The 42,265-nt window shown below is 57.9% G+C and carries 33 protein-coding genes and 3 pseudogenes; 21 read left to right on the top strand and 15 right to left on the bottom strand.

Going from position 1 to position 42,265, the window contains the following annotated elements:
• On the top strand, positions 1-1,596 hold a 1,596-nt coding region (locus tag EOA24_RS01405), incomplete at its 5' end, for an MFS transporter (RefSeq protein ID WP_281059871.1).
• A 234-nt stretch (positions 1,597-1,830) separates the two neighbouring features.
• On the opposite strand, the pseudogene hemN reads toward EOA24_RS01405, so the two are convergent.
• Together hemN and EOA24_RS01415 are read right to left on the bottom strand one after the other, a co-directional pair.
• A pseudogene (gene hemN, locus EOA24_RS01410) lies at positions 1,831-3,157 on the bottom strand (oxygen-independent coproporphyrinogen III oxidase).
• 470 nt (positions 3,158-3,627) lie between these two features.
• Positions 3,628-3,984, bottom strand: coding sequence for a hypothetical protein (locus EOA24_RS01415; RefSeq protein WP_024505577.1), 357 nt, complete (start codon positions 3,982-3,984; stop codon positions 3,628-3,630).
• 682 nt (positions 3,985-4,666) lie between these two features.
• Between EOA24_RS01415 and EOA24_RS01420 the strand changes: the two genes are divergently transcribed.
• Positions 4,667-5,806, top strand: a complete 1,140-nt coding sequence (locus EOA24_RS01420) for a porin (protein WP_126063922.1) — start codon at positions 4,667-4,669, stop codon at positions 5,804-5,806.
• Positions 5,807-6,288: 482 nt separating this feature from the next.
• On the opposite strand, the gene EOA24_RS01425 is transcribed toward EOA24_RS01420, so the two are convergent.
• The 9 genes and pseudogenes from EOA24_RS01425 to glyA form a co-directional block, all read right to left on the bottom strand.
• Positions 6,289-8,160 carry an acyltransferase family protein gene (locus EOA24_RS01425; RefSeq protein WP_126080682.1) on the bottom strand — a complete coding sequence of 624 codons (1,872 nt, stop codon included), beginning with the start codon at positions 8,158-8,160 and terminating at the stop codon, positions 6,289-6,291.
• Between the two features lie 83 nt (positions 8,161-8,243).
• The gene (locus EOA24_RS01430; protein ID WP_063169261.1) at positions 8,244-8,804 is read right to left on the bottom strand and encodes a CpaD family pilus assembly lipoprotein; all 561 of its coding nucleotides are present in this window, start codon (positions 8,802-8,804) and stop codon (positions 8,244-8,246) included.
• A gap of 12 nt (positions 8,805-8,816) precedes the next feature.
• The gene (locus EOA24_RS01435; protein WP_050580548.1) at positions 8,817-10,238 is read right to left on the bottom strand and encodes a type II and III secretion system protein family protein; all 1,422 of its coding nucleotides are present in this window, start codon (positions 10,236-10,238) and stop codon (positions 8,817-8,819) included.
• Between the two features lie 71 nt (positions 10,239-10,309).
• Positions 10,310-10,996, bottom strand: coding sequence for a response regulator transcription factor (locus tag EOA24_RS01440; RefSeq protein WP_024505585.1), 687 nt, complete (start codon positions 10,994-10,996; stop codon positions 10,310-10,312).
• Positions 10,997-11,808: 812 nt separating this feature from the next.
• Positions 11,809-11,977 (bottom strand): annotated as a pseudogene (locus EOA24_RS42745) (transposase); the annotation flags it as partial.
• Between the two features lie 714 nt (positions 11,978-12,691).
• Positions 12,692-13,726, bottom strand: coding sequence for an L-threonine 3-dehydrogenase (gene tdh, locus EOA24_RS01450; RefSeq protein ID WP_126063920.1), 1,035 nt, complete (start codon positions 13,724-13,726; stop codon positions 12,692-12,694).
• Between the two features lie 65 nt (positions 13,727-13,791).
• A complete protein-coding gene (locus EOA24_RS01455; protein WP_126063919.1) occupies positions 13,792-14,805 on the bottom strand; it encodes an adenosine kinase in 1,014 nt (337 codons plus the stop codon).
• Between the two features lie 100 nt (positions 14,806-14,905).
• Positions 14,906-16,081: a methionine adenosyltransferase gene (metK, locus tag EOA24_RS01460; RefSeq protein ID WP_063169265.1), complete on the bottom strand. Its 1,176-nt coding sequence runs from the start codon at positions 16,079-16,081 to the stop codon at positions 14,906-14,908.
• 57 nt (positions 16,082-16,138) lie between these two features.
• Positions 16,139-17,459: pseudogene (gene glyA, locus EOA24_RS01465) on the bottom strand (serine hydroxymethyltransferase).
• 100 nt (positions 17,460-17,559) lie between these two features.
• On the opposite strand from glyA, the gene EOA24_RS41355 reads away from it, so the two are divergent.
• Positions 17,560-17,760, top strand: coding sequence for a hypothetical protein (locus EOA24_RS41355; protein ID WP_024505365.1), 201 nt, complete (start codon positions 17,560-17,562; stop codon positions 17,758-17,760).
• Between the two features lie 1,137 nt (positions 17,761-18,897).
• Here the strand turns inward: EOA24_RS41355 and EOA24_RS01480 are convergent.
• Together EOA24_RS01480 and EOA24_RS01485 are read right to left on the bottom strand one after the other, a co-directional pair.
• Positions 18,898-20,832, bottom strand: a complete 1,935-nt coding sequence (locus EOA24_RS01480; RefSeq protein ID WP_024505366.1) for an HrpF/NolX family T3SS translocon protein — start codon at positions 20,830-20,832, stop codon at positions 18,898-18,900.
• A 301-nt stretch (positions 20,833-21,133) separates the two neighbouring features.
• The gene (locus tag EOA24_RS01485; protein WP_024505367.1) at positions 21,134-21,832 is read right to left on the bottom strand and encodes a secretin N-terminal domain-containing protein; all 699 of its coding nucleotides are present in this window, start codon (positions 21,830-21,832) and stop codon (positions 21,134-21,136) included.
• Between the two features lie 187 nt (positions 21,833-22,019).
• Between EOA24_RS01485 and EOA24_RS01490 the strand changes: the two genes are divergently transcribed.
• From EOA24_RS01490 to EOA24_RS01545, 12 genes are all read left to right on the top strand, one after another.
• Positions 22,020-22,529 (top strand): nodulation protein NolB, encoded by a 510-nt coding sequence (locus EOA24_RS01490; RefSeq protein ID WP_024505368.1) that lies wholly within the window; start codon positions 22,020-22,022, stop codon positions 22,527-22,529.
• 9 nt (positions 22,530-22,538) lie between these two features.
• Positions 22,539-23,402 (top strand): type III secretion inner membrane ring lipoprotein SctJ, encoded by an 864-nt coding sequence (gene sctJ, locus EOA24_RS01495; protein ID WP_024505369.1) that lies wholly within the window; start codon positions 22,539-22,541, stop codon positions 23,400-23,402.
• The gene (locus EOA24_RS01500) at positions 23,347-24,033 is read left to right on the top strand and encodes a nodulation protein NolU (RefSeq protein ID WP_269470858.1); all 687 of its coding nucleotides are present in this window, start codon (positions 23,347-23,349) and stop codon (positions 24,031-24,033) included. The genes sctJ and EOA24_RS01500 overlap by 56 nt, the downstream gene beginning before the upstream one ends.
• A complete protein-coding gene (gene sctL / locus EOA24_RS01505) occupies positions 24,030-24,653 on the top strand; it encodes a type III secretion system stator protein SctL (protein WP_024505371.1) in 624 nt (207 codons plus the stop codon). Before EOA24_RS01500 ends, sctL begins: the two co-directional genes overlap by 4 nt.
• Positions 24,650-26,008, top strand: coding sequence for a type III secretion system ATPase SctN (sctN, locus tag EOA24_RS01510; RefSeq protein ID WP_024505372.1), 1,359 nt, complete (start codon positions 24,650-24,652; stop codon positions 26,006-26,008). Before sctL ends, sctN begins: the two co-directional genes overlap by 4 nt.
• Positions 25,984-26,496: a hypothetical protein gene (locus EOA24_RS01515; protein ID WP_032899688.1), complete on the top strand. Its 513-nt coding sequence runs from the start codon at positions 25,984-25,986 to the stop codon at positions 26,494-26,496. The genes sctN and EOA24_RS01515 overlap by 25 nt, the downstream gene beginning before the upstream one ends.
• Before the next feature lie 89 nt (positions 26,497-26,585).
• On the top strand, positions 26,586-27,614 hold the full coding sequence (sctQ, locus tag EOA24_RS01520) for a type III secretion system cytoplasmic ring protein SctQ (RefSeq protein WP_095769044.1): 1,029 nt from the start codon (positions 26,586-26,588) through the stop codon (positions 27,612-27,614).
• Positions 27,607-28,272, top strand: coding sequence for a type III secretion system export apparatus subunit SctR (gene sctR / locus EOA24_RS01525; protein WP_029354851.1), 666 nt, complete (start codon positions 27,607-27,609; stop codon positions 28,270-28,272). The genes sctQ and sctR overlap by 8 nt, the downstream gene beginning before the upstream one ends.
• A gap of 2 nt (positions 28,273-28,274) precedes the next feature.
• Positions 28,275-28,550: an EscS/YscS/HrcS family type III secretion system export apparatus protein gene (locus EOA24_RS01530; RefSeq protein ID WP_024505375.1), complete on the top strand. Its 276-nt coding sequence runs from the start codon at positions 28,275-28,277 to the stop codon at positions 28,548-28,550.
• An 8-nt stretch (positions 28,551-28,558) separates the two neighbouring features.
• Positions 28,559-29,377: a type III secretion system export apparatus subunit SctT gene (gene sctT, locus EOA24_RS01535; RefSeq protein WP_024505376.1), complete on the top strand. Its 819-nt coding sequence runs from the start codon at positions 28,559-28,561 to the stop codon at positions 29,375-29,377.
• Entirely contained in the window at positions 29,374-30,411 is a 1,038-nt protein-coding gene (locus EOA24_RS01540) for an EscU/YscU/HrcU family type III secretion system export apparatus switch protein (RefSeq protein ID WP_024505377.1), read from the top strand. The genes sctT and EOA24_RS01540 overlap by 4 nt, the downstream gene beginning before the upstream one ends.
• A 356-nt stretch (positions 30,412-30,767) precedes the next feature.
• Complete coding sequence (locus EOA24_RS01545; RefSeq protein WP_024505378.1) at positions 30,768-31,571, top strand: hypothetical protein; 804 nt, start codon at positions 30,768-30,770, stop codon at positions 31,569-31,571.
• A gap of 525 nt (positions 31,572-32,096) precedes the next feature.
• Here the strand turns inward: EOA24_RS01545 and EOA24_RS01550 are convergent.
• Entirely contained in the window at positions 32,097-34,193 is a 2,097-nt protein-coding gene (locus tag EOA24_RS01550) for a hypothetical protein (protein WP_245473975.1), read from the bottom strand.
• 1,366 nt (positions 34,194-35,559) lie between these two features.
• Between EOA24_RS01550 and EOA24_RS01555 the strand changes: the two genes are divergently transcribed.
• The 6 genes from EOA24_RS01555 (at position 35,560) to EOA24_RS01580 (ending at position 41,468) form a co-directional block, all read left to right on the top strand.
• A complete protein-coding gene (locus tag EOA24_RS01555) occupies positions 35,560-35,889 on the top strand; it encodes a hypothetical protein (RefSeq protein ID WP_081714433.1) in 330 nt (109 codons plus the stop codon).
• 71 nt (positions 35,890-35,960) lie between these two features.
• Positions 35,961-36,203: a nodulation protein NopA gene (locus EOA24_RS42750; protein ID WP_224570034.1), complete on the top strand. Its 243-nt coding sequence runs from the start codon at positions 35,961-35,963 to the stop codon at positions 36,201-36,203.
• Positions 36,204-36,320: 117 nt separating this feature from the next.
• Complete coding sequence (locus EOA24_RS01565; protein WP_024505382.1) at positions 36,321-37,211, top strand: hypothetical protein; 891 nt, start codon at positions 36,321-36,323, stop codon at positions 37,209-37,211.
• Between the two features lie 232 nt (positions 37,212-37,443).
• Positions 37,444-39,507 (top strand): type III secretion system export apparatus subunit SctV, encoded by a 2,064-nt coding sequence (sctV, locus tag EOA24_RS01570; RefSeq protein ID WP_024505383.1) that lies wholly within the window; start codon positions 37,444-37,446, stop codon positions 39,505-39,507.
• Between the two features lie 53 nt (positions 39,508-39,560).
• Positions 39,561-40,103, top strand: coding sequence for a tetratricopeptide repeat protein (locus EOA24_RS01575; RefSeq protein ID WP_081714429.1), 543 nt, complete (start codon positions 39,561-39,563; stop codon positions 40,101-40,103).
• Positions 40,104-40,997: 894 nt separating this feature from the next.
• Positions 40,998-41,468, top strand: a complete 471-nt coding sequence (locus tag EOA24_RS01580) for a MucR family transcriptional regulator (RefSeq protein WP_024505385.1) — start codon at positions 40,998-41,000, stop codon at positions 41,466-41,468.
• Between the two features lie 228 nt (positions 41,469-41,696).
• On the opposite strand, the gene EOA24_RS01585 is transcribed toward EOA24_RS01580, so the two are convergent.
• Positions 41,697-41,909 carry a cold-shock protein gene (locus EOA24_RS01585; protein WP_008874821.1) on the bottom strand — a complete coding sequence of 71 codons (213 nt, stop codon included), beginning with the start codon at positions 41,907-41,909 and terminating at the stop codon, positions 41,697-41,699.
• Between the last annotated feature and the right edge of the window lie 356 nt (positions 41,910-42,265).

Consider the following 42,265-nt stretch of genomic DNA (forward strand, 5'->3'; position numbering starts at 1 on the left):
TTTCGAAACAAGGTGTTTCGCTCAATTTGGGCGGCCACCCAGATTTCCAGCCTCGGTTGGCTAGTGCAAACGGTCGCCATCAGTTGGCTTATGGCAACGATTTCAGCGTCCGACCTCATGGTGGCACTCGTCCAGGCCGCATCCACATTGCCGGTGTTCTTCCTCTCAGTTTTCGCCGGAGCCATTGCCGACAACTTCAGCCGCCGGTGGGTGATGTTTGCGGGACACTGCCTGATAGCATCGGCGTCGACGACGCTGATGATTTCTGTGGGTCTGGGATTTGTCAGTCCTTGGCTGATTCTCGGGTTAGGTTTCCTGGCCGGCTGCGGCTTTGCCTTGAATGATCCGGCTTGGCACGCTTCGGTCGGCGATATCCTTCACAAACGCGACATTCCGGCCGCAGTGACGCTTATGTCCGTCGGATACAACATTGTGCGCAGCGTTGGTCCGGCCTTGGGGGGCGTGATCCTGGCCGTCTTTGGGCCGCTGGCCGCTTTCGCCTTGGCTGCGGTGAGTGATCTGGCGCCCATAAGCGCGATATGGCGCACCAAATGGGAGGTCCGCTCTTCGCCTCTCCCTCGTGAGAGAATGACGACGGCAATTCATGACGGAGTGCGCTTTACTGCGATGTCTTTGGAGATCAGGGCAGCGACCGCCCGAGCCGCTCTTTTCGGATTGGCAAGCATCTCCATTCTGGCGTTGCTCCCCCTCGTCGTCCGGGATCAGTTGAAGAGTGGGCCAATTGTCTACGGTATCTTATTGGCCGGCTTCGGCATGGGTGCTTTCATCGCGGGCATGGGCAACGGCTTCTTGAGGAAGGTCACGTCTCAAAACAGGCTGGTGGCCTTCGCCTCTGTGGCTTGTGCAGTCTGTTGCCTCTCCCTTGCCCTTACATCGTCGATTCCTGTGGCGGCCATTTCGCTGGCGCTCGGCGGAGCGGGTTGGCTTATCACCTGGACGGGCATTGACGTGTCGGTGCAGTTGGCAAGCCCAAGGTGGGTTGTAGGCCGCACGCTCTCCATTTACTACGCCTTGAGCGCAGGCGGTATGGCTGCTGGCAGCTGGATCTGGGGTTCTGTCGCGCAAAACTATTCCTTGACCTTAGCATTGGAGGGCGCCGCAGGCGCTCTGTTGCTGGTTGCAGCAGCGGGGATCGTGTTGCCGGTCCGTCCCTGGGAAGAAACCGATCAAGAAAGTTCAGTTTTTCATCCGCCGGACGTGGCTCTCGATCTGAAACCCAGAAGTGGCCCTATCGTGGCCAAGGTCGAGTATTTGATATCGGAGGAAAATATCGAGGCCTTTCTGGGCTCCATGCGCACGCGGCGACACGTCCAGAGCCGTGCCGGTGCACGAAACTGGACGCTCCAGCGAAATCTGCAAACACCGTCACTTTGGACGGAGACATTCCGCACCCCCACCTGGATGGACTTTCTCCGCCTAAATCATCGACTCACCGCAGCAGATAAGGAAGTCGCCCAGCATCTCCTGTCACTGCATGAAGGAGAGGTGCCTCCGCAGACAGTGCTTTCGATTGAACGGACGACCGAGGCAATTCGTACCCGTACCTCGACAATCTTTTCTCGTCCTCCAAGATGACGCCATCAAGCTGCTGTCCAGGGACAGGGTGGATCACCGGTGCTTTGCAGAGCACAGCCTCACACCGAGAGCAGCGTGCTCCGGGTTGTGCGCTTTCGCGCGCACCCAGGCGAGATGATGGTGAACGCGGCGTCAAGTGGAAGTCCCCTGCATACGCTTGCGGAGTCTTCTGCGAGAGCCCATGCCGACGAGCGCCAAACAAGGTTTGATGCCTTTCGGCGTCGTGGCCTCAACTCATCGATTCGCGAGAAAAGCATCGAATGCAGCAGCAACGGCGCGAACAACAAAGCGGTGCTCCGGCCGCACGCGGATGAAGCCGTTTTCGACGTCCAGGATCCCCTCCTCAGCCAGCGTCACCAAACTCTCAACTGAATCGAGAAAACGAGCTGGTTCGATTTCGTGGGCGGCACAGATGGTCGGCACGTCGGCCTCCAAATCGCACATCAGTCGCTCGATGATCGCTGCGCGCACCCGGTCATCGTCGGTCAGACGGTGACCCTTTGATGTCGCCAGACGTCCACTTGCGATGTGCCGGGCGTAAGAATCCCGTGTTACTTCGTTCTGAACATACCCCTCGCGGACTCGGCCAATAGCCGACGCGCCTAAGCCGATCACGTTTTGCAAGTATCGGCCGAGTATCCCAGCGAATTACGCCGTAGGCGCGCCCGGTCTTCTGCGCTAGCGCGAGTTCGTCGTCCGGCGGAGCGAAATGATCGAGCCCGATCTCCCGGTAGCCAGCGCCAACCAGTGTCTCGGCGACAGCTGCAGCCTGTTCGGCGCGAAGATCGCCGTCCGGTAGACCTGCCTGCTCGATAGGCGCTGGTTCTTTATCACGGAAGGAATATGCGCGTATCCGAACACCGCAAGCCGGTTGGGGCGCATGGCGACCGCAGCCATCGCGGTCTGGATGCAGGACTGCACAGTCTGTTTCGGTAGACCGAAGATGAGGTCGAAGTTGATATGGCCAACGCCATGCCGGCGGAGATTTTGGACTGCAGCGGCCGTCTGCACCTTACTCTGGATCCGATTGATCGCCTTTGCACATCGGGATCAAAGCTCTGCACGCCGATGCTCGCGCGGTTGACACCGTTAGCTGCCAAGGCTTCGGCCATTTCCGGTGTGAACGTTCGGGGATCGATCTCCACGGTGATCGCAGCAGTTTTGCTGAAAGCGAAGTGGCGGCGTAGAAATTCCATCAGCGCCAAGTGCTCGGCTGGCCCGATAAGGTGAGGCGTTCCGCGCCGAAATGCACATCGCTCACCGGCAGCCCTTGCCGCACTTGCTCCGACACCAAACTGATCTCCTGACGCAGCACCGCTAAATAATTAAGGATCGGGCCGTTGCGACGGATGACCGCGGTAGGGAAGCCGCAATACCAGCACATGGATCGGCAAAACGGAATGTGGAAATAGAGCGACACCGATTCGTCGGCCGGGAGGCCCCCCAGCCATTCCTCATAATCGTCAGCACCAACTGCCGCAGAGAAGTCTGGCACAGTCGGATAGATGGTATACCAAGGCGGCCGGGGGTCCCGGTACTTTGTCAGGATTGAGGTGTGCAAGGAGCTGTCATCCCACGTCGCTGATCCATCATTCTTTCGTTGCGCGCTCGTCCTGGTCTCTGACCTAAGTCAGTGCGTCCCGCTTATGTCGCAGTCTCGTTTGGACAGGATGGGGTCAACCACGCCGGGGAGCGCGCGTGCCATGGTTGCGCCTGAGGTGATGGTGCGGTGCCGCATTCAACGTCTGAGTAGTACGTGACGCCAGTGCAGTGTGCTTGAGGCGTCTGCGGAAGAACTTTGCAATGCGAAATTCATGTCCGACGCAACGGACCTGTCAAGCCTCGTTCAGACGCCATCCAGGTCCAGCCAGCGGCCTTCCCTGCCGGCCGAAAAACCATACCGGCTTTAGCCACCGAGACGCTCTAAAGCTGACGTCGGCTCATTTGATGAAAGGAGGACGCCGCTAGGGGGTGCACAAGGTTCCCCGGCTTGACGTCGCTTCGAGCGAAGAGCGGCGGTGTGGCTTGTCGTCAAGCGCCGGGCAGCGTGCCCCCTACCGATATCCCGAAAAGATCGACCAAGATGGCCATGCCGACGCCACACGCGGTCTGGATGAGGCCGACCATGAAAATGCGATTGGCGCGTTCGTAGATGGGGCGCCGCAAGGAACTCATGTCGAGCAGCATGGACAGCGCTCTCATCTGCAGTGCGATGCCGAGCAGGATCGGCACTACGGCGAACAGATCGTAGAGTTGCCATGGCAAGGGGTTCGCGGCCCAATGAGTGAGGAAGCCGAGCGAAAAGGCAAGCAGGATACCCACGGCAGTGATTGTGCCGTTGCGGAAAATGGTCTCGATCGGTTCTTCCTTCGGATCGTGCTCGTCCAAGCGGCTTCCTTTCGTTGCTCTTTCCGTCGAGACTAAGTTCTCGAGAATGCTGTTCATCGCCAATTACTCGAGGCGAGCCGTAGGCAGCCGTTTCAGGGTGCGCTCCCTCTCGCTTCCGGCCGCGCAATGTACCTGCACGGCGAACTTACAGCGGCGAAAAGGTGCTGCGGCCACCATGCGACGCCTCGGACGCGCACGCCCTCTGTTCCTGGCGCAGCCCTTGCGGAGCGTACGCGCAGTGATCCTTCTCGGTAGCGCATGGCGCGGCCTCCGTTGCGGTCAGACGGGAAGCCGTCGCTGTTAAACGAGACTGTCACATATCGAACATGGCGAACCGTGTCGCACATTGCTTTTCGCAGTGACCCTCAAAAAAAGTGATTCCAGCGAGACGAAGGCGCGTCGGCCCGATTTTGGTGTCGGCCGCATTTACGCTTCAGGTTGGCATGTCGCTTGCTGCTCTATTTCGGAGAGCTGCAGCGGTCCGACCGGAGTGTTTCACATGTAAACGATAATGAATCTCCTAACAGAAAACACTATTATAAGTACATGTGGCTTTTACGCTGGCTCACCTCTCGTGTCAAGCGCTTTGGCGTCCACATATTGGAGACAACACGCACAAAATTTAGAGGAAAAGCTTGCTCTTTCGCCTCTATCCTTTTTATTCCTTCATGGAGATCTAGACATGTACATCAAGAGTCCTCTTCTCGGCTTAACTGCTCTGATGACCGTTTCCGTCGGTCGAGCAGCTGGCGCCGAGCGGGAACCGGCCGAGTACATCAAGATCTGCGACGTCCTCGGCTCGGGATATTCCTATATTCCCAACACCGAGACCTGCCTGCGCATCGGCGGCTATGTCCGTTACGATATCGGCCTGGGTGACGTCCGATCGTATGACAGCGCAAGAACCTCGGACGTGAGAACTGGCGAGGACCAAGGCACTTGGCGAAACAGCACACGCTTCACGTTCAAAACTTGGACCGGCCAGCAGACCGAGCTCGGCGCGTTGACGACCTATACCGAAACCCACGTGAATTTTGGCAACAGCGCTAACTCGCATGACAGTCCTCAGAACTATGATTTCAACAGCGGCCTCGCACTGGCTTCTGCCTGGGTCGAGCTGGGAGGCCTGCGAGTTGGCAAGGAGGGGTCGGCCTTCGATACGTTTGTAAGCTACGCTGGCGACGTTCTCGATAGTATGCTCGTTCCGTCGGCCGGCTTCGACACCAACGTGGCTCAGTACCACTTCGACGCCGGCAACGGCATTTCGACTGTGATTTCGCTCGAACAAGGATCGGGCTCAGCCGGTACTATCGACAGCTATATTCCGCACGTTGTCGCCGGCTTGAAATACACGCAAGGCTGGGGCTCGATCACCGGCGTCGCGGCTTATGACAGCAATTACGAAGCTTTTGCCGGCAAGATCCGCGTCGACGTCGCTGTCACAAACCAGCTGTCGCTGTTTGGACTCTTCGGCTACGGTTCCAATGCCAGTCTCAACGAGGACTCAAACGGCGCAATTGCCAATCATGGGCGCGGCTCGTACAAAATCTGGAACGGCCAGTGGGCTTTCTGGGCGGGCGCCACCTACGAGTTTGACGAGAAAACTTCGTTCAACCTTCAGGTCTCGGGTGATCAGCTCAAGGATGCTGGTGTGGCTGCAAACGTCGCCTACATGGTCGTTCCCGGCTTCACGGTCACAGCCGAGGTCGATTACGACCACTACGGCAACTCTGGCCTCGGCCCTGCCGAGCCTACCGCCGTCAAGGGCACGAGCAAGCCGAACAGCGTCGGCGGCATTCTCCGCTTACAAGGCTCATTTTGAAATCTCTCCAGTCGCGAGCATGGCAAAGGCACTTGCCTCGACAACGCACGCATGGAGAGCTTCGTTCGCCATCTTGAAGTCTGCATCGACCGTCCACGGCCCATCGTACCAACTAGAAACTGAAAGTTATGAGCCCTGTGTACTACACCTAGCCCTTGACCTGCCCGATGAACCGGCCAGGGGCCGTCAGTTCAAATTCGGGGCCGCTTAGAGGGCAGTGTGAGGCCGTGTTAGGTAAGCGCCACTGCAATGTCGAGGCCGCGACACGCCTGTCGCTTTGGACGGCTGGAATTGCCCTTCGCGGCGCCATTCATTCTCTCAACATTTACGTGATAATGCACGCTGAGTCCGAGCCGCGTGGCAGCACCCATCCTAGGTCACTATCGGGGGGCCTTAAACCTGAACAGCTCCATCGTCGCGGCTGCTGCGGAAGCAGGAGCTATCACTGGGACCCGTACTGGTGCTTGTCAGCCGCTGAGCCGCTACTTCGTCTTAGGAAGAGCATTGTCCTTGCCAAAAGCCGGCCAGTATTTCGAGATTGCCAGTGTGGCGCCGGCTGAAGAGAAATGACCATAGTCGAAATATAAAAACTCTCCTCTATCGGAATAGGCGCAGCGTCCTGCGCTGCACAGGAATTTCAGCGGATCGATGAATGTGGCGCCTTTGGTAAATGAGCGCACACGTTCGTTGATGTCGGGGTCCATCGCGATCGGCCAGGACGTATCGTCCAGATTTTGGCGCTTGGCGAAGAACGCAATTTTCCGGACGTCAGTTGGGAACTGCGGAGACTGGCCGATGACAAACACGCGCACGCCCAGGGCACGAAGCGTAGCGATTGTTTGCTGAAGACCGTCGAAACCTCTGACCTCATAGTCACTCCATCTACCGCTGAGGATAACCGTCTTGATGTCCGCTTCCAAGATGACGTCCAAGGCCTTGCGATTGAACCGGACACAATCAAGACGATCGTAAGGGTAGTAATAGAGTATCGGCGCGCAGCTGGCGTACGTATATTCAACGATGTTCGCCTGCAATCGATTTATGTTAGCACCCAAGCCGGAAACATAGTGCGCGGCGAAGGAGTCGCCCCACAAAAAAACCGTTGTTGGAAAACCGCTGGTGCGCGTGCAATCCTCCATATTCCAGCTTTCGATCCGGCTGGTGCCCTCGTTGAAACAGATGCCATTCCTCCAGTCCCCGACGGAAATGCGCCGCTGGACATAGTCCGGAAACCGTTGCGGAAAGCCATTGCCGAGCGCCCCCGCCGCTCCGCCGGCACAAAGGACAACGATCGCGAGCGCTGAAAAGGCGAAGATAGGCCCCGGGGAGGTGAAGGCCCTCTTCTGTCGAAACGGCTGCTCTACAAACTTCCAGGAGAATGCAGCCAATGCGAGGCTTGCCACCAACATCGCACCGGTCATCAACGGATCGAGTTTTTGGAACGAAAGATAGTGCGCGAACGCATTGAGAGGCCAGTGAACAAGATACAACGAATACGAGATGAGCCCAATCCAGACCAGCGGCCGGACTTCGAGCATGCGGGTGGCGACCGTCGAGGGGGTATTTTGGCCAACATAGATCAGAAGGGCCGTTCCGATGCATGGATACAAGGCGTTGTAGCCTGGGAACGGATCACTCGCCGAAATCGCGAAGAACCCGATGGCGAGAAGGCCAAATCCGGCCACCCCCACCGACTCCATCAGGAATCGGTTGCCCAGCGGCGAGGGGCATTTGAGCATGAGCAGGGCGCCCAACATGAGTTCCCAGATTCGGGTCGGCAGCAGATAGAATCCGGCGGTGGGTGCCAGCGATGTCGCCATCACCGCCACTACGAAGCTGCAGAGAATTATCGGAAGAAGTGTCGTCAGCCAGCGCTTCCCGATGTAGCGATAGATTAGGAACATCAGGATTGGTGCGAAGATGTAGTACTGCTCCGCTACGGAAAGCGGCCAAGTGTGCAACAGTGGTAGAAGCGCGGCATCGATAGAGAAGTAACTTGACGTTTTCCAGAAGAAAACGTTCGACCAGAAGGTCGAGGTAGCTATGATGCTAAGACTGAATCCGCGCAGATCCGGTGGCAGAAGAATGAACAATGCTGCAATGCAGGTGAGAAGCATCACAAAGACGAGCGCCGGCAGAATGCGCCGGGCACGGCGCCAGTAGAAGTTGACGATGGAAAATTGGCCGCGTTCAAGGTCATCCAGGAGGCTTCCGCTGGTTAGGTAGCCGGAGATGACGAAGAAGATATCGACCCCGCTAAAGCCACCCGGGATCGCCGAAATTCCGAAATGAAAGAGTACGACCGGAAGTACAGCAACGGCCCTAAGGCCCTCGATATAGCGCCTATATTGCATCCAGCGGTTCCTTTTATTTTAGATCAGGACGCGATTGGAAGCTTTCAATCTCCGGTAGGAGTGCTGCCGAGATAAGGGCGGTATCAGCCACCTTTATCCGTCCCGAATGTTCTGTAAGTTGCAACTGGTACAGAAGCACGATCGCCATCGCCGGCCTTGACGGCCTGATTGTCGAGCAGATCGCGCGGATCGTTGACCATCACGGCCAGGTTATGTCCTGTCGAACAACCAAGCGGCTGTTTGAAGGATTCTTCATTGGGTAAGGCACCATATGAGGGACAGACCGGCGGACGGGCGTGATAGACAATCGCCTCAATTCGCACTGAGCCGGCGTCGTGTTGATCGCGCAATTGAATGTTGTCTTCTTCGATTGCCAACTGCCTGGCCTGATGGGCTACCCCTGCGCTGAGCTGGGGCGAACCGCTGATGAGGAGGTGGATGGCATCGAACCGGCCGCGACTGGCCTTGTCTAGGAAAACACGCAAACGCTGCCGTTCGGAAGCGCGCAGGCTTTGCAACGTCAGGACGGTGGTCTCCTCTCGGACAAGCATTGGTGCCGATGGTTCGACATCAACTGGCGTAGTGCTTGTGCAGCCACTTACGCTTGGTGCCAGAGCGACAAAGAGGATTATAAAACGCAACATCTTTGGATGACACTATTCGATGATGAAGCCGAGACCGCCCTGGGCGCTTGGCGCGCCCGCACGGATAGCAGCGCGGTCTCGCGGGGGACTTGTCACGGAATTCGTCGGAGCGCCCCCTCCGTTCAAAGCCGGTGCCGCCCGCTCGGTCGGTGCGCTCATCTGGTTTGGGTTGGAGCCTGGTCTTACAATGTAAGGCGTAACTAGAATGACCAGTTCTGACTCCTCTTTTTGAAACGAGGTCGAGCGAAAAAGCGGTCCCAGGATCGGCAGTTCTCCGAGCCAGGGAAAGGCCCTGACATCATTGTTGACGTTCCGCCTGATTAGACCGCCGATTGCGAAGCTCTGGCCGCTGGCGAGTTCGACGACCGTATCGGCTCGGCGCGTGGAAACTGCCGGCACGGAAATTCCGTTGATTTGCACGGCACCTTGCGTCGACAGTTCACTGACTTCGGGCGTTACGTGAATGTTGATTTGATTGTTGCTGAGAACTGTCGGCACAAATTCCAGACTGACGCCGAAGTGACGGAATTCAACCGATACCTGCCTGTTTTCCTGCAGGACAGGAATGGGAAATTCGCCGCCCGCGAGAAAGCTGGCCTTTTCACCCGACATAGCGGTGAGGTTCGGCTCAGCCAGGACGGAAGCTATATGCTCCTTGGCGAGCGCGTCGAGAACCGCGCTGACGTTGACGGCACCGTTGTCGAATCCGATTTCTGCTGTACCGCCACCCTGGGTTGAACCAGACCCAGCGCTTGCAGCGCTTCCGCTTAGAACGCCCACTTTGAAATTGCCGATTTGACCGAAGGCGGACAAGTTGACGCCGAGTGACTTCATGGCGCTGCGTGAGACTTCGGCTACGCGCACGCTGAGGTTAACTTGCAGGGATCCAGCGACCTTGATGTTGTTGACGACTTGCGCTCCGTCGCCCAGATATTGCTCAGTGACTCTTTTTGCGGTGTCGGCGACCTCTGCGTCGGGCGCCGTCCCGCTAAGGATTGCGCCGCGCGGCGTATAGTTGACGCGGATGGGATAGTCGCCGACCTGCTCCCGCAACATGGCGCGTAAATCCCCGATCGGTTGCGTGACAACGATACGCAATTCGGCGAGAGGCTCGCCATTGCCATCCAAGGCGAATAGGCTGGTCCGCCCCGATTTCTTGCCAAAGACGAAGATTGTTTTGCTCGATGGCGCCTGAAAATCCGCGATCGTGGGGTCAGCAACAAAGATGGTCGTGGCTGGCGCGGGCAGATGAACGGTCTCCCCGAGCGAAGAGGAAAGGGTCAGCGTGGCGTTGATGCTATTCGAAGCCGCATGCGGCGGGCCTTTGTCCTGCTTGTTTTGCGCCGCGACACCAAGTGGGAAAGTCACAATAAGCGCGCAGAGGAGATGGCCCAGGTAACGGGGAACTGCAGGTCTTGTAACCTTGTTGGCGATCGCCCGCCAATTGAGCGCATGGCAAGGATGTTGAAGGATCAGCAAAATAGATCTTCTTTCGATTCGACAAACTATGCGGACGAGGCGTCAGTCAATTCTAGGATGTAACCAATGCCTCGGATGGTCTTGATCCGTGGCGTTGCACCTGATCTGGTCAGATGTCCCCGTAAACGATAAATTCCGACTTCAAGCGCGTTGGCAGACACGTCGTCGTTGAATGAATAGAGGTGATCTTCCAATTGCGCACGGGGCACGATGCGGCCTGCCCGGTTAAGCAGGTGCTCTAGAATACAGAGTTCGCGACGTGCGATCATCATTGGGTGCCCATCAACGAAAACCTGGCGGGCGACCGGATCAAAGTCGAGATTGCCAAATACGAGCCTCAGGTCGGTCATCTGTGTCGCCCGGCGCAGAATGGCTCTCATTCTGGCAATAAGCTCATCGGTAGAGATGGGTTTGAGCAGAAAGTCGTCCGCACCACCGTTGAAGATCGCAATTCGCTTATCGAGATCGTTAAGGCTGCTCATAATGACGGCAGGAACTGAATGCCCGTGGGTCCTCAACTGCCTCAGCCAACCCAAGCCATCGCCATCTGGCAGAGCCAATTCCAGCAGGAGAATTTCATAGCTGGCGCAAGAAAATGCACTCGAAGCCAGTTCCAGAGTACCAACGACATCAACGACGAAGCCGCCATCCCCGAGCGCAAGTCGCATGGCGCGCGCAAGATCCGCATGATGATCCACGAGCAGCGTTCGCATTTCATCTCCTCTCGAAGAGGGACGGCCCATCGAACGCGTCACCGGCGGCCATCTGATCGGAGCACACGGCGCGCAACTCGTCGCAGCTCTCGGAACTGGTCCGAGTCGGAGGGACATGCAAGTCGCTCGGTGGCAATAGGCGCGGGTGAGGACCAACTGACGGGCTCAAATACGCCGGTCGGCGAACCCACGAGGCCAGCAACCCGCGTGCGATTTCTCGTTGCATCATCTCTCCTACGTGCAGCCCCTGCGCTCGCAAGGCAGCGTCGCGGCTCAGAGCCCGATTCCCACAGAGGGTAGGGTTAGCTTTCGAGAAACTGATTGAACAAATCGATTATTTGGATCGAATGCATCCACGGTATGGATGCAGCGCACCATCTTCAACGACTGCGGCGTCCTGATGCACTGTTGTGTCTGTCGTGCTCTGCTTTTTTCGCTGTCCTTCAAGGCTGGCGAGCCTGGTGGAACCTGCGCGTCATTGGCTTGGTAGCTTGAATGCTCAACAACGGAGCGCCCTGCGCAAAGCCGCTCTCATTTCCAAAAAGCCTTGCAATCTGGTTGGAGCACTTCGCGCTCGACACCAAAATAGGCGAGGAAAACTGACGTCTGACAGGGATGTACATGCAACAGCCGATTTGCGGCACCAGCAAACGACCGCGTTCAGGCTGAAGATCGACGACCAACGGCTCCTCGATTTCCGCACCGACCGCTTTTACAAGCTCTTCCTGTGCGGGCGGATGCCGGCAAACAGCAGCACAGGGTCAGCGAAACCGGGAGCGGGCCTGCTTGATCGCCATGATCACATTGCCGCTGTCGCGCGTGCGGAGCGGAATGCAATCGGTCCAGCCGGCGGCAATCCGGTCAGCACCATCGTCTGCACGAAGCTCCCTGACGAAGACGTGCCCGAATGCGCTCAACAAAGCCGGGCGGCGGATCTTTCCAATCGCCGAAGGTGCGGGCTGGCACCGAGCGGCGAACTGCGAACTCATTCCTGCCCGGCGGCGCTGGCCGCCGCGAGCGTCGATGCGGACCCAGCCGCTCCGAATCCTCCCACAACACGATGAGCGCGTCGCGGACATCGCTGCCGTAACAGCGGCTGCGGCTCTTGCCCGCAGACGGCCTCTGCTCACGACGGTTCATAAGACGGATCGCGCGCTTGCGAATAATAGCCGGTTACCGCCTCGAACTCATCCAGAATGCGCCGCTTGTCAACGCCGCAATAAAGCTCCACGATCGCCGCTTCACCGTGTCGCCATGCTGAGCCGCGCCATCCTTCCCCCGAACCGGAATGGCACGACCTGTCCATCCCCTTTGGAACAGGACACTATTGGTAACATTTTGCTTGAGGCAATGCGGCTCGTTGCCTTCCTTTTCGCTGACCGGAAGGGTACCGGAAGTCGTCTATCGCATTTTACCCGCTGAAAGCGGCAACACCTCGACCTCAATCGCAGATCATAGGAAATAGACGATCGCGTCGGGGCCTCAGCATCGGTTCACCGGGTTTCCGTCATCGACTGAAGCGAATTGCCCCATCGACCGTCACCGGGTGGGCCGCGATACGTCGCCGTGTATGATTAGCGAGCGCACGTAGCGGAGCCATAGCTCTCCACCCAGCCATGTTCCCCTAGTTGGAAAATGTCCGGCGGACCAGAGGTGCTGTCGTCAGCTTTTCCTGAATAGCGGCCAAGGCAATCCCTACCAGTCCATCACCACCTTGCCGGAACTGCCGCTCTTCATCGCATCGAAACCGATCTGAAAATCGTCGATGCCGATGCGGTGGGTGATCAGGCCGGAGACATCCAGCGGACCCTGCACAAGCGCGATCATCTTGTACCAGGTTTCGAACATCTCGCGGCCGTAGATGCCTTTGAGATGCAGCATCTTGAAGATGACCTTGTTCCAGTCGATCTCGAAGCCGGTCGGCGCGATGCCCAGAATGGCGATCTTGCCGCCATTGTTCATGGTGTCGATCATGTCGCGGAAAGCGGGGGCGGCGCCTGACATTTCGAGCCCGACGTCGAACCCCTCGGTCATGCCGAGCACCGGCATGACGTCGCGCAGCTTCTCCTTCGAGGCGTCGACGACATGCTGGACGCCGAGTTTCTTGGCTAGCGCCAGCCGCACCGGGTTGATGTCAGTGATGACCACTTTGCGCGCGCCGACGCATTGGGCGACGAGCGCGCCCATGATGCCGATCGGCCCGGCGCCAGTCACCAGCACGTCCTCGCCGACCAGATCGAAGGACAATGCGGTGTGGACGGCATTGCCCAAGGGATCGAAGATCGCGGCAATCTCATCGGGCACATCGTCGGGGATCGGCACGACATTGTGCTGCGGGATCGCCAGATACTCGCCGAAGGCGCCTGGACGGTTGACGCCGACGCCGAGTGTGTTGCGGCACAGATGCCCTCGCCCGGCGCGACAGTTGCGGCAATGGCCGCAGACGATGTGGCCTTCGCCCAATACACGCTGGCCGACCTTGTATTCGGTGACCGCTGCGCCGAAATCGGCAACGGTGCCGACGAATTCATGGCCCGTCACCATCGGCACCGGCACCGTCTTCTGCGCCCACTGGTCCCAATTGTAGATGTGCACGTCGGTGCCGCAGATCGCCGTCTTCTTGATCTTGATCAGCACGTCGTTGGGGCCGATTTCCGGCACCGGCACCTCTTCCATCCAGATGCCCGGTTCGGCCTTGGCCTTCACAAGCGCCTTCATCATGTTCGACATCAGGATTTCCCTATTCCGTGATTGCGCTTCTGGCGAGATAGCCTGCACAACGGGAAGGTAGGCCACTAACTCGTTTGAACGTCCGGAATGGTCAGCCCCGCCTGCTCGGCCTCGCGGCGCAAATTCTGACGGGGCCTGGGGCCGATCTGCTGGATCACCAATCCGGCTGCCAGTGAGCCAAGGTCGCCGCAAGTCTGCAGGTCGCGGCCTTGCGTGTAGCCATGCAGGAAGCCGGCGGCATAGAGATCGCCGGCGCCCGTCGTGTCGACCAGTTCCTTGATGGCGGTCGCCTTGATCACCACGGTCTCGTCGCCGCGCACGATCACCGAGCCTTTTTCCGAGCGGGTGACGGCGGCGATCCGGCAATCCTTGCGGATCTGGGCCAGCGCCTCGTCGAACGACGATGTCTGGTAGAGCGACTTGATCTCGTGGCTGTTGGCAAAGACGATGTCGACCGTGCCCGAGCGCATCAGGTCGAGGAATTCGTCGCGGTAGCGGTCGACGCAGAACGAATCCGATAGCGTCATCGACACTTCTCGGCCTGCCGCGTGCGCCAGCTTCGCCGTCTGGCGGATTGCCTCCTTGGCGCGCGGCGGGTCCCACAGATAGCCTTCGAAATAGGTGACCTTGGCGCCGGACGCCTTGTCGGCTTCGACATCCTCAGGGCCAAGCTCGACGCAGGCGCCGAGATAGGTGTTCATCGAGCGCTCGCCGTCGGGCGTGACGAAGATCATCGAGCGCGCCGTCGGCGGCTCACCCTTGAGCGGCGTGGTGCCGAAGGCGACGCCCTGCGCATGGATGTCGTGGGCGTAGATTTCGCCCAGCGCATCGTTGGAGACCTTGCCGAAGAAGGCCGCGCGGCCGCCAAAGCTGGCGACGCCGGCCGCCGTGTTGCCGGCGCTGCCGCCGGACGCTTCGATCGCCGGACCCATGCGGCTGTAGAGCAGTTCGGCGCGTTGTGTGTCGATGAGGTTCATCGCGCCCTTGATGATGCCGTTGGTCTCGAGGAATTCCTCGTCGCACTGGGCGATGATGTCGACAATGGCATTGCCGATGCAAAGCACGTCATAATCCGGCATCAAAATCTCCGCCAAAACCCGAGCCGGCTTCTTGCCACGCCGGCCGGGCGTGGTCTCGCGAGTTGAAATGGGTTGCCGCATGCGCTTGATCCAGCCGCCCTCACGCAGCTGCCGGTCCGGCTTCACGCAGCAAATCGTCAGCTTTGTCCGTCTTCTCCCAAGTGAACTCAGGCTCTTCACGCCCGAAGTGTCCGTATGTCGCCGTCTTGCGGTATATCGGCCGTAAGAGATCAAGCATCTTGATGATGCCTTTCGGTCGGAGATTGAAAACCTCGAGAACAAGGCGCTCGATCCTTTTTTCCTCGATCCTTGCGGTTCCGAAGGTATTGACCATGACAGAAACCGGACTGGCCACGCCGATCGCGTAGGCAAGCTGAACCTCGCAGACCTCTGCAAGGCCGCTGGCAACGATGTTCTTCGCGACATACCGGGCGGCATAGGCCGCCGAGCGGTCAACCTTGGATGGGTCCTTGCCCGAAAAGGCACCGCCGCCGTGACGCCCGGTCCCACCGTAGGAATCGACGATGATCTTCCGTCCTGTGAGGCCGCAGTCGCCGGCAGGCCCACCGACCACGAACCGCCCTGTTGGGTTGACCAGAAATCTGATCCCCGAAGTATCCAGGTGGGCCGGCAGGACCGGTTTTATGATCTCCTCAATGACGCCTTCGCGGACCGTGGCTTGTGAGACCGCTTCGTCATGCTGCGTTGACAGGACTATGGTATCCAGCGCCACCGGGCGGAGCCCTTCGTAGCGTACCGACACTTGAGATTTCACGTCCGGACGCAGCCAGCCAAGCTGTCCCGCTTTCCGGACCTCGGCCTGTCTTTTCGTCAAATGGTGAGCGAGTTGGATCGGCAGGGGCATCAATGTATCCGTCTCGTTGCATGCGAATCCAAACATGATGCCCTGATCCCCTGCCCCTTGCCCGAGATCCTGCCCTCGTCCTTCATCAACGCCCTGGCTTATGTCGGGCGACTGCTCGGTGAGGGCCAGAACGACGGCGCAACGTCGACCATCAAAGCCAATCGCATCATCGTCGTAGCCAATATCGAGTATCGTATCGCGGGCGACTTGGCTGTAATCGATGTGGGCATGGCTGGTGATCTCGCCAGCCACAACGACCATCCCCGTCTTCACCAACACTTCACAGGCGACGCGCGCCTTCGGATCGGTGCGCAGGACCGCATCGAGAATGGCATCGGAGATGTTGTCTGCCATCTTGTCGGGGTGTCCCGCGCCGACGGATTCGGAAGAGAACACGAACTGCCTGGTCATAAAAATGCCCTCGCTTCAAGTGCTGGAGTTAGTGAGGAGTTTCTGGATTGGGGTGGCTTATCGGTCGCGGATGCCGGGAACATCGAACGCAGTGCAGAAGTCGGCAACGTCTCTTCGTACGCTCGCATGAACTTCCTGGTCATCGGGCTGGCGGCAGACCGAGTCGATGAAAGCGGCGATCTGCACCATCTCCGTTTCGCGCATGCCCATGGACGTCACCGCTGGTGTCCCTAAGCGGATGCCGCTTGTCAGCGCCGGATGCCGCCGGTCGCCCGGGACCATATTGAAATTCGCAATGATGCCTGCACGCGATAAGCGCTCCGCATAGGCTTTGCCTGACAGCGGCCGGTCCCGAAGATCAAGGATCAGCATGTGATTGTCAGTGCCCCCAGTGACGAGTTCATAACCTCGCTCCAGAAGCGCCTGGGCCAGAGCCTTGGCGTTGTGGACGATCTGCTGACCGTAGACACGAAAGGACGAGTTCGCTGCTTCCTGCAAAGCGACGGCAAGCGCGGCGATAGTATTCATATGCGGTCCGCCTTGCAGAAGAGGGAACACGGCGCAGATTGTGTTTGCTCTTCGGATGATGGAGGGGCTGATAACGGTCTTCATTCCTTGATAAAATGAAGCCACCCCGGGGACCGCGGATCGACTTGTGAGAGGTGCTGGTGACCACATCGCAATGGGACACGGGGTTCGGATGCACTCCTGCGACAACCAGGCCGCAGATGTGGGCGATGTCAGCCACCAGATACGAGTTCACCTCCGAAGCAATTTCGGCCATTGCCGCGTAGTCAAAAATACGCGGATAAGCAGTTCCGCCGACCCAAATTAGCTTCGGGCGTTCCCGCTTGGCGGTCTCGCGCAAGTGGTCATAGTCAATTTGCTGTGTCTTTTCGTGCAGCCTGTACGGGACGCGCTGATAATCGCTGCCGGAAAAATTGACGGACCAACCGTGAGTCAGATGGCCGCCTTCGGGTAAAGGCAAGCCCATGACTTTGTCACGGGGGCTCAAAAGCGCGCGATAGACAGCCTGGTTGGCTGGCGAGCCTGAATAAGGCTGGACGTTGGCGTGTTCACTGCCAAATAGCGCTTTCAGGCGCTCGATCGCGAGGGTCTCAAGCTCATCGACGATCTCGTTTCCGGCGTAGTAGCGCGCACCGGGGTATCCCTCGGCATACTTGTTGGTGAAAATCGACCCGGTCGCTTCCAACACCGCCGAGGAGGCAAAGTTCTCGGAGGCGATCAGTTTGAGAGTTGTCCGCTCCTGACGCTCCTGTCTTAGAAGCAGTTCGTGAACGCGGGAGTCGACGGCGGCTAAGTGAGGCCGCCCGTAAGTGTCGGGCTGCGCGATGGCGCCGCCGGCGGAGTTATCCATGGTAGTCGCGCTCCATTTGGACTGATCTATTTCACGATCAAGCAGGCGGTCCCTTCAACCGCGCGTCTTGTATTGCTTCCAGGCGTTGTAGGTCTCTTTTATGATGGCCATCATCGTGGGGCAGGAGATCGACCACCAATTGAGCCAGCCCGCCATCCTTGCCTCCTGCTTGCATATGGTACGAAGACTGCGGACGTTGTTCGTTGCAGCAAAGAAAGTTGGCTCTGCCCAGCCGCCGAACGTGGCGTCGAACCTGCTCGCGAGGCAGACTGGTAATATCGGCCAGCTCGCCGACGGTTAGATCCGCATGCGCGCAAAGGCCCAGGATTCGAAGGCGATCAAGATGCGCTGCCGTCCTTAGGCGATTTACCAGTGTCAACATTGGTTGGCATCAACCCGGACGGGATGCAGCAAGCCGCTAGCCCTTCTATCCCCATCAATCCGCATGAGACCTCTCTCGTCATTTGCTGTAAATCCGCTGGTATGGATGCTAATGGAAGATGGATCACAGTCCTTTCTACGACTAAGACGCCAGATATTGGGGCTAATGTACCACCTGACAGGAGACTACACTCACGAACATTATGTGAATTTTTTTTAACGTTGCTGAGAATCAAGGGTGAGGTTTGGCGAATGTCTCGCCGTCGACTGTCGAATCCTGCCCGACGGGATTATGGGGTGCGTAGCCTGCTTGTCCTTTCCACATGACCAGCGACGATGGGGCGGAGGCGGCAGACATAGCTCTGGAGCATGCTGCGGTATCTTTGGCCTGAAGCCGAGGAAGGCGGACCGTGGCTTCCGCGCCGCTGCCGGGAGCCCGCGAACAGGCCAAGTTGATCAGCCGGGTGTTGCCGTCATAGAGCGTGAGACCCAAAGCTGGCCAGCCGCGCCCTGAGGCTGACGCACCGCTCAGCGTCCACCTTGCTCTCGAAGCCCATCGGCATAGCGCCGATAACGACTTGACCGCGTGCGTGTCGACGAGCGATCGGTGAGCGCAAGGATCGAGGGTGCAGTGCAGGATAATGCTGTTTTAAATCAGCGCTGTTTTCAGCCGACTGCCTTGAGCGTGGGCACAAGGATATAGGCCCAAGGCAGGAGATCATCGTCTGCTGTTCGGGAGGCCGCCCTGGGCGCGCGACAGCCGTTCCTTCGGCTGCGCCGCTCCGCCACCATCCGCGCCGTGCCTTCCGGAGACCATTCCCGCTGCCGGCCGGCGCCCGTGAAAACCTCGACCCGGCGCACCGGCTCGAGATGGCTGGGCTCAGCGTAACTCTGAAGTCGTCATATACCGAAGCCTTCACAGACTTCGGACATCCCCCTCACAGTCCGATCCAGATGGCGTCAGGAACACCGCTGCGTTGATGCGGATGAACCCCTGCTTGTGCCACAATGACCCTTATGTCAGCGCGCGAGCCAAAGCTTCCGCGCAAGGCGACGGCTAGGATAAGGCAATGCCGACGAAGGGCACATTGCTTGCCACACTCTGGAATGATGGCATGCTCGGAAGGCCTAGGCTTTGCTCAGGGCCGCCTGCAAGGCGCGCTTTGAGGTTATTCACATAGCCTTCTGCGTAGTCCTGCGCCGTCGAGACCGAAAGATCAATGCCTGCCGCCAAGGCCTCTTCCATCAGGTGCTTTACGAGCCCATTTCGAATGGCCAGCTTGACCTCGGGGCCTGCGATAAGGCCGATCGCCTGCGCGGCCATATTGAGGCCAGCTTCCTCCAGCGCTCGCTTCATATCGCCTCCGTTAATGGCCGTACGCAGGAGATTGGCTGCTTGCGACTCAGCCTCGAGAACCATCGAGGCAAGATCGGCTACTTGTCCGAGGCCCGGAATGAAGCTGAGCAGTCCCACCGCCGTTGCCGCCAAGTCGAGCACTTTCGTCTCGATTTTGAGCACGGAGTCGACGACGTGCATGACGGCCCCGCCGTTCTTTTTGGCTGACTTAATGTCAGGCTGGTCCATCAGGCCCATCTTCATGTCCGCGACGGCATTCTGCTCTTCTGCGGTTTGGGCGCCGTGGGTGATTGGCTGCTGAACGTTGCGGTTCGCAGACGACATGTTTGTGCAAAAATGGGCAAAGTCTTTTTTGCTGATATTGCCGGAATCAACCGTATGCCCGCCGCCAAAGTCGAAGAATTTATGATGGGTCTTATAGCCCGTGATCGAATTGTTCAGGAGGCCAAACAGAAGAGGATCTGAAAGGAGCTGAGAGGCTGCTTCCCGCACTTTCGGATCAAGGCTCTTGTCGTCTTTCATTTTCGCCAGTTTGTCGCGAGTCAGAACACCGCTTCCAAAGAACGTGTCCTGATGGTCCTTGATCATCTCGACCGTATTCAGCTCAGTTTGCGTGAGGCTCATCGACGATGAGGCGACTTGCAGGAAATCCTCTTTGTGCATCTTCCCTTTCGAGCCACCGCACAACTGGTTCCAAGCATCGGGGTGATCGAGGAAATATTGCGCCGCCGCAATGACCTGGGGCGGAAATTTGCCGTTTTTCGATTCGCCGCCGACCATTTTCTTGAACTCATCCAGACTCAGGTCCTTGGACAGATTTTCGGAGTACCGGTAAAACTCCCGCAAGGCATCGCTCAAGGTCATGACCGAAGGCTGCAAACCTCCGCTGCCGTCGGATGGTATGTAGTTCTGCTCGTAGCTTCGCGCTTGGGCTTCCTGAAATGCAGCAACTTGTGGGTGGTGGTTTGAAAATCCGGCCAAGTCCTTGGCGTTGATCTTGCCTCCACAGCGGCCGTCGCCCTGCGAGCCAATCGCATAAAAAAGTCCCGAATCCTGCTGCAGTCCCTGGATCGCCGCTTTCAGATCCGGTGGCGTAGAGGGATCATTGGCTTTGTCGGTCAACGACTTCCAAGTAAGCGGGCATTGGTCCTTGTGACGGTTGAGTACCGCAACAATCTGCAACTCAGCCGTGGTCAGCGACCCACCGTTCCACGTGATTCCGGGGCTCGGCCTGGGAGCCGGCTCGATCTTCGGAGTGACGCCGAGCAGATGTTGGGCTTCAGTCGCCTTGGAGCGTTGCGATTGGTCCTCCTTGAGAGCCGCCCTCATATTTGGCGGCAGCAGATCCAGTGGGTGTTGCTCCAAGCCATTCAATGTCAAGACATCCGGTGCCAGATGGCCCAAAGGGTCCTGCCGCAATTTATCCATTGTCGAATCAAGATTCGACGCTGGCAGATCCCCTTGCGCGAAAGAGCCGGGCTTGTCTGCCAGCACACAAGTGGACAGCATCGCTTCGAAGCACGATGCACTTTGCTGATGCTGGGTCGCAAAATGGGAAACTTTCAGGCCCGGCCAACCCCTTGCGGACTGTAGCGAATTTGAGCGGTAGAAAGTTGAAAGATTACTGGCCGACATTATGCATCCTCAGACGTGACGTTGAAATCCCCACAAGAGACCCCGACAGAAGATCCCTTGCGTTTCACAAAATTCGACAATTCCAAGCGTCGGCAGGTCACGAATGCGCCTGCCCTGCCTTCAATTGCTGTGTTCCGGGCCGGCTCCAAGGTTCGGTCCAACACAATGGCCGGAGTCACCGCGAGAGCTGCCGGGACTCATCATGAGCGGATTAGCTTTCGAGAAACTGACGAGTTTGCGAAGAGTTCACAAAGGGGTAGCCGCAGTCATGTTCTTCAGAGCTGCGGGAAATCCTCAATGTTCATTTCTTGCCCAGCTCAGGCTTCCCGCCAACGCTATCCTGTTGTGGGATGTCAGAAGAATAAGAAGCATCCGGTCGTCCGTCGCGAACGACCGTAGTGGAGGAGCCGCGAAACAAGATCAGCACTGATTCCTTTGGCGTTGCCGCTATGTGAGTCTGCGCCTGCGCCTGCGCCACCAAGCCGTTAAAGGTCTGCTCCACGAGTGCGACGAAGCGCGGTGGACCGGAAACGAAGACGAGGCCATTGCCTGGCACGGGTTTGACCACATAGCGCTCGTCGGAGATATCAAGCTTGTCGAGAGCCCCCTTGAACGCATCGAAGCGAATCGACGTCATCAAAAGCATTCGAGTTTGCGATTCTTGTGCAGCAGACACATAGAGCACAAGGCCGTCATAGTACCATTGTAGACCGTAAAGGTTCGTCAAGCGGTCGAGGAACGCGCGCGGTGGCAAATCAGGCATACGTCCGCGAATTCGCCCCTTCACCGCAGGACTGATGTTGACCCTGATATTCAGGTTGTTGCCGAATTCCTGCAACGCTGCAGCGAGCTCCTGATCCAGAACCGTGTATCTATAGGGTGTCGCCGGAAGGGACAGCGGGACTGCATGCGCCGGGTGAATCCCGGTGGACAGAAAAAACCCGGCACAAAGAAGTCTCAAAACATGCAGGGTGACGGGTTGGATAAGCGTTCTCGGCATGTCGCACTGATAAACCAAACGCTGAAATCATCACAAGTGACTAAATTGCCGAAGAGATTTTAGATTGTCGAAATGACGCCGCCGTTAGTCAGCTTGTTGTCAGCTTGCCCCCCTAGGAGTGTTGCGCCGACACCGGGTGATGAATGGGCGGGGCTCGCCCGGTCAGAGAGAGCAACCGAGTCCTTACATGATGATGCCTGTCACGTCGATCTCTGCCACTCTAACGGCTGGCCTCCCCAGGGTCGGATCACCGTCGATTGTCGAGCAGGCCCAGTTTGAGCGCGCCTTAGGGCATGCAGCCGACTCGCTGAAAAACGATGCCGCCGCGGGGCCAGCGAGTGCGGCGCCAGTTGCTGCGGCGATGGATGTTCAGCGCGCGGCTGCGCCGACGAGCGGCATGGGCGATCGCGTGTTGCAGACGATTTCCTCCCTATATCCACACAACACTGTTTCCTTCCCCGCGCTCGACCATGACATAGCCCTTTCGAAGGGCGCTCTACCGGGACCGGCGCAGAAGCTTCCCGTTCCAGGTGAGGCGGGAACCGGAATCTCGGGCATTCCCCAACAAGGGCAAGACTTCGAAACGATGATGGCTGGTCTTCGGGATGTTTACAACGGCGTCACCCAGGTGGCGCTTATCTCCAAAGGCGTCAGCGGCGTCACATCATCCGTGAATAAACTTTTGAAGGAAGGCTGAACCGCGCGCATGATTGGCTTGGCCGAGGGCGAAATCATGCGTGGCCTGTCAGGGTGGCGGTCGGTTAGACTTGTCATGCTGCCAGTTCTCGTCGCCCTCACTGCTTGCAAAGCCGACCTCTACACGCAATTGCAAGAGCGTGAGGCAAATGAAATGCTCGCACTTCTTGAAGACAACGGGGTCGCCGCGATCCGGGTGGTCGCCAAGGATGGAACCAGCACGATCCAGGTTGACGAAAAGCTGCTCGCCTTCTCAATCAACCTTCTGAACGCCAAGGGGCTGCCGCGCCAATCCTTCAAGAACCTCGGTGAGATATTCCAAGGATCAGGCCTGATTGCCTCGCCGACCGAAGAGCGTGCCCGTTACGTGTATGCCCTGAGCGAAGAGTTGTCGCGGACGATCAGCGATATCGATGGCGTTTTTTCTGTACGTGTTCACGTCGTGCTGCCGCATAACGACCTTGTGCGAGCCGGTGCCACGCCATCCTCGGCCTCGGTGTTTATCAGGCACGACGCAAAAACAAATGTCGCGGCTCTGCTGCCAAAGATAAAGATGCTTGTAGCCGACAGCATCGAAGGCCTGTCCTACGATAAGGTGGAAGTGGTTTTGGTGCCGGTAGAACGGTCCGCACACGAGCAACGGCCCGATCCGACTGCTGTTTTGCCACAAGCATCACTACCTCTTCCTGCGCCACTTCTGGCGACCGTAACAGGTTTTGCCGCAGCCGTATTCGCCGTGGCCTGTTATCTCTTGATCGGCGTTGTTACGCGTCGGCGCAAGCAATCAACCGGCGTTTCCAAGGTCGAGGGGCGCCGGGATGCTTCTGCTGTCGAGGCCATTCGCAAAAGAATGCCTGCAATTGGACGTGGGTGACATCTCATTGCCAATGCCTATACAGACCGCCCGACCTGATGGTCCGCACTTTCCGGGCGCGAGCGAGCTTGCGGCTTCGGCCCATCCAACCCGTCTTGCGGCGCGTCTTGATCCAGCGTTATCGGCCGAAACGTTAGTGAAGTTGCAGAAGTGTTCCAGACTGCATCCAAGGCTGGCAGAATTGCTGGGCAACGATGACGTGGATCTGAACCACATCGGCTGCAGGCCGGACCTTCTACGCGGGCATGATCCATATCGAGCGGCCCTTCTTGCTGGTAGTATCTGGCATGCCCGTTCGCTGGTCGCGTTTGTCTCTCAGCCTGAGCTTGCCATCCTTGTTAAACGCATCGGCGTGGATGCACACGCATTCGGAATCCGACACCTGCTGCATGCTGTTGACAAAAGACTGATCTCGGACCCAGAAAAACTCGCTCAGCAAATCGAATACGATGGACACGCATGTCTTGGAGCTTGGCTCCAGGACAGTTCAGCGACCGAGCGTAACCGCGTGCTTCTTCGATTGCCCGAGGGGACTGCCGCGGAGACTCCAGCACATGAGCATTGGACCGCCGCCGGCCAATTGCTTTCACTTGTAGTAGCTCATTTTGAGACAGAGACCCCGGTGAAATGACAGTCGAACTTTCCGAGGGGCCAATAGCGCCGCAGATGCGTCCAGTCGGACCACTGATACCCGCGAGCGAGCTCGAAACCTGGCACAGCGCCGCGCAAGCCCTTGCCGCGGCAGAACGGCATCGGCAGCGCGTTCGAAACTGGGCACGCGCGGTTTACCAGCGGGCGTGGGCGCGCGGCCACATGGAGGGCTCGAATGCAGGCACCGAGGAGATGGCAGGGTTGATTGCGGAGACAATCTCCGAAATCGCGCGACGAAAGGCGGCTCTGGAGCAGGAATTGCCGCAGCTCGTGATGGAAATATTGAGCGATCTTATCGGCGCTTTCGATCCGGGCGAGCTATTGGTGAGGGCTGTTCGTCACGCCATAGAGTGTCAATACAGCGGCGCCGACGTTTGCCTTCATGTTTCTCCCATGCAAGTCGACATGCTTGCACGAGAGTTTGCTCGATGCGACGGCCAGGATGGTCGACCAAGGGTGCGGATCGAGCCCGACCCGACATTGTCGCCGCAACGCTGCGTGCTGTGGAGCGAGTACGGCAATGTTGACCTTGGACTTGACGCCCAGATGCGCGCGCTGCGCCTTGGTTTCGGGACGCTCTGTGAGAAAGGCGAGCTATGAGAAAGCCCGTCCCAGAACATAACGCTGACGCCGACACTCGAGCTCTCGTTCCAGCAATCTCGTCTTTGAGGGCTGCGGCCAAGCGAATTGACACGCGTGCGGTGCGCGGTCGGATCACGCGGGCTATCGGCACACTGGTTCATGCCGTCTTGCCAGACACTCGTATTGGGGAACTTTGCCTCCTAGAGGACCCGCGAACCGGGCTGTCGCTCGAGGCCGAGGTGATCGGCCTGTCGGGTGATGGTGTATTGCTGACACCGATCGGGGACTTGGTGGGCCTATCCAGCCGCGCAGAGGTCGTGGCCACTGGCCGAATGCGTGAGGTGCCCGTCGGCGGCGATTTGCTCGGTCGCGTGATCGACAGTCGTTGCCGCCCATTGGACGGCAAAGGCGAAATCAAGACCGTCGAAACTCGGCCCCTGCATGGCAGAGCCCCCAATCCGATGACGAGGCGCATGATTGAGCGGCCATTCCCGCTTGGGGTCCGTGTCCTCGATGGTCTGCTGACGTGCGGCGAGGGCCAGCGGATCGGGATTTATGGCGAGCCAGGTGGTGGCAAGTCGACGCTGTTGTCACAGATCGTAAAGGGTGCCGCCGCTGACGTCGTCATAGTGGCGCTCATAGGCGAACGTGGACGGGAAGTTCGTGAATTCATCGAAAGGAATCTTGGTGAAGAGGGCCTTCTCCGTACGGTCGTCGTGGTTGAAACATCCGACCGCTCGGCGGTAGAGCGTGCGCAATGCGCTCCAATGGCGACTGCGCTCGCGGAATATTTCCGCGATCAAGGCCTACGCGTTGCTCTCATGCTGGATTCGCTGACGCGCTTCTGCCGCGCTATGCGCGAAATAGGCCTTGCTGCGGGTGAGCCGCCGACGCGACGGGGCTTTCCTCCTTCCGTTTTTGGCATGCTGCCAGGCCTGCTCGAGCGCGCCGGCATGGGTGAGCGGGGCTCAATCACGGCCTTCTATACGGTGCTTGTAGAGGGTGATGGCACGGGTGATCCAATCGCCGAGGAATCGCGTGGTATTCTCGATGGCCATGTCATCCTCTCACGCGCTATTGCGGCGCGATCGCATTTCCCCGCTATTGATGTGCTGCAGAGTCGCAGCCGCGTCATGGATGCAGTCGTTTCGGGGACACATCGCAAGGCAGCATCCATTTTCCGCGAGCTCCTGTCGCGCTATGCCGAGACCGAGTTCTTGATCAATGTTGGCGAATACAAGCCAGGTGGAGATCCCCTGACTGACCGGGCTGTCGCGTCAATCGACGAACTGAGGGAGTTTCTGCGCCAGAGCGAAGATGACGCGTCAGATTTCGAGGAGACGGTCGCATGGATGTCGCGTCTGACCGCGTAAACTGGATTCAGTCTTCGAGGTTACGGCTTCTGAAGGAAATGCAAGAGCGTCGTGCCCTTGGCGAGCTGTCCAAGAAGGAAGCCCAGCGCGATGTGGCCGCCTCAGCCGTACAAAATGCCTCTAGGGAGCTTGCAATGATACAGCAACATTGTTCAAGAAAAGAAGCAGCGCTCTATCAGCATCTGATGTCACTCGACAACTTGTCTAGCGCAGCGCTCGACCGTCACCGCCTTCACACTGAACAACTTGCCGCTGAGATCAATTCCAGACGGCAGATGCTTGATGATACCCAAATCGCTCAAGAGGAGGCTGAGATGGCGGCGTCCAGGACGAGGGAGCTATGGGTCATATGTTCGGCGGCAAGGGACAAATGGCAACAAATCGAGGACGACGTGCGGCGCGCCGTCGAGACTCATTCGGAGGCCGCAGCCGAGATCGAGGCCGACGATGAGATACTGCTGAAATATGCGAGGGGGTCGCTTGCCTAAATGCCGCGCAACCGGATCCGACGGTCGCAAGAGGTCGTCCGAATGACACGACCGTGCAGTCTTTGATAGGCGCTGCGGTCACACCCGCCATGTTCGAACCAGTTCTGAAACTGTCCCACACGGTTGTCTCGTGGCTCAATGATACAGCAGCGCCGCGCACGCCGTTTCAAAGCCGGATCAACGAGGTGCCGCTATCGGTGCGAACGGCAGGGCTTGTCTGGCAGCAGGAACCTGCTGCCATTCCGATGCTTGACTGCGTCTGGAGAGTGGGAGCCGAAACGGTCATCTTGTCACTGTCGCGCCCGCTCGTAGAGGAGTTCATCACGACAGTGCAGAACGGCTTGGCCTTCCCTTCCGAGCCAACTGCTTCGCTAATTCTCGAACTCGCTCTGGAGCCGCTTGTCACTCGACTGGAGGAGACGACGCGTCTGAACGTGCAACTCGTGCGGGTATGCGAAGCCACGATGCTGGCTCCTCATCTTGAACTCGACATCATTTTCGGCGCGGTCAAGGGCAAGGGCCGTCTATTCCTGTTCACGCCACTTGACGGCTTAGTACCGCCTGCGTTTCGCGCGCTAGGCGAACTGCTTGCCCAGTTGCCGCGGCAGCTGGGCGGGCTGCCTCCAGAGCTCCCGCTCATTGTTGCAGGAGAGGTCGGCACGCTTCGCCTTCCTGCGGCGCTTCTTCGAAGCGCATGTGTCGGTGATGCATTGTTGCCCGATATTGCGCCGTTCGGCCGCGGCCAGATCACCCTAGCTGTCGGCCAGTTGTGCGCCGAGGCGGATCTTGACGGCGATGAATTAATCTTGCGGGGGCCTTTCCGCCCGCGACCGTGTCCTTTGGAGAGTGCGCATATGACACAACCCGGATCGCAACTGGAGCTTACTAAGGATCTCGACGATGTCGAGATCGTGCTTGTCTTTGAATGCGGCCGCTGGCCTATTTCTCTTGGGGAATTAAGAAGTGCCGGCGAAGGGCATATTTTTGAACTTGGATGGCCGATCGACGGCCCGGTCGACATAGTGGCCAATGGTCAGCGTATCGGGCGTGGCGACATTGTCCGCATCGGAGAAGAGCTGGGCATCAGGCTCCGTGGCGGGTTTGCATGCAATGAGTGAAGCTCAGCCGACAATCCTGGCGCTTCTTGCGGTTACCGCCGGACTCGGTCTGCTGGTTTTAGCAGTTGCCACGACAACGGCCTTTGTAAAGGTATCAATTGTTCTTTTCCTCGTCCGCAATGCGCTCGGGACCCAGACCATACCACCCAATGTGGTGCTGTACGCCGCGGCGATGATCCTCACTATGTTCGTTAGTGCGCCCGTTGCTGAGCAGACCTATGACCGCATGTCGGATCCCAAGCTCCACTATCAGACATTCGACGACTGGGTAAGCGCCGCTAAAGCCGGAAGTGAGCCCTTGCGCGAGCATCTCAAGAAATTCACAAATGAAGAGCAGCGGCGATTTTTCCTATCTTCGACAGAAAAGGTCTGGCCAGAGGAAATGCACGCTGCAGCCACGCCTGATGACTTTGCAATACTTGTACCATCTTTCTTGCTATCAGAATTGAAGCGCGGATTTGAGATAGGATTTCTACTTTATCTGCCTTTTATTGTTATAGATCTGATAGTGACAACTATCTTGATGGCAATGGGTATGTCGATGGTCTCACCAACTGTTATATCTGTCCCGTTCAAGATCTTCTTGTTTGTTGCCATTGATGGTTGGTCAAAATTGATGCATGGGCTTGTGCTGAGTTATACGTTACCGGGAGGCTGATCATCACTGAATCCAGCATCATTACTCTTATGAGCCAATCACTGGTGGTTTTCATGATCTGGATTCTACCGCCGCTCATTGCATCAGTGGTTGTCGGCCTCGTCATCGGCATCCTCCAGGCGGCGACGCAGATCCAGGATGAAAGCTTGCCGCTCACCGTGAAGCTTCTGGTCGTTGTCGCGGTGATTGGGCTGTTTGCTCCTGTGCTAAGCGCCCCGCTCATAGAGCTAGCCGATCAGATCTTCACCGAGTTTCCCGCAATGACACTTAGCTACTAGTCCGCCCCATGGACGCGCCATCGGCCGATATTCAAATTCTGATCCAGACGGCTCTCGAACTCGTCGTTGCGGCAGGTCTTGGGGCAGCCCGCGCGATGGGCATCATGCTGATCTTTCCCGTATTCACACGCTCGCAGATCAGTGGGCTGATCCGGGGCTGTTTGGCTGTTGGCTTCGCACTACCATGCCTGGCACACGTCAGCGGCGGATTGCCGGCGCTGGATCCTGATACGCGCCTGATCCAGCTAACCCTGCTCGGATTCAAGGAAGTTTTTGTCGGTGTACTCCTTGGCACTTTTCTTGGCATTCCGCTTTGGGGCCTTCAGGCTGCCGGGGAGCTTATCGACAACCAACGCGGCATCAGCAGCCCGACCGCTTCGGCCGATCCCGCGACGAACAGTCAGGCTTCCGCGATGGGCGTTTTTCTGGGGATCACTGCGATTGCCATATTCGTCGGATCAGGAGGCCTGGAAACTTTGATCAGTGTCCTGTACCGCAGCTACTTGATCTGGCCGGTGTATCAGTTTCACCCGACACTGAGTGGGCCAGGAGCAATGGAGTTGTTGGGGCTTCTCGACAGCATAATGCGCACGGCATTATTGGTATCGGGGCCTGTCGTGTTCTTCCTGATACTGATTGATATATCGATGATGCTGCTGCGTCGCTTTGCCCCGCAATTTAAGGCGAGCCAACTGTCTCCGGCAATCAAGAACATTGTCTTTCCAGTTCTCATGGTCACCTACGCTGCCTATCTGGTGGAGAGCATGAAACTGGAGGTCACACGTGCCAACGGCGTGCTGGAGTGGTTCGACAAATTGCTGCCATGAGCGACACAAGTGAAGAGAAGACACACGCCGCCAGCCCGAAGAAGTTAAGTGAAGCGCGCAAAAAAGGACAGCTGCCACGTAGCTCCGATTTCGTCCGCGCGGTCGGGACTTGCGCTGGGCTCGGCTACCTTTGGCTAAGAGGCAGCGTGATCGAGGACAAATGCCGGGAAGCGCTCCTATTAGCCACCAAGTTGCAGAGCCTACCTTTCGATACCGCGGTGCCGCAGGCATTGGTTGTGCTCGTCCAACTCACAGTCGCGGCTGTTGGCCCGCTGCTTGGAACCCTTGTCGCCGCGGTGATTTTGGCCAGCCTGCTAGCCAATGGTGGATTTGTCTTCTCTCTGGAGCCGATGAAGCTCAGCTTTAAGAAAATTGACCCCTTTGAAGGGCTGAAGCGCTTGGGGTCTGCTCGTTCCATGGTCGAAGTCTGCAAGACCATGTTCAAGGTATTGGTTCTCAGCGCAACCTTTTCCATTGTCCTTCTCGGGATGTGGAAGACAATGGTCCCTCTGCCGATCTGCGGCATGGGCTGTGTTGGCCTCATCTTTATGGAGACAAAATTGCTGATGGGAATTGGCGCCGGCGCACTGCTGGTCGGCGGACTGATCGATCTTCTGCTCCAGCGCGCGTTGTATCTGCGCGAAATGCGCATGACCAATACCGAAGTGACGCGCGAGTCGAAGGATCAGCAAGGAGCGCCAGAGTTGAAAGGTGAACAGCGTCGCATCCGCGAGGAGGCGGCCGACGAGCCTGCGCTTGGCGTGCATCGCGCCACGCTGGTCTTAACAGGAAGGGCGGTCCTGATCGGTCTGCGTTACGTTCGCGGTGAAACCGGGGTGCCGTTCTTAGTTTGCCGTGCCGAAGGTGAGCGCGTTTCACATGTGTTGAGCGAGGCGCGGGCACTACGCCTGACGATCGTCCATGACCATGTCTTAGCGCGTCAGCTGATAGGCACTACAAAACTCGGCCACGCGGTTCCTATGCAATATTTCCAGCCTGTCGCGAAAGCATTCTTTGCCGCAGGCTTGGCCTAGTCATTGGAAGTCCACGACTGCCCAGTTCAAAACTGACCTGGCTCCATGCTAGTGGCAAATGTCGGCTGGCCATCCGTGCCCCAGTGTCTCTGTCAGGCCAACCGCGCAACCGCGGGCCTGGGGCAATCACTCCCCTCGGATCTGCCACCCAGCAACTACGGCAAGTCCTCCGGGCATGACCTTGCAGCCTCTGCTGGCCGGTGCGTGGCGCAGTCCGAGGTTTTGAGGCCGGCAGTGCGGATTTGATTGGTGCAGCCGTTGGAATGCCCTCGTCAGCTAGTCGTCAACTAAGCGCCCTATGTTGAACAGCCGTGCTAACTTGAGCTCGGTTGCGAAACATAGGAGTACGAATCGTCATGTATGGTCGAATTGGTGGCTCATCCGATAGTTACCGCGCGCATAATGCCGGCGAGCAATCGGATGCAGGAAGCGAAGGGTTCGCGGACACATTTGCCCGAATGCACTTATCCGGATCGGAAGGTAGCGGCGCCTCATCATCGGCGGCTCCCCAAGCATACTCCCTCAATTCCCGACCTCCTGTGGTGGAGATCAACAGGACTTCCTTCAGGAGACAGGTGAGGCAATTTCATGGTGATGAAATCACGCACATCGCCGACAATCCTCAAGAGTATTCGGAGTTCGTATCGTCACGAGCCAGGCGCACCGCGGACGTTGCTCAGCAATATGGCATCCGTCGAGATACGGAGCACGCGCGATATTTCAGTTACCAATTGGGAGACCGGAGTGCCGGACTGCTGAGAATGGAAGGCGGATTCAGCATGAACGAGTTCGAATCGGAAAGTTGGCGGGAACAATTTCCTGGTCGAACTGAGGTCACTTCCATAGTGGATCTTCAAGTCGCCCATCCGCTCGTCGAAAATGCGGGCGATATTCTGCTGGAGCATCAACTTCGGATAGACGGCGACCGACCGTTGCTGAATTGGCGTGCGGCTAATCCGGAAGCACAAGCGCGCGCGCAGACGATGGGGTTTGTTGAAGTGGATCATGGCGACCTGGTGCTTGACCCTACGCAGCATCCCGACAAATGGACGAAGAACAGTGCCGGTGAGTGGCAGCGTGCAGGCAAACCTCCACTCTATCTCCACAAAACCGAGGATAGCGACAGCAGCGATAGCGGGTCCGACGACGATTTCATGTGATTTGTCGACCCGCCGCCGAGCCTTGCAACTGGTGACGGTTGCAAGGCTGTTGGCAGTGAATGCTAATTGTCCGGCGACAGCCCCGCCTTAGCGCCAGCGCCGCCGAGCAATCCAGCCCATCTCCCAGACAATAAACTGCGGATGCGCATCGTGGGTGCTTGCGAGCGGATTGTATTCGGGCCGGAACTCCGCCTCTTGGAACCGAGCTCTCCCGAATCCAATTTTCTCCACCACACCGTTGGGTCGTTGCGATGCGCCGATCCCGATCGGATCGGCTATGCCTGCTCCGCGCTCGCAGGAAGACCTTCCGCCTCGATCTTGGCGGCGCGATCTCGGCGATAAGTTGGATGGGAGGCAAGATACGCCGCCACGTCAACAGCCGGTAACGCGACATCGCAAATCGGCCCTGACGGTAGCCGATCGACTCCAATCGCCGGACCGCAACTCGCGCAGCGGCATTCGCGGTTTGGCCAGGAGAAATGCTCGCTGACTCACAGCGTGGCCGGCCGCATTCTGAGTGCCCTGTCATGCAGCCTGCGCCGACGGGAGCTCGGCACGCGAATGGCGTGGTTGGCGGCCAAGCCCTGAGGTCAACAAGGACTTACAGAAAGCGGGGGTGAGTTTGCCGCGATGAATTATGACCTTCTCGCGACCGGACCTAGCATCGGCTTCCTCTCGCTCTCGATTGTAGCCGCGCTGTTCGTTGGATTTAACGTGGCAAGCGGTGAATTCGGAATCAGCCAGCCCTTCCAAGTTTCTGGCCATGACGGGGCGACTCGTGTGGATGTGCACCCACATCGGGCTCGGCATCGCACCATTGACCAGCATCTTGGGCTGCAGCTTCATCTCAAACAGCTTTCCTGGCTCGCCACGCAGCGCGACCGGTGCCTCCGGCGGCATCAATTCGTCGGCATTGCACAAATGTTCCAGGTATTTTTGCGCCGGAAATGCGTAGGTCTTCATGCAATCAGTCGTAATGCCGGCTTTTCCTTCATTCAATGCGTTGGCCTGTCCCAGCACCATGTTCAGCAACCCTTTGAGCTGGTCTGTGCGTTCGTGCACTTTGGGTAGCTGGGTGGAGGTGAGTAGCAGGCGTACATTACGCCCCTGCAACCCGGCGAGACAGGTTTGCATCTCAATGGCCTGGGCTCGCAGGTACTGGGCCACATCGTCCACGACCTTACCGGCCTCCTCAGGCTTCATCTGGCGCACTTGGGAGACGACGCTTTGCTGACCGGCCAGATCGAACTGCAAAAGTTCGTCCAATCGTTTGAGCCGCTCCGTCAATACCTCCATTGACAACGCGGCGCCCCCGATTGTCGAGCCTGCCCCCGACGAACTCGCAGCCACCTCTTGCGCTCTCACCTGTGTACTCGCAACTTGATCCGAGCGCGCGAGAACCTTGGCTGCTGGCACTGTGCCGGCGTTCGCAGCGACTGGTGTTGATGGCTGCCCGGCGGCAGAAGTCCCGGCGCGAGCTGCCGACTTATGCTTTGACTTCCCTTTCCTTCGCGCTGTAGTGCCTTCTGACACTGCAGCCGTACCAGCAGTGCCAGCCGGTATCGCAGCGCCTGCCCTGGCCGGCATCGCAGCGCCCGCCTGGGCCTGTGGCGCCATGATGGCTGACGGCGGAGACTGCAGGTTCAACAAGTGCATGGCATCGTGCGCAGTGATCCATGCATCGTCCACGATCCGTTCGAACAGTTTCAATGGGAGGCCGGCATCTGGGTAGGTATGGCTTAGCTTGGTATGCACCTCGTGCAACGCCAATCCAAAATCCGAAAGCCGCTCCATGATTTTTTCTACAACCGCGCAATCATGAGCGTTGAGTGTTTTGCCATCATCCATTATGCCCTTCGCCAAAGAGAGGGCGCGAAGAGCTTCTTGAGCGGCGCTTGCCATCAGCTGCACCACTCCATTTCGACCGACGAGGAGTTCCTTCAAATCTGGCTCGAACCTGCTCGCCCGCAGTTCAATCTTGGCCCGCGCAAGACCGATCCGCTCACGGACCAGCCAGATCCTGACACTCAGTACCGAGCCGGCACGCAGCCGCAGTGCGCACCGCTCGGCTTCCCGCATCACGGGCGTTCCACTGGATAGGCTAGCGGTGGCAGCGCAGGCGGATCGCTGCCGTTCGGAGCGCCATGCCTTTTTTTCCCACCACTTAATTGCCGCCGTATGGTGGTTCTCCACATTTAAAATCAACAGCTCCTGCCGGTCCGCCTGGGAGTAGGAGTAGAGTTTATCGACCATACCTGCCGCTTTCTTGGTCTTTTTGTCCAATTTCGTGATCGTCGACAGGCCAAGTTTGTCTACTTCATTCGCGGCGTCGCACACGATCTGGCAACATCTACGCACCTTGTCGTCTGGCATAATTGTCTGCGCCTCAGCCGCAGGCAGGCTAGCGCGGTACTCCAGAATTGCTGAGGCTGCATCGACGACCCGACTGATCAGCTCCACCGCCTCCTCGGGGACGTCGGTTTTCCTGGCCGCAGCCTCGCAATCAGTCAGTTGTTGAACAAGACTGTTCATTCTGAGCTGTGTCGGACTGATATCTTCATTTGACGATGAGCTGGTGCCTTCCACCTGCGCGGTTGATAGTTGGCTACCGACCGGCGCCATGGCTTCGCCCTCAGACATGGAGGGAGAACCGCGCCGCCTTGCGGCTGCGCCACGTGGCGCTACGGTTCCGCGTGGTGGCGCAGCGGCTCCACGTCGCGGTGTGTTCAGGATTTGATCTTCGCCAATCGAGGCGCCTGGCAGACTTTCGCGGGCATCGCCTGGACCGCGCGCAACTGGAAGGGAGGAGGGCCTCCTATCGGCGTCCCCAGAGCGCATCTGCTCCACAACGGAATCGAATGACTGTCCACCTTCTCCCGCAGCAAGACTTGATTGCGAAAGGGAACTGCTCGCCCGCCCCGCGCGGCTGGCTCCAGTTTCAGCCTGCGATTTCCGTGGTCGGCCAATGCCCTTCATATTGCGTCTCCGTAGTAGGCGAGAATGTGCTGCTATTGTGCTGGCGGCTGACGAGACCAGCGGCATCTTTCGGTTAACGTCACGGTCAGCCAGACCCGCGACGGCGTAATGTTCCCGCCAAAGTGCTTCTCAGTAGCAGGCCAAGATTGGCCCGAGCTCACAGGACTTTCGCAACGTTGCCATCGATGTCCTGAGATTATCAGCGCTTCAGTCCGCCGATTTCCAGGAACAGCGAATGAAATCAGACCAACTCGGCTAGCTCCCCTTCCTAGACACGTGCCTGACGATTTTATTGATGCGTCACTCCTCTCGTTCGCCACCGACAAAGTCACACATTTGCTTCAGAGAAGCGTGTGCGTTGCGTATCACGCGGACCATTTCGATCTATAGTTACAAAAAGTGTCGAGACGGGACCTTTGGATCCGAAGGTCAGGCACGGCCGGCCTAGATAGACCGCTTGGCTGACGATTAGCTGACGATGGGAGTTCTCACGAACAGGGCAAGAAAATCCGACCGCTTCAAGCTTTCGATATGGTGAGAAGAGGATCCGCACCGGCCTCCCAAAGCCGGCAGACCATCCCATGTTCGTACGGTCGCCGACCTTCTCGAAGCCAATGAGCTCACCGCGCCGGGCCGTGATGTGCAGGCGAGAGAATGGTGATGCAAAGACCGAGTTCCTGCTCGTTGCGTGCGCCCGTGGAGCCAGCAAGAATACGGTCATTGCGGTCATGCAGCACGTGGACCGTGTCTCCTGTTCGACACCACAGCATCGAGGATGCAAACGAGCTGCTGCGGCTGCCATTCGGTCGCGGCATGCGTGGACGGCGGGATTGGCCGAACAGCCGAGATCGTGGTCGACTGTTCGATGCGAGAGCAACATCCTGCAGAGCATACGTTTTTGCGCTGGCCGGTTTTTGTCAAAAGCCGTCAGGTTCTCGAAAGCTCCCGCCCTTAGCTTGATCGAGGCTAACCTTTAACACGTCGCCGCCAATGGCAAATGCCGGAGTACCTGATGATAGCAGCAATTGGGAGTGGAGTTGGCAACCTCGGGACTTCCTTGATCCGAAAGGGCCATGGGGATTCGAAATCCGAGCATTCTGGTGATGGCAAGCCGGCTGATGGCAATGATGGCAAGCCAGCTGGTGGGAATGATGGCAAGGCAGCTGGCGGGAACGATCGGGCGGATAACCGGACCGTTTCAAATGATCAACTTCAAGACAACTCACAGTCTGCAGCACAAAGTGAAGCCTTCCAAAGTATCCTGCGATCGTTCGCGTTCCAATTCGCGAACGATGCGATGGCTGAGGCCGATGAAGCTTTGGATGACACAGAAGATGCCTGACGCGGGAAATCCGGCGTGAGGTCATACAGGCCGTTATTGACGGCACAACTCCAACAGAAAAAGGAATGATCATGGCTGCAGTTGATAATAATAAAAAATCAGGCAATACCAATACCAGTAGCGCCGGCAATACCGATAAAACTAACAGTGGCACTCCCGGCAATACAAGCGGAGCTGATGCTACTGCTTTTCAGGCGCAAGTGCAGGAACTAACCAATGTTAGCTTGGAGGCGACGAAAAGGAGTGTCCAGTTGCGCACTCTAACGACCAATCTCCAGACCATCAAGAAGGCCGCCGACGAACGCGTTTCGTAATGTCGGAAGCGGGTTTTAGACTGCCCCCTAGCGCGTCTCCTTATTGACGCGACGTAGTCCCGAAATGAGCCGCATGGCAATTGCCATGCGGCTTCTATCCTGTTTGAGAGATGCTCTGTGGATGACGCCGTTTCCCTCCGTTTCGAAGTGCGTTCGGGGCACTATTGCGGTCTGACCGGCAAGACGGATCTTCAAAAGTGTTTAATCGGCAGCGGCTTCGATGCCGATTTGGTCTTTGTCGAGCAGGGACTGGCACCGCATCACCTTCGTGTAACTCTTCTTGGCAAGTCGATCGAACTGGAGGCGCTTGCACCCGGACTCAGTATCGAGGGCAACCGGAATATCGCCGCAGGCCAGTCCGTTGTTGTGCCCCTTCCTGTCGTCCTGCTCGTAGGCGAGATGTCCATTGCTTTGTCCGTGCAGGATGCAGAGCCGCCTGGTTCGACCGGCATACCGCGCCTACCGATCGGTGTGCTCGCCATGGTCATAATCAGCTCACTCGGGATCGGCGCGCTTTCAGGCACGATCTCCTATCTTGGCAATGCAAGTGGATCGAGCCCCAATTCACTTCGGGCTGAAGTCGCGTCCAGAACGATCAGTCACCGCGCTGACAATGAACTTACGGAGGCAGCGGCCCAAGAGCTGCAGGAGGAAGTCGATCGAGCGGGTCTTCTCGACGTCAAGATTGGGTCGGCAAAGGGTGTTGTGACCGCCGAAGGCACCGTCACGTCTGAATCGGTCATCAGCTGGCAGAAGCTTCAGCAATCGTTCGATCGTCGCACCAAGGGTACTCTAACACTGGTGAACGGAGTGCTCATCAAAGAGGAGAAGGCGCCATCCGCAATCGCGGTCGAAGCTGTGTGGCATGGGGTCCAACCATATATTGTCATCGACAGCGAGAAGTATTTTGTCGGCGCCATTTTGGCTGATGGATGGGTGGTCGAACGTATTGAGGACAGCCGTGTGCTGCTGAGCAGGAATGGCCGCATTGCTGCTCTCCAATATTGAAAGCTCGCAGGCCCCATCAAGCAGCACTCTATGGCCAGCCAAACATCCTGTCGCGCTCGGTGCTGACAAGCTGGCTGCGTTGGAAACATTTGCTGCCCAGCCATTTCGCGCCTGCTTGTGGCTCTCATGCAGGGTCACGCGCTGGCCAAGGCTGAGGCGCCTTCGGAGTTCGAAAGCCACGTTTCATGGCGTAACAGCAGAGTAAGTCTCAACCGATTGCAAAGGTGTCTCGATGGCCAACGTCCTGCGTGACTTCATCAAGCGTGCGCCGGCCAGCCCGGATTTAATGGTTGCGTTGATGCTGCTTCTGGCTGTCGCGATGATGGTCATGCCTATCCCGGTCGTGGTGGTCGACGCCCTGATAGGATTCAATATGGGGTTGGCCATACTGCTGATGATGGTTGCCCTGTATGTCAGTACTCCACTTGATTTTTCCTCTTTGCCCGGCGTTATTTTGATTTCCACTGTATTCCGTCTCGCGCTCACGGTCGCAACGACGCGACTGATCCTGGCCGAGGGGGAGGCCGGCAGCATTATTCATACTTTTGGCGATTTCGTCATTTCAGGCAATATCGTGGTGGGTTTCGTCATATTTCTGGTCGTCACCATGGTGCAATTCATGGTCCTCGCGAAGGGTGCCGAACGGGTGGCAGAAGTGGCGGCGCGTTTCACGCTGGATGCTCTGCCGGGCAAGCAAATGGCGGTCGACGCAGAGCTACGCAACGGCCACATCGATGCCAACGAATCCCGCCGGCGGCGCGCCGAATTGGAGAAGGAAAGCCAACTCTATGGCGCGATGGACGGCGCGATGAAATTTGTGAAGGGCGATTCCATCGCCGGGCTGGTGGTTATCTGCATCAACATGCTGGGTGGAATTTCGATCGGCCTGCTCTCCAAGGGCATGTCCTTCGGCGAGGTACTGCATCACTACACTCTGCTGACGATAGGCGATGCATTGATATCGCAGATTCCGGCCCTTCTGCTCTCCATTACTGCGGCGACCATCGTCACCCGTGTGACTGGGACGGCGAGGATCAACCTCGGTACAGAAATGGTCAGTCAGCTCACGGCCAGCACTCGAGCCTTGCGACTGGCGGCCGGCGTCCTGGTTGTAATGGGGTTCGTTCCTGGGTTTCCCCTCCCCGTCTTTCTGATGCTGGCCGCAGTGTTCGCTGCGGTAAGCATTGTCAAGGCTGATGTGCTGGGCGCCGGCACTGCCGATGCGAAAGGTGGAACTGCAGCGGAGCCTAAGCAAGCCGCGCCTGCGAAGGAATTCCCGATCGCATTTTTTCTAGCGCCAGATCTTATGCAGGCGGTCGATCAAGCCGAATTGCAAAAACATATTGGGCGCGTTTCGCTCCTGGTCACAGCCGATCTGGGCATTATCGTTCCTCGCATCCCTGTCTTGGTTGACGAGCAGCTGCCTGAATCGCAATTCCGAATTGATGTCGAGGGCGTGCCAGTCGAACAGGACGCCTTAGATCCAAACCAGATGGCGCTCCGAGCCGATGTAGCGCACGTCGACTCGAGCGGTGTCCCCCTTAGACGTGAGCCGAAAACGGACACACTCCCGGTTGAACATACCCCTGCAAAGGCCCTTACGGGCGCCGGCACGGAGCATAGGGCTCCCGGCGAACTCCTCGCCTTGCGCGTCCATGCAGCGTTGACCCGCTACGCACCGCGATTGGTGGGCATCCAAGAGACCCGACATTTCCTGGGCCGAATGGAGCAGGAATATTCTGAGCTTGTGAAAGAGGTGCTACGCACGACGCCGATTCCTCGGATTGCCGATGTTCTGCGCCGCCTCCTGGAGGAAGGTATCCCAATCCGCCACACCCGTCTCGTGTTGGAGGCATTGGCCGAATGGAGCGAGCGTGAGCAGAACGTTGCCCTGCTGACGGAATATGTCCGTTCTGGTTTGAAGCGACAGATCTGCCACCGCCATGCCAACACGGAGGGCATCGTGTCCGCCCTGGTCGTCGAGCGCGAGAGCGAGGATGTGATGCGTGGCGCGGTTCGAGATTCGGATGCAGGCCCCTATCTCGCACTGGAGGATCGGCAAAGCGAAGCGATGCTATCACAGATACGTCAGGTCCTTTCGAACGCAGAACCGGGTCAAACCCGCCCTATTCTGTTGACGTCGATGGATGTCCGACGTTTCGTCCGCGGCTTTCTGACGCGAAACGGGGTTGATCTCGCCGTGCTGTCTTATCAAGACCTCGCCTCCGACTTTACAATTCGCCCCGCAGGATCCGTCACACTCCCGCACGGATCGAACAGCGGATTGTTAGAGTAGTCCCACCTTTCCTAACTGAACGCCACGCGCCTCCCCGATAACTGAGAGATAACATGAATAGTAATACAGTTTCTCCATCGCCTATGTTTCTGCGCCGGAACTCACTTCTTTTTGCCGTACTCGCCATTCTGCCTTTGGGCGGTTGCGCCAGCTGGCAAAAGCCGGCTCTTTCCGTGCAGGAGACATCTTCCCCCGAGTTGCTCAGCGCCGATCAAATCGATCCGGCTATGCGCGAACGCATTTTGCGCGAAGTTGGTCAGGATGTTCAAGAGCGGGCTTTGCGGGATGAGGTGAAGCAGCACCCGGACAATGTTGATGCGGCGATACGACTTACAAATGCCTTGGTGGGCCAGAAGCGCCCGCACGAAGCGGTTGAGGTGCTCGACAGCGTCTTGGTTGCAGCCCCAGGAAACGTACGTGCATTGAATGCGAAGGGCGTGATTTTGGACATTGAGGGGCGGCATGACGCGGCACAGGCCCTGTATCGGCGAGCTCTCGAAAACGAGCCAGGCAATCAGATGGTGCAGCATAACTTCAATCTGTCGCTTGCCTTTAACGGCAAGTCCAAACAACCAAGGTTAGCACGATCGCAATAGGTGGGCACAGTGCATGCGCAGCCTGTTCCCCGGCTCGAACACGCGCTCGGCTCCCATCATAGATGGCCCCCTGAAGAGAGCCATATCTATGCAAAACAGTTGCTCCAGATCTGGCCGGCAGAGATCGGCAGGAGAGCCGGATGACATCACGCGGCCACCCGCAAGGCCACCCGCCTCGCTTCGTTGCCAGAGCGCCCTCTCCCTCGCCGGTCACCGTCTCGCAATGCGGCGACCTGGCTTAAGGCGGTCGACCGAGCGCCCGATGCAGTAGCCATGAATACGTAACGCAGCGATGGACCCGCCGGATCGTGTCGCGCTTGTGCTGGCCGTCCCTGCCATTACAGCACGGTGATTGTAGCTGGATCCTATTCTAGAGGCATCGATGGTGTGGATGCCTTCGATCCAAACAATCGATTTGTTGAATTCGTCCGCCTGAGGAAATTAGCTGCGGCGATCCGACTTCCGACGCCTGCAGGCGCAAAACCAACAGCGTGAGCGCTGCGGGTCCGGAGGCAGGCTGCAAAGTGCAATCACCAGCGCTGATAAGCGGCAAGTGAAGAATGTATCGCTCGGGCGACTCCTGTGTTGTGCACGGTTGCCCCGCGAGGTGAACTGTAGCAGCTTGGCAGCTCAGCGTTCACGAAAGGAGAAAAGATTTGGGGCCAAGCAAAGACCGGCTTTTTTGATTGTCTTGCTGTATCGCTATGGTGGGGCGGGCGCGACCGCTCCCATAATTCAATACGCTGCCTTTAGCGATGGACGATGACGGGATGCGTCGCCGAGACTTCAATGGTGGAGGAGCAGCGCACCCGTCGATCCATTTGCTTTCAGCGGCAACCGCCACTATGAAGCGACACTTCGCCCAACTGTGTTTCAAGCTGCCCGGAGAAGTTTATGACAGAAGAACCCCACAAGACCGACATCCTCATCGAGCTCACTGCCGATGTTGTATCAGCCTACGTCTCCAACAACCCCGTCCCGGCGGGGGAGCTTCCTGCCCTGATCGCCCAAGTGCACGGGGCTCTAAACGGCACGGCTGGACTCATACCGGCAGAAGAGCCTGTGCCTGTAAAAAAACCTGCTGTCCCGATCAAAAAGTCGATCGAACCGGACTACATCATTAGCCTTGAAGACGGCAAGAAATTCAAATCGCTAAAGCGCCATCTGGCGACGCACTATGGTCTGACCCCAGACGAATATCGCGCCAAATGGGGTCTGCCGTCGGATTATCCCATGGTGGCGCCGAATTACGCCGCTGCGCGCTCCGCCTTGGCCAAGACCATGGGACTCGGCCGCAAACCGAAAGAGCCGGAAGCCCCAGCCACGGCGCCGGCGAAACGGACCCGCAAGAAGGTCGCAGCCTAAATCCGTATCAACAGTCGTTCGGACGCGCAGCAGCCGTTGGCCCAATCTGCGCGGAATCAAAGGGCGGGGATGAGCCCCGCCTTTCCCGTCCAAGAGCCTCATTTCCAGAGTAATTCATGATGGCTCCAGCAATCCCTGCCGCGGCATTAACTTGCATGCTCCGGCCCGGGTTTCGAGCCGTCAATGCGTTCCGGCGATGACGAACCTTGCCAAGGCTTTCCCGGACCGTTAGCCAGCCTTGCTGAGGCTGCCTGCAGAGGACTTTCCCGTGCGGCGATCCTGTTCCACCTCGTAGTTGATCTTCTGGCCCTCATTAAGGGTCGACAGGCCCGCTCGTTCAACAGCGGAAATGTGGACAAAGACATCCTGACCGCCGTTGTCAGGCTGAATAAAACCAAAACCCTTCGTGCTGTTGAACCACTTCACCGTTCCAGTCGCCATATCCATTCCTTTGTAATAAGTCGCAACTTAGGCAGGCCATTCACGCCAGCCTGATTTGTACACGAGACTTTAGGCGCATCAAAATCGGAAAATTGCAAGGCCCACTCGATCGCCTGATCTCCAGCAGCAACTGCAACATATGCGAGGCGCGTGCCAGACGAGGCGTATGCCAGACGTTTCGTCGTGCGCTGTCGCTCGAACGTTGACAGAAACAATGACACACCTTGCAAACTCGGCACATCTTGTGGACGTGCTCGGGTCGCTTCTCGACTGCGATACCCGCTCCTGACCGGGTATCGTCGGCCAAAATGAGGGTTTTTGTCATGTGCCGCCAGACCGAAAGATCAGGCGCGCAG

This window comes from Mesorhizobium sp. M2A.F.Ca.ET.039.01.1.1, from assembly GCF_003998035.1.
Taxonomy (GTDB): domain Bacteria; phylum Pseudomonadota; class Alphaproteobacteria; order Rhizobiales; family Rhizobiaceae; genus Mesorhizobium.

What these genes read in the sequence shown, in the direction of transcription:
- sctN (WP_024505372.1), top strand. Translation starts at nt 24,650, where the DNA reads ATGAGAAAGCCCGTCCCAGAACATAACGCTGACGCCGACACTCGAGCT.
- EOA24_RS01540 (WP_024505377.1), top strand. Translation starts at nt 29,374, where the DNA reads ATGAGCGACACAAGTGAAGAGAAGACACACGCCGCCAGCCCGAAGAAG.
- sctR (WP_029354851.1), top strand. Translation starts at nt 27,607, where the DNA reads ATGAGTGAAGCTCAGCCGACAATCCTGGCGCTTCTTGCGGTTACCGCC.
- EOA24_RS01425 (WP_126080682.1), bottom strand. Translation starts at nt 8,160, where the DNA reads ATGCAATATAGGCGCTATATCGAGGGCCTTAGGGCCGTTGCTGTACTT.
- sctT (WP_024505376.1), top strand. Translation starts at nt 28,559, where the DNA reads ATGGACGCGCCATCGGCCGATATTCAAATTCTGATCCAGACGGCTCTC.
- EOA24_RS41355 (WP_024505365.1), top strand. Translation starts at nt 17,560, where the DNA reads ATGATGGCCATCATCGTGGGGCAGGAGATCGACCACCAATTGAGCCAG.
- EOA24_RS01455 (WP_126063919.1), bottom strand. Translation starts at nt 14,805, where the DNA reads ATGCCGGATTATGACGTGCTTTGCATCGGCAATGCCATTGTCGACATC.
- EOA24_RS01515 (WP_032899688.1), top strand. Translation starts at nt 25,984, where the DNA reads ATGGATGTCGCGTCTGACCGCGTAAACTGGATTCAGTCTTCGAGGTTA.
- EOA24_RS01430 (WP_063169261.1), bottom strand. Translation starts at nt 8,804, where the DNA reads ATGTTGCGTTTTATAATCCTCTTTGTCGCTCTGGCACCAAGCGTAAGT.
- sctQ (WP_095769044.1), top strand. Translation starts at nt 26,586, where the DNA reads ATGTTCGAACCAGTTCTGAAACTGTCCCACACGGTTGTCTCGTGGCTC.
- EOA24_RS42750 (WP_224570034.1), top strand. Translation starts at nt 35,961, where the DNA reads ATGGCTGCAGTTGATAATAATAAAAAATCAGGCAATACCAATACCAGT.
- EOA24_RS01440 (WP_024505585.1), bottom strand. Translation starts at nt 10,996, where the DNA reads ATGCGAACGCTGCTCGTGGATCATCATGCGGATCTTGCGCGCGCCATG.
- sctL (WP_024505371.1), top strand. Translation starts at nt 24,030, where the DNA reads ATGACAGTCGAACTTTCCGAGGGGCCAATAGCGCCGCAGATGCGTCCA.
- metK (WP_063169265.1), bottom strand. Translation starts at nt 16,081, where the DNA reads ATGACCAGGCAGTTCGTGTTCTCTTCCGAATCCGTCGGCGCGGGACAC.
- EOA24_RS01585 (WP_008874821.1), bottom strand. Translation starts at nt 41,909, where the DNA reads ATGGCGACTGGAACGGTGAAGTGGTTCAACAGCACGAAGGGTTTTGGT.
- EOA24_RS01545 (WP_024505378.1), top strand. Translation starts at nt 30,768, where the DNA reads ATGTATGGTCGAATTGGTGGCTCATCCGATAGTTACCGCGCGCATAAT.
- EOA24_RS01490 (WP_024505368.1), top strand. Translation starts at nt 22,020, where the DNA reads ATGATGATGCCTGTCACGTCGATCTCTGCCACTCTAACGGCTGGCCTC.
- EOA24_RS01555 (WP_081714433.1), top strand. Translation starts at nt 35,560, where the DNA reads ATGATAGCAGCAATTGGGAGTGGAGTTGGCAACCTCGGGACTTCCTTG.
- sctJ (WP_024505369.1), top strand. Translation starts at nt 22,539, where the DNA reads ATGATTGGCTTGGCCGAGGGCGAAATCATGCGTGGCCTGTCAGGGTGG.
- sctV (WP_024505383.1), top strand. Translation starts at nt 37,444, where the DNA reads ATGGCCAACGTCCTGCGTGACTTCATCAAGCGTGCGCCGGCCAGCCCG.
- EOA24_RS01420 (WP_126063922.1), top strand. Translation starts at nt 4,667, where the DNA reads ATGTACATCAAGAGTCCTCTTCTCGGCTTAACTGCTCTGATGACCGTT.
- EOA24_RS01485 (WP_024505367.1), bottom strand. Translation starts at nt 21,832, where the DNA reads ATGCCGAGAACGCTTATCCAACCCGTCACCCTGCATGTTTTGAGACTT.
- EOA24_RS01480 (WP_024505366.1), bottom strand. Translation starts at nt 20,832, where the DNA reads ATGTCGGCCAGTAATCTTTCAACTTTCTACCGCTCAAATTCGCTACAG.
- EOA24_RS01575 (WP_081714429.1), top strand. Translation starts at nt 39,561, where the DNA reads ATGAATAGTAATACAGTTTCTCCATCGCCTATGTTTCTGCGCCGGAAC.
- EOA24_RS01550 (WP_245473975.1), bottom strand. Translation starts at nt 34,193, where the DNA reads ATGGCGCCGGTCGGTAGCCAACTATCAACCGCGCAGGTGGAAGGCACC.
- EOA24_RS01500 (WP_269470858.1), top strand. Translation starts at nt 23,347, where the DNA reads ATGCTTCTGCTGTCGAGGCCATTCGCAAAAGAATGCCTGCAATTGGAC.
- tdh (WP_126063920.1), bottom strand. Translation starts at nt 13,726, where the DNA reads ATGTCGAACATGATGAAGGCGCTTGTGAAGGCCAAGGCCGAACCGGGC.
- EOA24_RS01580 (WP_024505385.1), top strand. Translation starts at nt 40,998, where the DNA reads ATGACAGAAGAACCCCACAAGACCGACATCCTCATCGAGCTCACTGCC.